The 56,991-nt window shown below is 66.9% G+C and carries 51 protein-coding genes and 1 riboswitch (1 of these 52 only partly in view); of the genes, 22 read left to right on the top strand and 29 right to left on the bottom strand.

Annotated features, from left to right (window positions below; all coding sequences use genetic code 11):
- On the bottom strand, positions 1–1,023 hold the start of the coding sequence (locus BLT40_RS07550) for a response regulator (protein WP_090352565.1). The gene continues 2,631 nt to the left of window position 1, outside the view; the window shows 1,023 of its 3,654 coding nt (coding positions 1–1,023); the start codon lies at positions 1,021–1,023; the stop codon falls past the left edge of the window.
- Between the two features lie 104 nt (positions 1,024–1,127).
- Entirely contained in the window at positions 1,128–2,036 is a 909-nt protein-coding gene (locus BLT40_RS07545; protein ID WP_090352564.1) for a CPBP family intramembrane glutamic endopeptidase, read from the bottom strand.
- 131 nt (positions 2,037–2,167) lie between these two features.
- On the opposite strand from BLT40_RS07545, the gene BLT40_RS07540 reads away from it, so the two are divergent.
- Positions 2,168–3,826, top strand: coding sequence for an FAD-dependent oxidoreductase (locus BLT40_RS07540; RefSeq protein WP_043695462.1), 1,659 nt, complete (start codon positions 2,168–2,170; stop codon positions 3,824–3,826).
- Positions 3,827–3,914: 88 nt separating this feature from the next.
- On the opposite strand, the gene BLT40_RS07535 is transcribed toward BLT40_RS07540, so the two are convergent.
- Positions 3,915–5,516, bottom strand: coding sequence for a peptide chain release factor 3 (locus tag BLT40_RS07535; protein WP_036110937.1), 1,602 nt, complete (start codon positions 5,514–5,516; stop codon positions 3,915–3,917).
- Positions 5,517–5,872: 356 nt separating this feature from the next.
- Positions 5,873–5,988, top strand: a riboswitch (SAM riboswitch).
- A gap of 92 nt (positions 5,989–6,080) precedes the next feature.
- Between BLT40_RS07535 and BLT40_RS07530 the strand changes: the two genes are divergently transcribed.
- From BLT40_RS07530 to BLT40_RS07520, 3 genes are read left to right on the top strand one after another with little or no spacing between them, the layout of a single operon-like run.
- Positions 6,081–7,121, top strand: a complete 1,041-nt coding sequence (locus tag BLT40_RS07530; RefSeq protein ID WP_079522878.1) for a homoserine O-succinyltransferase MetX — start codon at positions 6,081–6,083, stop codon at positions 7,119–7,121.
- A gap of 3 nt (positions 7,122–7,124) precedes the next feature.
- On the top strand, positions 7,125–8,324 hold the full coding sequence (gene metB, locus BLT40_RS07525; protein WP_036110939.1) for a cystathionine gamma-synthase: 1,200 nt from the start codon (positions 7,125–7,127) through the stop codon (positions 8,322–8,324).
- A complete protein-coding gene (locus BLT40_RS07520) occupies positions 8,321–9,388 on the top strand; it encodes a homoserine dehydrogenase family protein (RefSeq protein WP_079522879.1) in 1,068 nt (355 codons plus the stop codon). The genes metB and BLT40_RS07520 overlap by 4 nt, the downstream gene beginning before the upstream one ends.
- A 69-nt stretch (positions 9,389–9,457) precedes the next feature.
- Here the strand turns inward: BLT40_RS07520 and BLT40_RS07515 are convergent, their stop codons facing one another.
- Complete coding sequence (locus tag BLT40_RS07515; RefSeq protein WP_036110943.1) at positions 9,458–11,128, bottom strand: APC family permease; 1,671 nt, start codon at positions 11,126–11,128, stop codon at positions 9,458–9,460.
- A 160-nt stretch (positions 11,129–11,288) separates the two neighbouring features.
- Between BLT40_RS07515 and BLT40_RS07510 the strand changes: the two genes are divergently transcribed.
- Entirely contained in the window at positions 11,289–11,669 is a 381-nt protein-coding gene (locus tag BLT40_RS07510) for a hypothetical protein (RefSeq protein ID WP_036110945.1), read from the top strand.
- Between the two features lie 65 nt (positions 11,670–11,734).
- Here the strand turns inward: BLT40_RS07510 and BLT40_RS07505 are convergent, their stop codons facing one another.
- Positions 11,735–13,117, bottom strand: a complete 1,383-nt coding sequence (locus tag BLT40_RS07505; RefSeq protein WP_043695454.1) for an L-serine ammonia-lyase — start codon at positions 13,115–13,117, stop codon at positions 11,735–11,737.
- 73 nt (positions 13,118–13,190) lie between these two features.
- Between BLT40_RS07505 and BLT40_RS07500 the strand changes: the two genes are divergently transcribed.
- Positions 13,191–13,415 (top strand): glutaredoxin family protein, encoded by a 225-nt coding sequence (locus BLT40_RS07500; protein ID WP_036110948.1) that lies wholly within the window; start codon positions 13,191–13,193, stop codon positions 13,413–13,415.
- Positions 13,416–13,435: 20 nt separating this feature from the next.
- Here the strand turns inward: BLT40_RS07500 and BLT40_RS07495 are convergent, their stop codons facing one another.
- The 5 genes from BLT40_RS07495 to BLT40_RS07475 form a co-directional block, all read right to left on the bottom strand.
- A complete protein-coding gene (locus BLT40_RS07495) occupies positions 13,436–14,725 on the bottom strand; it encodes a GTP-binding protein (RefSeq protein ID WP_255364012.1) in 1,290 nt (429 codons plus the stop codon).
- 61 nt (positions 14,726–14,786) lie between these two features.
- Positions 14,787–15,338 carry a YceI family protein gene (locus BLT40_RS07490; protein ID WP_043698215.1) on the bottom strand — a complete coding sequence of 184 codons (552 nt, stop codon included), beginning with the start codon at positions 15,336–15,338 and terminating at the stop codon, positions 14,787–14,789.
- A 5-nt stretch (positions 15,339–15,343) separates the two neighbouring features.
- Entirely contained in the window at positions 15,344–15,928 is a 585-nt protein-coding gene (locus tag BLT40_RS07485; protein WP_079522881.1) for a cytochrome b, read from the bottom strand.
- Positions 15,912–16,538, bottom strand: a complete 627-nt coding sequence (locus tag BLT40_RS07480) for a YceI family protein (protein WP_090352563.1) — start codon at positions 16,536–16,538, stop codon at positions 15,912–15,914. Before BLT40_RS07480 ends, BLT40_RS07485 begins: the two co-directional genes overlap by 17 nt.
- A gap of 104 nt (positions 16,539–16,642) precedes the next feature.
- Positions 16,643–18,097: a GTPase gene (locus BLT40_RS07475; RefSeq protein ID WP_090353799.1), complete on the bottom strand. Its 1,455-nt coding sequence runs from the start codon at positions 18,095–18,097 to the stop codon at positions 16,643–16,645.
- 115 nt (positions 18,098–18,212) lie between these two features.
- Between BLT40_RS07475 and BLT40_RS07470 the strand changes: the two genes are divergently transcribed.
- On the top strand, positions 18,213–21,716 hold the full coding sequence (locus BLT40_RS07470) for a hybrid sensor histidine kinase/response regulator (RefSeq protein WP_176809126.1): 3,504 nt from the start codon (positions 18,213–18,215) through the stop codon (positions 21,714–21,716).
- An 11-nt stretch (positions 21,717–21,727) separates the two neighbouring features.
- Here the strand turns inward: BLT40_RS07470 and lptG are convergent, their stop codons facing one another.
- Together lptG and lptF are read right to left on the bottom strand one after the other, a co-directional pair.
- Positions 21,728–22,825, bottom strand: a complete 1,098-nt coding sequence (lptG, locus tag BLT40_RS07465; protein WP_036110964.1) for an LPS export ABC transporter permease LptG — start codon at positions 22,823–22,825, stop codon at positions 21,728–21,730.
- On the bottom strand, positions 22,825–23,928 hold the full coding sequence (lptF, locus tag BLT40_RS07460) for an LPS export ABC transporter permease LptF (RefSeq protein ID WP_036110966.1): 1,104 nt from the start codon (positions 23,926–23,928) through the stop codon (positions 22,825–22,827). The genes lptG and lptF overlap by 1 nt, the downstream gene beginning before the upstream one ends.
- Before the next feature lie 97 nt (positions 23,929–24,025).
- On the opposite strand from lptF, the gene BLT40_RS07455 reads away from it, so the two are divergent.
- Together BLT40_RS07455 and BLT40_RS07450 are read left to right on the top strand one after the other, a co-directional pair.
- Positions 24,026–25,519 carry a leucyl aminopeptidase gene (locus BLT40_RS07455; protein WP_079522884.1) on the top strand — a complete coding sequence of 498 codons (1,494 nt, stop codon included), beginning with the start codon at positions 24,026–24,028 and terminating at the stop codon, positions 25,517–25,519.
- Positions 25,520–25,529: 10 nt separating this feature from the next.
- Positions 25,530–25,952, top strand: coding sequence for a DNA polymerase III subunit chi (locus BLT40_RS07450; RefSeq protein WP_036110972.1), 423 nt, complete (start codon positions 25,530–25,532; stop codon positions 25,950–25,952).
- 171 nt (positions 25,953–26,123) lie between these two features.
- On the opposite strand, the gene BLT40_RS07445 is transcribed toward BLT40_RS07450, so the two are convergent.
- Positions 26,124–28,883, bottom strand: coding sequence for a valine--tRNA ligase (locus BLT40_RS07445; protein ID WP_090352561.1), 2,760 nt, complete (start codon positions 28,881–28,883; stop codon positions 26,124–26,126).
- 79 nt (positions 28,884–28,962) lie between these two features.
- Between BLT40_RS07445 and BLT40_RS07440 the strand changes: the two genes are divergently transcribed.
- The 3 genes from BLT40_RS07440 (at position 28,963) to tsaB (ending at position 33,605) form a co-directional block, all read left to right on the top strand.
- The gene (locus BLT40_RS07440; RefSeq protein ID WP_079522887.1) at positions 28,963–30,888 is read left to right on the top strand and encodes an ATP-dependent DNA helicase; all 1,926 of its coding nucleotides are present in this window, start codon (positions 28,963–28,965) and stop codon (positions 30,886–30,888) included.
- 693 nt (positions 30,889–31,581) lie between these two features.
- Positions 31,582–32,919: a cell envelope integrity protein CreD gene (gene creD, locus BLT40_RS07435; RefSeq protein WP_090352560.1), complete on the top strand. Its 1,338-nt coding sequence runs from the start codon at positions 31,582–31,584 to the stop codon at positions 32,917–32,919.
- A complete protein-coding gene (gene tsaB / locus BLT40_RS07430) occupies positions 32,916–33,605 on the top strand; it encodes a tRNA (adenosine(37)-N6)-threonylcarbamoyltransferase complex dimerization subunit type 1 TsaB (protein ID WP_036110982.1) in 690 nt (229 codons plus the stop codon). The genes creD and tsaB overlap by 4 nt, the downstream gene beginning before the upstream one ends.
- Positions 33,606–33,619: 14 nt before the next feature.
- Here the strand turns inward: tsaB and BLT40_RS07425 are convergent, their stop codons facing one another.
- Genes BLT40_RS07425 through BLT40_RS07400 form a run of 6 tightly spaced genes read right to left on the bottom strand, consistent with a single transcriptional unit; the run spans position 33,620 to position 38,547 of the window.
- A complete protein-coding gene (locus tag BLT40_RS07425) occupies positions 33,620–34,831 on the bottom strand; it encodes a DegT/DnrJ/EryC1/StrS family aminotransferase (RefSeq protein ID WP_090352559.1) in 1,212 nt (403 codons plus the stop codon).
- Positions 34,815–35,213, bottom strand: coding sequence for a DMT family transporter (locus BLT40_RS07420; RefSeq protein ID WP_036110988.1), 399 nt, complete (start codon positions 35,211–35,213; stop codon positions 34,815–34,817). Before BLT40_RS07420 ends, BLT40_RS07425 begins: the two co-directional genes overlap by 17 nt.
- Positions 35,210–35,569 carry an EamA family transporter gene (locus BLT40_RS07415; RefSeq protein WP_043695425.1) on the bottom strand — a complete coding sequence of 120 codons (360 nt, stop codon included), beginning with the start codon at positions 35,567–35,569 and terminating at the stop codon, positions 35,210–35,212. The genes BLT40_RS07420 and BLT40_RS07415 overlap by 4 nt, the downstream gene beginning before the upstream one ends.
- 3 nt (positions 35,570–35,572) lie before the next feature.
- Entirely contained in the window at positions 35,573–36,409 is an 837-nt protein-coding gene (locus BLT40_RS07410; protein ID WP_254857347.1) for an alpha/beta hydrolase, read from the bottom strand.
- 52 nt (positions 36,410–36,461) lie between these two features.
- A complete protein-coding gene (locus tag BLT40_RS07405) occupies positions 36,462–37,880 on the bottom strand; it encodes a sensor histidine kinase (RefSeq protein WP_090352558.1) in 1,419 nt (472 codons plus the stop codon).
- On the bottom strand, positions 37,873–38,547 hold the full coding sequence (locus tag BLT40_RS07400; RefSeq protein ID WP_036110998.1) for a response regulator: 675 nt from the start codon (positions 38,545–38,547) through the stop codon (positions 37,873–37,875). Before BLT40_RS07400 ends, BLT40_RS07405 begins: the two co-directional genes overlap by 8 nt.
- A 145-nt stretch (positions 38,548–38,692) precedes the next feature.
- Between BLT40_RS07400 and BLT40_RS07395 the strand changes: the two genes are divergently transcribed.
- Genes BLT40_RS07395 through BLT40_RS07375 form a run of 5 tightly spaced genes read left to right on the top strand, consistent with a single transcriptional unit; the run spans position 38,693 to position 43,203 of the window.
- Positions 38,693–39,316, top strand: coding sequence for a PepSY-associated TM helix domain-containing protein (locus BLT40_RS07395; RefSeq protein ID WP_343123895.1), 624 nt, complete (start codon positions 38,693–38,695; stop codon positions 39,314–39,316).
- 11 nt (positions 39,317–39,327) lie between these two features.
- A complete protein-coding gene (locus BLT40_RS07390) occupies positions 39,328–39,840 on the top strand; it encodes a DUF2271 domain-containing protein (RefSeq protein WP_043695422.1) in 513 nt (170 codons plus the stop codon).
- Positions 39,841–39,855: 15 nt separating this feature from the next.
- A complete protein-coding gene (locus tag BLT40_RS07385) occupies positions 39,856–40,671 on the top strand; it encodes a DUF4198 domain-containing protein (protein ID WP_079523057.1) in 816 nt (271 codons plus the stop codon).
- A gap of 59 nt (positions 40,672–40,730) precedes the next feature.
- Positions 40,731–41,735: an FAD:protein FMN transferase gene (locus tag BLT40_RS07380; RefSeq protein WP_255363975.1), complete on the top strand. Its 1,005-nt coding sequence runs from the start codon at positions 40,731–40,733 to the stop codon at positions 41,733–41,735.
- A 37-nt stretch (positions 41,736–41,772) separates the two neighbouring features.
- Positions 41,773–43,203: a sulfite reductase subunit alpha gene (locus tag BLT40_RS07375; RefSeq protein WP_090352556.1), complete on the top strand. Its 1,431-nt coding sequence runs from the start codon at positions 41,773–41,775 to the stop codon at positions 43,201–43,203.
- Between the two features lie 3 nt (positions 43,204–43,206).
- On the opposite strand, the gene BLT40_RS07370 is transcribed toward BLT40_RS07375, so the two are convergent.
- The 9 genes from BLT40_RS07370 to BLT40_RS07330 all read right to left on the bottom strand — a co-directional run bounded on the left by BLT40_RS07370 (position 43,207) and on the right by BLT40_RS07330 (position 52,328).
- Entirely contained in the window at positions 43,207–43,872 is a 666-nt protein-coding gene (locus BLT40_RS07370) for an HAD-IA family hydrolase (RefSeq protein ID WP_036111007.1), read from the bottom strand.
- 52 nt (positions 43,873–43,924) lie between these two features.
- Positions 43,925–45,700 carry a M56 family metallopeptidase gene (locus BLT40_RS07365; protein ID WP_090352554.1) on the bottom strand — a complete coding sequence of 592 codons (1,776 nt, stop codon included), beginning with the start codon at positions 45,698–45,700 and terminating at the stop codon, positions 43,925–43,927.
- A gap of 1 nt (position 45,701) precedes the next feature.
- Positions 45,702–46,088, bottom strand: a complete 387-nt coding sequence (locus BLT40_RS07360) for a BlaI/MecI/CopY family transcriptional regulator (RefSeq protein ID WP_036111013.1) — start codon at positions 46,086–46,088, stop codon at positions 45,702–45,704.
- A gap of 157 nt (positions 46,089–46,245) precedes the next feature.
- Positions 46,246–46,650, bottom strand: a complete 405-nt coding sequence (locus BLT40_RS07355; RefSeq protein ID WP_036111016.1) for an HU family DNA-binding protein — start codon at positions 46,648–46,650, stop codon at positions 46,246–46,248.
- A gap of 168 nt (positions 46,651–46,818) precedes the next feature.
- On the bottom strand, positions 46,819–49,026 hold the full coding sequence (locus BLT40_RS07350) for a xanthine dehydrogenase family protein molybdopterin-binding subunit (protein WP_218124559.1): 2,208 nt from the start codon (positions 49,024–49,026) through the stop codon (positions 46,819–46,821).
- Positions 49,027–49,034: 8 nt separating this feature from the next.
- Positions 49,035–50,027 carry an FAD binding domain-containing protein gene (locus BLT40_RS07345; protein WP_036111019.1) on the bottom strand — a complete coding sequence of 331 codons (993 nt, stop codon included), beginning with the start codon at positions 50,025–50,027 and terminating at the stop codon, positions 49,035–49,037.
- Complete coding sequence (locus BLT40_RS07340; RefSeq protein WP_090352553.1) at positions 50,024–50,635, bottom strand: 2Fe-2S iron-sulfur cluster-binding protein; 612 nt, start codon at positions 50,633–50,635, stop codon at positions 50,024–50,026. The genes BLT40_RS07345 and BLT40_RS07340 overlap by 4 nt, the downstream gene beginning before the upstream one ends.
- Before the next feature lie 134 nt (positions 50,636–50,769).
- Positions 50,770–51,354: a nucleotidyltransferase family protein gene (locus BLT40_RS07335; protein ID WP_090352552.1), complete on the bottom strand. Its 585-nt coding sequence runs from the start codon at positions 51,352–51,354 to the stop codon at positions 50,770–50,772.
- A complete protein-coding gene (locus tag BLT40_RS07330) occupies positions 51,351–52,328 on the bottom strand; it encodes an XdhC family protein (RefSeq protein ID WP_090353792.1) in 978 nt (325 codons plus the stop codon). The genes BLT40_RS07335 and BLT40_RS07330 overlap by 4 nt, the downstream gene beginning before the upstream one ends.
- An 86-nt stretch (positions 52,329–52,414) precedes the next feature.
- Here BLT40_RS07330 and moaA point away from each other — a divergent pair, with 86 nt between their 5' ends.
- Genes moaA through BLT40_RS07305 form a run of 5 tightly spaced genes read left to right on the top strand, consistent with a single transcriptional unit; the run spans position 52,415 to position 56,279 of the window.
- A complete protein-coding gene (moaA, locus tag BLT40_RS07325) occupies positions 52,415–53,389 on the top strand; it encodes a GTP 3',8-cyclase MoaA (RefSeq protein ID WP_090352551.1) in 975 nt (324 codons plus the stop codon).
- A gap of 24 nt (positions 53,390–53,413) precedes the next feature.
- Entirely contained in the window at positions 53,414–53,665 is a 252-nt protein-coding gene (locus BLT40_RS07320; RefSeq protein ID WP_036111031.1) for a MoaD/ThiS family protein, read from the top strand.
- A gap of 3 nt (positions 53,666–53,668) precedes the next feature.
- Entirely contained in the window at positions 53,669–54,154 is a 486-nt protein-coding gene (locus BLT40_RS07315) for a molybdenum cofactor biosynthesis protein MoaE (protein WP_090352550.1), read from the top strand.
- Positions 54,151–55,089, top strand: coding sequence for a bifunctional molybdenum cofactor biosynthesis protein MoaC/MoaB (gene moaCB / locus BLT40_RS07310; RefSeq protein ID WP_036111034.1), 939 nt, complete (start codon positions 54,151–54,153; stop codon positions 55,087–55,089). The genes BLT40_RS07315 and moaCB overlap by 4 nt, the downstream gene beginning before the upstream one ends.
- Entirely contained in the window at positions 55,089–56,279 is a 1,191-nt protein-coding gene (locus tag BLT40_RS07305) for a molybdopterin molybdotransferase MoeA (RefSeq protein WP_090352549.1), read from the top strand. The genes moaCB and BLT40_RS07305 overlap by 1 nt, the downstream gene beginning before the upstream one ends.
- A 41-nt stretch (positions 56,280–56,320) precedes the next feature.
- On the opposite strand, the gene BLT40_RS07300 is transcribed toward BLT40_RS07305, so the two are convergent.
- Positions 56,321–56,686 carry a hypothetical protein gene (locus BLT40_RS07300; RefSeq protein ID WP_036111039.1) on the bottom strand — a complete coding sequence of 122 codons (366 nt, stop codon included), beginning with the start codon at positions 56,684–56,686 and terminating at the stop codon, positions 56,321–56,323.
- Positions 56,687–56,991 lie beyond the last annotated feature (305 nt).

The raw sequence follows: 56,991 nt of genomic DNA, 5'->3' as shown, positions 1-56,991 counted from the left end.
GAAGCCGTAGCTGCCCAGCATCTCCAGCGTCGAGGTTTCTTCCCGCAATACGTAGAACACCCCGACGCCCGCCTTGAGGGTGGGAACCAACTCGGAGAGCAGCGTGTCGGCGAACTCGCGGTAGGTCGTCGCGCCCTGCAGGCGGTTCGATACCGCGGTGACGGTCGACTTCAGCCAGTTCTGCCCCGCCGTTTCGATCGCCATCTCCTTGAACACCTGGAGCGCACGGGCGATCTCGCCGATCTCGTCGCGGCGGCTCAGTTGGCGAACCTCGATGGTGTGGTCATGACCGGCCAGTCGCGTCATCAGCTCGGTCATCCGCACGATGGGCCGGGTGATCAGCTGGGAGGTCATGACGATCACGGCGATGCCGAACAGAAGGCACACCACCAGCGAGATGACATCGATGTACTGGGTTGCCGCGAGTACGTGGTCCAGGGCCCTGGTCCGCTCCTCCAGCAAAACCCGCTCGCTGGCCGACATCTCGTCGATCAGCTTGCGAATGTCGCTCATCAGCACCGTGCGATGGTCGAGGTAGTCGTGACGAACGCGGTCCCGGGCGAACGACGCCTCGGGGGTGGCCGCGTTGCCGATGGCGCGCATCGGCTCCAGTCCCCCTTTGGTGACCTCCGTCTTCCACCGGTCGAGCATTTCCTGGGCACGGTCCAGACGCGCCTGCTGCAGCGGGTTGTCGACCGTCAGCTGGCGGATCTGCGCGATGTCCTGGGTTATCTTGCGGTCGGCCCGGTCGAAGTCGGCCCACTCGGTTTCCGCCTGGTTGAGCAGGTAACCACGCGCCGCCACCTGGCGGGCCTGCGCGTCGTCGCTCGTATTGGCCAGGGTCAGCAGGACGACGTAGGTATGTGTCGACCACGCCCGCGTGTCGTTCTCCCGGTAAAGCGACACCAGGTTGGCGACACAGGCCGCCACGAAAAGGGCGAGAAGGGCGCCGATGGCGAAGACGATCTTGCGCTGAAGGGGCTGGTCGGCCAGCCAGTTGCGCTTCTTTTCGTGAGAGGACATGCGAAGACCGGTAGTGGGACAAGGGTGCCGCGTCTGGCCCGTTCAGGTACTACACCCAAACCGGGCCGGGCTTCCATGGCGTCATACTGATTATCGGCGATACGTCACACGACTGGAGCCTGCGGGACGCGACGCCACGGCGGTGGGACCAGTGTGCCGCGGCGGATCGCCACGGCGAGACATACGGCCGTCGCCATCGAGCAGATGCAAAGGGCCGCGACGGAGGCCTCGGCGCCGAACGCGCCGCCGGTGAGCCATTCGGGCCCCTGCATATGGGAGGCCAGCAGGCCGTGCTGTTCGAAGCCGGACACCGGAATGCCGTAGAACGGCCCCTGGGCCATGTTCCAGGCGGCGTGGACGCCCATGCAGAGCCAGAGGGAGCGGGTCACGTTGTAGAGCAGCCCGAACAGGAGCCCGGCTTCCAGCGCAATGGCGATGGCGCTCCAGGCGGTGGCGCCGGGGTTCCAGATGTGCACGCCGCCGAAGAAGGCCGCGGAGATGATCAGCGAAGCCCAGGTCCCCAGGCCTTCTTCGACGATGCGGAAAAGCACGCCGCGGCTGATGATTTCCTCTCCCACGCCGGCACCGACTCCCGTGACCAGGATGGGACCGAGCCAGGCCACGTCGTGGTTGACGCCGTCGACGACGAAGACGCCCAGGGCATAGAGGGCTCCCACGACCAGCGAAAACAACGCCGCGCCGCCGATCAGGCCGAGGGCCAGATGCGGTATTGCCTTGCGTGGCGCGAGCTCGTCGATCCGCCGTCGCTCGATCGTCCGCACCAGCAGCCAGTAGGCGATCACGATGGGCAGCAGCCGGAAGGCCTCGATCAGGGGTGTGACCTGATCGAATGGCAGGCTGCCCCGGGGCAGACCGATGCCGTTGTAGATGCGGCCGGCGATGAAGCCCAGTGCGCTGAGCGTCACCGCGAAAACGAGAATGCGACCGACCGGTGAGCGCAGGAGGCGCAACGGCAGCGAGGGGCGGTTGACGGCAGTGGGCGGCGCGGACATGAACAGTATCCTGATGGGCTTGCGGGCAGAGTCTACGCAGGCATGATGGTGCTCCGATACAAGATCGTCCCGTGCCACATCGGCTATCTTCCCACGAGGGCATACGGCCCCAACCCCCTGGAATCCGCTGCATGGCCATACCGTCAGAAAACGATCCGTCGAGCCCGATGAACCGTCGTGAGCAGACCTTCCCCCACCTTAGCGAAGAGATGGCGGCGCGGCTGGTCAGGTACGGAGTGGAAGAGACGGTCCCGGCCGGTACGCTGCTGTTCGAGCGTGGGCAGCGGCGCGTGGATTATTTCTTCGTGCTGGAGGGCAGTATCGAGGTCTACGACTTCCACGAGAACGGCGCGCCCAACATCTTCGTCGTCCACGGTCCGAACCAGTTCACCGGTGAGGTCGACCTCTTCAGCGAGCGCCAGGTGATGGTCAATGGCCGGACGGCCGTCGATACGCGTCTTGTCCGGCTCAATCCCCTGCAGTTCCGTAAGCTGGTGTCCGGTGAGCCGGATATCGGCGAAATCATCATGCGTGCCTTCATCCTGCGCCGCGTGGGTCTCATTCAGAGCGGGCAGGGCGGCGTGATCCTGGCAGGCTCCGCCCACGCGGCGGACACGGTGCGCCTGCGCAGCTTCCTGATTCGCAATGGCTACCCGTACCGCTTGCTGGACACGGATATCGACGAAGACGCGCGCCACCTGATCGACGGGTTCGGCCTCGATCCGGAGGAGTGTCCGGTCGTCATCCTGCCCGATCGAACGGTACTCAAGTGCCCGACGACTTCCCAGCTGGCCGACGAACTGGGCATCTCCATCCTGCTCGATACCGATCACGTGCACGACGTCGCGGTCATCGGCGCCGGGCCCGCGGGACTCGCCGCGGCCGTGTACGCCGCGTCGGAGGGACTGGACACGCTGGTGCTGGAATCGCTGGCGCCGGGTGGTCAGGCCGGCACCAGCTCGAAGATCGAAAACTACCTCGGCTTTCCCACCGGCATTTCGGGGCAGGCCCTGGCCGGCCGCGCCCAGGTACAGGCCATGAAGTTCGGTGCGCACATGGCCATCGCGCGTGAAGTGCAGGGCCTGGACTGCTCGGCGCACCCGTTCCGTCTCAAGCTCGACAACGGCACCGTCGTCACGGCGAAGTCCGTGGTCATCGCGACGGGTGCACGCTATCGCAAGCTCGATCACGTCGACTACGAGCGCTTCGAGGGCCAGGGCATTCACTACGCGGCGACGGCGATGGAAGCGACGCTGTGCGCCGGCGAGGAAGTGGTGATCGTCGGCGGCGGCAACAGCGCGGGTCAGGCGGCGGTTTTCCTCGCGCGCACCGTGGCGCACGTACATATCCTCGTGCGTGGCAGCGGACTCGCCGCGACCATGTCGGATTACCTGGTGCAGCGTATCGACCAGTCGCCGCGCATTACGCTGCATACGCACTGCAAGGTGGATCACCTCGATGGCGATGCCTATCTGCGTGAGGTGGGCTGGATCTGCAACGACGGCACACAGACGCGCAAGAAGATCGGTGCGCTCTTCGTGATGATCGGCGCGGAGCCGAATACAGCCTGGCTGGACGGCTGCCTGGATCTGGATCGAAAGGGTTTCGTGCTTACCGGCCGCGATGCCGATGGTTACGCGACGCCTTCGCCGTTCGCGACGACCCTGCGCGGCGTGTTCGCGGTGGGCGATGTGCGGTCGGGATCGATCAAGCGTGTGGCTTCCGGGGTGGGGGAGGGGTCGGTCGTGGTGCAGGCGATTCACCGGTATCTGCATCCGTCGCCGGTCTGAGGCTGGATGAAGGCACGCCTCCTTTTCGCGCCATAAAAAAAGTCCGGCCAGGCCGGACTTTTTTATTGAGCCTAAGCGTTATTGAGCCTCAGACGTCGACCGACGCCGCATGCTCGCGCGTCGCCGAGAACCGGACTCCCGGCCAGCGCTCCTGTGCCAGCTGCAGATTGACTCGCGTCGGGGCGAGGTAAACCAGCTCGCCCGCCGCATCGATTGCCAGGTTACCCGCGTTCTTCTCGCGGAATTCCTCGAGCTTCTTCGCGTCGTCGCAATGGATCCAGCGCGCCGTCGCCACGCCGACCTGCTCGAAACTCGAGTCGACGTTGTACTCGTCCTTCAGACGATAAGCGACCACATCGAACTGCAGCACGCCGACCGCGCCGAGAATCAGGTCGTTCGACATCAGCGGGCGGAAGAACTGCGTCGCGCCTTCTTCCGACAGCTGCGCGAGACCCTTCTGCAGCGCTTTCATCTTCATCGGGTCACGCAGACGCGCACGACGGAAGAGCTCCGGCGCGAAGTTCGGGATGCCGGTGAACGACAGTGGCTCCCCTTCGGTGAAGGTATCGCCGATGGTGATCGTGCCGTGGTTATGCAGGCCAATAACATCGCCCGGGTACGCCCGCTCCACGATTTCGCGATCGGACGCCATGAAGGTGAGCGCGTTGGCGATGCGCACTTCCTTGCCGGTACGCGTCTGCTGCATTTTCATGCCGGCGGTGTAGGTGCCCGAGCAGACACGCATGAAAGCGACTCGGTCACGATGCGCCGGGTCCATGTTCGCCTGGATCTTGAAAACGAAGCCGGTGAGCTTCTCTTCTTCCGGCTTGACTTCACGCGTCAGCGTCTCGCGGCTGCGCGGCGAGGGTGCGTGCTCGACGAAGAAGTCGAGCAGCAGTTGTACGCCGAAGTTGTTGACCGCCGAGCCGAAGAACACCGGTGTCTGTTTACCGGCGAGGTAGGCGTCGATGTCGAAGGGATTCGATGCGCCGAGAACCAGTTCGAGCTCTTCGCGCAGTTCGTCGAGCGCGGCCTGTCCGATCATCGTGGCGAGTGCGGGATCGTCCAGGCCCTTGAAGATCGTCGAGTCCTGGCGGGTGAAGTTCTTGCCCGGCTCGAACACGTGCACTTCGTCGAGCACCACGTGGTAAACGCCCTTCAGGCGGGAACCCATGCCGATCGGCCAGGTCACCGGCGCGCAGGCGATCCCGAGTACGGATTCGACTTCGTCGAGCAGTTCGATCGGCGAGCGGCCTTCACGGTCGAGCTTGTTGATGAACGTCATGATCGGCGTGTCGCGCAGGCGACAGACTTCCATGAGCTTGATCGTGCGCTCCTCGACGCCCTTGGCGCAGTCGATCACCATCAGCGCCGAGTCGACCGCCGTGAGCACGCGGTAGGTGTCCTCGGAGAAGTCCGCGTGGCCGGGGGTGTCCAGCAGGTTGACGATGGCGTCGTCGTAGGGGAACTGCATGACCGACGAGGTCACCGAAATGCCGCGCTCCTTTTCCAGCGCCATCCAGTCGGACGTCGCATGGCGGGCGGCCTTGCGGCTTTTCACCGAGCCGGCCATCTGGATCGCGCCGCCGAACAGCAGGATCTTCTCGGTCAGGGTCGTTTTGCCCGCGTCGGGGTGGCTGACGATGGCAAAACTGCGCCGCCGGCGGGTTTCGGTGAGGTGTGAGGACATGGGCAAGGTCGCTGTGAAGGCTAACCCCCTATTCTAGCAGGGGTTAGGAGGCTTGGCTGAGGCAGCCCGACGCCTCTCCCCACTGGTGACCCGGCCCGTCTGGGCGTCAGAGCGATGCCATCGGCCCGCGCCCGATGGGGTCCGGCCTTTCCGGAGACGTTCTCCCCACGTCCACGATCCCACAGCCTCTGACCCGTGCCGTCGCCATCCGCTATGCGCTTGCAGTCCGGAGCCCGCAGCCCGCCTGTGCCAACGGTTTCCCCGATGATTCGCACATCTCACACGTTCGGACATCTGGACATCTGGACGTCTAAACGGCTGTTGACACGTTTTGGATCGAGGCGTATCGTCGGTTTCACTCATCGAGACCGGCTGAGGGACAGGCCCTTTGAAGCCGGGGCAACCTGCGGATTTCCGCGACGGTGCCAACTCCTGCGGGTCGTGCTTCCGCACGTCAGCCGATAGATGGGATGTCCGTTGCGGGCACGCATTCGCGTAGCCGTGGCCGGCAATCCGCATACCGGTGTTCCCGCAGGGCTCGATCCCGAACGCAGGAATCTGGATATGTCAGCCGAGCCCTTCACCGTGATTTCCCTCCCCGAAACGGCCTGTGTTGCCGCGCCGCGTTGCGCCGCCGACCTCACCGAGCAGCGTGGCGTGCGCCGCGTCTCCTTCGTCCCGAAGTACGGCAGCGAAACGGTCAATGTGGACGTCCGTTACCTGTGGTGCGGCGCGCCTCATGCGCCGACGGTGATCGTGCAGGGCGGCATCTCGGCCGACCGGGACGTCTGTGCCGGACGCGACCGCGCCACTGGCTGGTGGCAGGAGCTGGTGGGGCAGGGCGCCGCGATCGACCTCGCCGAATGCCGCGTGCTGTCGATCGACTGGCTCGTCCCGGGCGACCTGGGCGACGACGTGGCCTCGGTCTCCAGCGAGGATCAGGCATCCGCGCTGGCCGCGCTGGTGGACGAACTGGGCATCGGTCGCGTTCAGGCCTTCGTGGGCTCCTCATACGGCGCGATGACCGGCCTGGCCTTCGCGGCCGCCCATCCGGACAAGCTGCGTTCGCTGGTACTGCTCGCCGGCGCGCACCGTCCGCACCCGCTGTCCACGGCGCAGCGCTCCGTGCAGCGCGGCATCGTCCGCCTCGGCATCGAGTCCGGACGGGTGGATGAAGCGCTCGCCCTGGCCCGTCAGCTGGCGATGACGACGTACCGCGGCAGCGAGGAATTCTCGCGCCGTTTCGCCGCCGGCCCCGAACTGCGCGACGGCCGCTTCCACTTCCCCGTGGAGGATTACCTGGAGCATGCCGGCCGTCGCTTCGTCGAACGTTTCGACCCGTCGCGTTTTCTCGCCCTTTCCGAGTCCATCGACCTGCATGACATCTCGCCGGAACGGGTTTCCGCACCGACGACGCTGGTCGGCTTCCCTTCCGATCGCCTCGTTCCGCTGTCGGACCTGTGCGAACTGCAGCGCCGTCTCGGCGGCACCGCCACCCTCGAAGTCGTGGACTCGCCGTACGGTCACGACGCCTTCCTCAAAGAAACCGTGCAGCTCGCTCCCGTGCTGCGTCACGCACTCAACGACTGTCGCGGAGACCGCTGAATCATGACCACCCACGAATCCCGTCTGTGTACCCGCGCCGTCCGCGCCGGCATCGAATCCGACACTCAGCACGGCGCCGTCGTGCCGCCGCTGCACCTGTCGACCAACTATGCGTTCGAGGGCTTCGGCCGCAAGCGCGCCTATGACTACTCACGCAGCGGCAATCCCACCCGCGACCTGCTCGGTGAAGCACTGACGGAGCTGGAAGAGGGGGCGGGCGCGGTCGTCACCGGCAGTGGGATGTCCGCCGTGGCGCTGGCGCTGGAACTCGTACCCTCCGGTGCTCTGGTGCTTGCCGCGCACGATTGCTACGGCGGCACCTGGCGCCTGCTCGATGCCTGGGCGAAGAAGGGGCGCTTCCGTGTGCGTTTCGTCGACTTCACCGATCCGACCGCGCTTGCGGATGGCCTCGCGGAGAAGCCGGCACTGGTCTGGGTGGAAACGCCGTCCAACCCTCTGCTGCGTATCACCGACGTGCGTCACGTCGCGCAGGCCGCGCATGCCGTCGGCGCACTCGTCGTCGTCGATAACACCTTCCTCTCGCCCGCCCTGCAGCAGCCGTTGACACTCGGCGCCGACATCGTCGTTCACTCGACCACCAAGTACATCAACGGACATAGCGACGTGGTCGGCGGTGCGGTGATCGCCGCGGACCAGGCGGTCGCCGAGCAGCTGAAGTGGTGGGGCAACTGCAACGGGCTCACGGGGTCGCCGTTCGACAGCTTCCTCACGCTGCGTGGTGTGCGGACGCTGGCCGTACGCCTTCGTGCCCACGAAGAAAATGCTCGCCGTATCGCCGACCGCCTCGACGCACACGACGCCGTGTCGCGTGTGTTCTATCCCGGTCTCGCGTCGCACCCCGGCCACGCGCTGGCGCAGCGCCAGCAGAAAGGTTTCGGCGCGATGCTCAGCTTCGAGATCGCCGGCGGTACCGACGCGATCGAAGCCTTCGTCGATGGCCTGCGCTATTTCTCGCTGGCGGAGTCGCTGGGTGGCGTCGAGAGCCTGGTCGCTCATCCCGCCTCCATGACGCACGCGTCGATGGCGCCGGAAGCGCGCAAGGTCGCCGGTATTTCCGACAGCCTGCTGCGTCTCTCGGTCGGCATCGAAGATGGTGACGACCTGCTGGCGGATCTCGAAGCCGCGCTGGCGCGCGCGGCGGCGGTGGCGTCGGTCACCTCGAAACGCAAGGTCGGCGCGTGAGCGCCGTGGTCGCCGCTCCCCTCGTGGACACGGCGCCGCGCACGGCGGTCGTCCTGCTCGGCACCGGCGTGGTGGGGCGTGCCTTGCTGACCCTGCTCGCGACACCGGCGGCGCGTTCCCTGCGCCTCGTTGGCGCCGCGAACTCGAAGCGTCAGCACACGCATGCTGACGGCCTGGTCCCTGCCGATGTCGCGGCGTTTCTCGCCAGGGGCAGGGATGGTCGCGAAAACGCGCCACTTCTGGCCGCGCTCGACGCCACGGGCGCCGAACGCAAGGTGGTCATCGACGCGACGGCGTGTTCGATCGAGGCCAGCCGCCACGCCGAGTGGCTGGCGGCGGGTTACCACGTCGTCACCGCCAACAAGGCGCTGGCCGGGGGCCATCTGTCCGGTTGGCGTGCGCTTCAGGGCGCAACCGCGAACGGCAGCGTTTATGGCGACGCCGCGACGGTGGGCGCCGGTCTTCCGGTGCTGTCCACGCTAAGGCGCCTGCGCAACTGCGGCGACAGCCTGCTGACACTGGAAGGCGTATTTTCCGGTTCGCTGTCCTGGCTGTTCAACCAGTACGACGGCAGCCGCCCTTTTTCGGCGTTGTTGTCGGACGCGCGGCGGCTGGGCTTTACCGAGCCCGACCCCCGCTCGGACCTTTCGGGCGAGGATGTCGCGCGCAAGCTGCTGATCATCGCGCGCAACGCGGGATTCGCATTGGGTACGGAAGAAGTGGAGGTTGAGAGCCTCGTGCCCGAGGCGCTTCGCGATCTCGATACCGCCACGTTCCTCGAACGGCTCGGCGAGCTCGATGAACCGCTGCGCATCCGGCACGAGCAGGCGAAAGCCAACGGCAAGGTGCTGCGCTACCTGGCACGCCTCAACCAGCGCGGCCGGGCTCGTGTAGGCCTCGTGGAAGTGGGCCCGGAGCATCCCGCGTCCCGCCTGTCCGGCACCGACAACCAGTTCGCGCTGACGACAACGCGCTATCACGCGACGCCTCTGGTGATCCAGGGTCCGGGCGCCGGCCCCGAAATCACGGCGCAGGCGCTGCTGGGCGATGTGCTGGCACTTTAATCCCGTCGGATCGTTTTTCTCCGCCCGGTAGTCGGGATCAAAAAAAACGCCCCGAGGGGCGTTTTTTCGTTACCGGCGACCGGTGACTGCTTCGGCCTCATCCGCGCTGGGCGGAAGGACGGGGCCGCCGCCGGAGTCCTCGTCATGGTGGAAGCGCGCGGCCTCGACCATCGGGGTGCGCCAGCCGGAGGCGACGCCCCAGAAGTAGAAGATCACACCGATGACGGCGACCACGGCCAGGTCGTAGCCGTAGGGGATGAAGTCGCGGCCGCCGAAGGTCTTGCTGCCCGCCCAGGACACCAGCGCCAGGACCGGCAGGTAGACGATGAGCCACCAGGCACCCCTGAGGTGGCGGCTGAAATCTTCCCAGCCCGATTTGGCGGTGTAGTAGAAGTAGATCGGCAGGGCCACGACCATCAGCAGGATGATCTCGCCGGTGAGCGGCCACTTGGCCCAGTACAGCAGCTCGGTCGCGAAGATGAAGGCCAGCGCGGCGAGGATGGGCAGGCCGGCGATGCGCAGCGGACGCTTCAGTTCCGGCGCGGTGCGGCGCAGGGTCATGACGCTGACCGGACCGGTGAGGTACGAAATGATCGTCGACACCGAGATCACCGCGGCCAGGGTGCCCCAGCCGCGGAAGAAGAACAGGAAGATGAAGCTCACGACGAGGTTGAGCCACATCGCCGGGCGCGGGATACCGAAGCGCGGGTTGATATGGCCGAAGATCTTCGGCAGCTGACCGTTGCGCTCCATCGCGTAGATCATGCGTGCGGTGGTGGCGGTGTACGTGGCGCCGGTGCCGCTGGGGCTGACGAACGCATCGGCGTACAGCAGGATCGCCATCCAGTTGATCATCAGCGCCGTGGCGAGCTGGGCGAACGGCGAAGCGTATTCCAGACCCGCCCAGCCCTTGCCGAGCTGATCGGGCGGTACCGCGCCGATGAAGGCGACCTGCAACAGCACGTAGACCACGGTGGCCAGGAGGATCGAGCCGATCACCGCGAACGGCACACTGCGGCCGGGATTGCGCGCTTCACCCGCCAGATTCACGGGGCTCTGGAAACCGTTGAAGCTGAAGACGATGCCGGAGATGGCCACGGCGGTCAGGATCGAGGAGATGTCGATCGCGTGAGTGCCGCCATGCGCGCCGATGTCGAAGTTGCCGGGGTTGTAGCTCGTGGCGATCAGCGCGATACCGGTCGCGGCCGGAACGACGAGCTTGAATACCGTGATCGCCGTGTTGCTCTTGGCGAACAGCTTCACGCTCCAGAAGTTGAGGAAGAAGTAGACCATCACCAGCACCGCGGCGATCGCCAGGCCAGGCGGTGTCAGCTCACCGTGACCGGCGGTGACCACGTACAGGCCCTTGGTCCACTGCGCCCATTCCCAGGGCCATGACGCCATGTACTGGACCGAGGCCTCGGCTTCGACCGGGATGACCGAGACGATGGCGATCCAGTTGGCCCAGCCGGCGATGAAGCCGACCAGCGAGCCGTGCGAGTAGTGGCCGTAGCGAACCATACCGCCGGATTCGGGGAACATCGCACCCAGTTCCGCGTAGGTCAGGGCGATGAAGAGAATGATGACGGCGCCGATGATCCAGGCGTAGACGGCGCCAGGGCCGGCGAGCTGGGCGGCGTGCCAGGCGCCGAAGAGCCAGCCCGAGCCGATGATCGAGCCCAGGCCGGTGAGCATCAGGGCGAAGGCGCCGACATCGCGGCGGATATGGTGATGTGACATACAGACTCCGGTCGGACGGGGCGGCGAGAATCCACCCCGGGGCGGCACAAGGGCCGGATAATGACAGCCCGGGCCGCAACTGTCAGCCATCGTTCCCCTACGTACACGGGGCGCCGCATCGATATACACTGGCCGACGCGGTAGGGCTAAAGGGGTTCGGATGCGTTCGAAGGTGGTCGCCAGCGGCATGTTGTTCTTTGCCTTGACGGTATGTGGCATTGCCGCAGCCGATGAGGCGTGGACCGACAAAGGCCGGCTGATCGATTCCGAGTCCTACGACCGCACCGCCAAGGGTTTTTACTTCACGCTGTACCCCGGTGAAGACCCGGTGGAGTCCGTGCGGCGCTGCGCCATGACCATGCGCGAACTGGGTCATCTGGCGTCGGTGTCGTGCTTTGCGTACACGAGCAAACAGCGCTTCGATACGCGCCGCGGAAAATTGAGAATTTGCTACACCGCCGTCGCCAACTGGTGGGGCGAGGACGAGCCGGTGAGAGTCGAAACGGTCGACCGGCTGCCGCGGGATTGTCCGGTTCGCTAGGGACTTTCCCGCTTCATCGCTTTGTTGGCTTTTCGCGCGCGGGGCGCGCTCCTACCTGGGCCGCGTCAGCATTCGATGACGTTGACGGCCAGACCGCCGCGCGATGTTTCCTTGTATTTGTCCTTCATGTCGCGCCCCGTGTCGCGCATGGTCGCGATGACCTTGTCCAGCGAAACGTGGTGCTTGCCGTCGCTCTTGAGCGCCATGCGGCTGGCGTTGATCGCCTTCACCGCACCCATGGCGTTGCGCTCGATGCAGGGAATCTGGACGAGGCCACCGATCGGGTCGCAGGTCAGGCCCAGGTTGTGCTCCATGCCGATCTCCGCGGCATTCTCGACCTGGGTCACGCTGCCGCCCAGCGCGGCCGTCAGACCGCCGGCCGCCATGGAACAGGCCACGCCCACTTCGCCCTGGCAGCCCACTTCGGCGCCGGAAATCGACGCGTTTTCCTTGTAGAGGATGCCGATGGCGCCCGCGGTGAGCAGGAACTGGATGACGCCGTCTTCGGATGCGTTGGGGCAGAAGTGGCGGTAGTAATGCAGCACCGCCGGGACGATGCCCGCGGCGCCATTCGTCGGTGCCGTCACCACGCTGCCGCCGGCCGCATTTTCTTCGTTCACCGCCAGTGCGTACAGGTTGACCCAGTCGAGGATGGTGAGCGGATCGCGCAGCGCGGCTTCCGGCTGCGCTCGGAGCTCGGCGGCCATGGCGGGGGCGCGGCGATTGACCTTCAGACCGCCCGGAAGCACGCCGGGCGAACGCAGGCCGCGGGAGACGCAGTCCTGCATGGCCTTCCAGATGGTCAGCAGGCCCGCGCGGGTCTCCGCCTCGGGACGCCAGATGCCCTCGTTGCGCATGACCAGCTGGGCGATCGTGAGGTTGTGTTCCTTGCACAGCGAGAGCAGCTGGTCGCCCGTGGAATAGGCGAACGGTTGCTCACTGGTGTCGGCGACGATGCGGTCTTCCGCGGCTTCGTCCGGATTGACCACGAAACCGCCACCGACCGAGTAGTAGTCGCGTGTGGCCAGTTCGTTGCCGTCCGCATCGTAGGCCGAGAAGCGCATGCCGTTGGTGTGGAACGGCAGTTTCTGCCGCTTGTTGAAGACCAGGTCGACCTTTTCGTCGAAGGGGATCTCGTGGCGGCCGAGGATCCGTATGCGCCGGGTTCCGCGGATGCGCTCGAGGGTCGCCGGGATGGTGTCCGGATCGACGCGATCGGGCCACTCGCCCTCGAAACCGAGCAAGACCGCCTTATCGGTGCCGTGACCGCGTCCGGTCATGGCCAGCGAGCCGAACAGCTCGCAACGCACGCGCGCTACGCGCTCCAGTACGCCCTTTTCCTCCAGCCAGTGTTCGGCGAAACGCGCACCGGCGCGCATGGGGCCCACCGTGTGCGAGGAGGACGGGCCGATGCCGATCTTGAAAAGGTCGAAAACGCTGACTGCCATGGCTGGGGAAGGTTGGCTATGGGGATAGCCGGTTATTCTACGCCGCGACGCCCCTGGCCCCATACACCCGCGCATGTCCGACTTCACCTTGTTCCAGCGAGATGACTGCCACCTCTGCGATCAGGCGCTGGAGGTGTTGGCGCAGGCGCGGTTGCCGGATTTTTCGTCGGTGTGGATCGATGAGGATGAGGCGCTGGAGAGCAGGTATGGGACGCGTGTGCCCGTATTGCGCCGGGGCGACGGGATGGAGCTGGACTGGCCGTTCGATGTGGCGCGAGTCAGGGCCTTCGCGGGTTGAATCGCCAGCGGGGCTGGCTCCTACCGGTGCAGGCGCCTGAGAATTTCCTCGCGCGCCTCACGCAGGATGGAATCGCGGTCGAGTCCGGCCACGATATCCGCGACGGCGCGCTTCGCCCCGTGCTCACCCCATGATTTCCCCGCGATGAGGTAATGCTCAGCCGCCCGGCCGATCAGCACCGTCGCGTACCAGCCGAGCGCGCCCTGCGCCGCGGCGGTGACCACGATGGACACGCCGCCGCTGAGGCCCTTGAGTGCCGAGGCGACCAGCTGCATGCCCCAGACGGCCCCCATGAGTGCGGCCAGCTGCACCGAAATGGTCGCGACGAGTTTTCCGGATTCGCTCCGGGTCAGCGGCAGGCCGTAGACCCGGCCGAGCTGCACGACCATGGCCGCGTCCAGGCCGCCCGCCAGCAGCAGGTCGGCCACCGGCACCGGATTCAGGGCCACGGCCACCGCCTTGGCGACGCAATACTGGCGGATGACCCCGGACGCGACGTCACGACGCGTCGCGGCGACGCGCTCGCTGATCTGGTCGGTGAGCCGCCCGGCGAACAGCCCGGCGTTGATCGCCGAGAGCGTCTTGCCTTCCCGTTCGGCGATGGCCAGCAAGCGTGATTTCAACGCCGTGACATCGGGCGGGCGCCGCTCGGACGACAGTCGCTCGTGGCCGCTGGCGTCGAGTTCCACGACCGACCGGGGGGACGGCTGGGCCGCCACGGCGATCACGTCCTCACGCCGGACCAGTGTGGCAGTGTGCTGGCGCAGTCTCTCCAGCAGGCCGTCGCGCTCGTCGTCGCTGTAGCGATCGACCTTGTTCAGTGCGACCAGCAGCGGACGACGGGTGGTCGCGAGCGTGCGCAAGGCATCCCGTTCGTCCCGGGTGAGGTCACCGTCGGCAACGAAGACGATGAGGTCGCTGACCTCGGCGACTTCAAAGGCGAGTTTCTCGCGCGCCTCGCCGCCCAGCTCGTTGATGCCGGGCGTGTCGATGAGAACGAGTCCCGCATTGGCGGCCTCGTCGAGGCGGGCCGCGTCGGCTTCCGTCGTCGTACCGTGCAGCACGCCGACGGTGAACGCCTCGCGGCCAAGCAATGCGTTGCCCAGCGCCGACTTTCCCGCGGACACGCGGCCGAACACGGCGACATGCAGTTCGTCGCGTTCCAGACGATCCAGCATGCTTTCGATGCGGCGGAAGTCCGCCGCCATCGCATCGCGCACGCTTGATGGAATCGACGGATCGTCGAGCAGTCCGCGCAGGCTCGCCGCGACGGCGCCGCCGCGCTCGTCCGTCGCCGCAGCGCGAGGCACGCCGCGCCGGAAACGGTCGGAGAGACCGCGCAGGCGATCGCGGAAGCTACCCACCGTCGCCTTACTTCGGCAACAGGTTGAGCGAACCGTTGACCAGTACCTCGTCGGCGATGGTCGAGGTGTCCTTGTAATCGCCGCTGCCCACGCCGAAGTCCAGGCGCTTCAGGGTACCGGTGACGGAAAGACGTGCGCCGCCGGCGTTGGGCGAGAACACGACCTTCAGTGCGACCGGCTTCGTCACGCCGTGCAGCGTCAGGTTGCCGTTGGCGATGACGTTGCCCTTGGCGTCCTTGCTGAAGCCTGTCGTGACGTAGTGCGCCGTGGCGAACTTCTTGACGTCCAGGAAATCGGACCCCGGCAGCGCGTTGTCGCGGTCGCTGTCGCCTGTCTTCGCCGTGGCGGTATCGACGGTCACGTCGAATTTCGACGCGGCGAGATTCGCGGCGTCGTAGCTGATCGCCGCATCGAACTTGCCGAACGTGCCGTCGAACTGCTGGCCCTGGAACTTGCCGCTGAAACCGAGCGTGCTGCCGGGGCCGACCTTGTAATCCGCGGCGGACGCGGCGAACGGCAGGGCCAGCGCGACGGTGAGGGCGGACAGGCGGCGGATCATCGGGTTCATGGCGTATCTCCGGGAGGGGTAGAGGTGTTCCGCTTTGCACGGCCGAACGGCAGCATGCGGCGGAGTGTGTCGTCGCGGTCGATGAGGTGGTGCTTGAGCGCTCCGCCGACATGGGCGACGAGCACGGCCAGCAGGAACCAGAACAACCAGACGTGGACGGTGCCGAGCGTGTCGGACAGTCCGGGATTCTTTTCCACCAGCGCCGGCAGGTTGAACTGCTTGAAGTACTGCAACGGAAAACCGTGCGCCGAATTGAACGCCCAGCCCGACAGCGGGATGGCGACGATGAGCAGGTAGAGCAAGCCATGTACCGCATGCGCGGCGATCTTCTGCCAGTGCGGTGCCGGCTCATCGGGTGGGCGACGGTCCACCGCGCGCCACATCAGGCGGAGCAGGAACAACGCCAGCACGGTGAGTCCGATCGACTTGTGCAGGGCGAACATGTTGATCTTCTGCATCGACGGCTTCAGGCCGTCCATCCAGAGGGCGAACGCGCCGTTGCCGAGGATCAGCAGCGCCATGACCCAGTGAAAGGTCTTGGCGACGGTGCTCCAACGGGAGGTGTCACTGCGCAGGGGCATCGGGGGTTTCCTTGTCGGAGCGGGTCTGGGCGTCGCCGCCACGGATGGCTTCGATCTCGAGCCATACACTGACGTCGTTGCCGATGGAATTCTTGTTCGAAGTCATTCCGTACGCCGCGCGATCGAGCGTCACGGTGGACGAGAAGCCGGCCACGGTATGCAAGCCGTAAATGGTCTTGCCGATACGGTTCACCCGGAACGGAAGGTCGAGGGGCAGCGTCTTGCCACGCAGGGTGAGCTTGCCGTGGACGGTGCCTTCGTCGTCGGATTTCTTTTCGACCGAGTCACTGACGTAATGCGCGGTTTTCGCGCGGTCGCTGTCGAGCAGTGACGCACCACGTACCGCTTTGTTCCACTCGGCGTCGCCCATGTCGACGGAGGCGAGATCGATGGTCGCGTCGACCGAGGACTTCGACCAGTCGTCCGGATCGAAGCGCACGGTGCCCTCGGTGACTTTCAGTCGGCCAAAGGATCGCGAGAAGCCGTTGTGCTCGACGTTGAACACGACCTGGCTGTGCACCGGATCGATCCGGTAAGCCGTGGTTGCGCCATGCGCATACAGGGGCGCGATCGCGAAGAGGACAGCTGGCAGGAAGCGGGCGTTTCGCATGAGGGGAGCCGGTTCCGGACGAGGGCCGCGCCGCGGCCGATACGAGGCAGTGTGGCCGAGCGGGCGTCGCTTGTCAGCCCGCCCTTCGCGAACGCATCGTTCACTTAACGATCCCGCAAGGCGTCGCCGGTGAGTTCGGCCAGCCGGCGGAGCCGCGAGCCGCTGGCGTCGCCGAGCAACTCACGCATGCGCTCGCCCGCATCGGCCTGGTCGAGGGTATGGCGTTCGGCAAGCGTGGCGGCCAGCGCACGGCCGAGGCTGTCGAAGATCAGGGCATAGGCGAAGGCGTGCAGCACGCCACCACCCAGCGTTCCCAGCCCCGGAAACGCCTTGAGCGCGTTTCCGGCCACCGCAAGCACGATCGATGTGCCGGTTCGCAAGGTCATGCGGGCCTGTCGCAGGAGATTGTCGACGTCGACGTCGGTGACGTTGACGCCGTACAGGTCCGCCAGGGCCCGCACGAGGCTTGCGGCCAGGGCGCCCTGAATCACGAGGTCGGTGCCGGGTGCGACGGCGGCCATCGCGCCCACGATGGCGCGTCGCGCGTAGCGCGCGACGATACGATCGGCTTCCGCGGCTCGGTGGGCTTTTTCGTACTCACCGGTACGTTCGTGGACACTTGCGAGCACCGCGTTTTCGCGAAGCGCCTCGAGGCCCTGCGCACCCGGCGCGACAAGCCGCGCAATGGCGTCCACGAGGGCATCGACGTCAGGCTTGCGTCGGCGTGTGACGTCCTCGGTCGTGCCATCGGCGAGACGGCGGGTGAAGCGCTCCTCGCCTCCCGCACTGATCGCGACGACGGCGTCGGGAATTCCGGTCGTCTGGCTGCGCACCTGCCGCACGATGCGCTCACGGTCTTCCGGCGACCACTGGTCCGCCTTGTTGATCGCAAGCACCAGCGGCTTGCCGAAGTCGCCCAGCCAGCGCAGTTCGTCGCCCTGCGTGCGCGTGAGGTCGCCGGCGCAGACGTACACGACGGCGTGCGCACGCAACGCCTCGTCGCGTGCCATGCGTTCGCGTGCGTCGCCGTCCGCTTCGGCCGAACCGGGGACGTCCGCGAGCGTCCATTCCCCACCGCGAGGCATGGCCCCCTCGAAGTGCGTCACCTCACGTGTCGTGCCGCCGCGCACGTCGCTGTCCGGGCGCGCGTCCGGTATCAGCGCGGCGATGAGCGACGACTTGCCCGTGGATATCTCGCCGAAGACCGCGACGTAGAGTTTCTCGCTGGCGCGACGCCGGTCGAGTTCGCCGAGTTCGCTGCGAATTTCCTCAACCTCGGAGCCGGATTCACGAAGCGTCTGCAGGCGCGCTTCCAGCGATGCACGGTCCGGTGCGACCACCGGTCCACGAGGTCTGCGGGGACGCAGCCACCAGAAGCCGACCGCGATGCCGCCGCCCGCGAGGATCGCGATGGCGATGCCCAGCAGCCAACGCATGCCCTCCGGCAAACCCATGAAACGCTGGGCCAGCGCCAGTCCGCGGTCGATCGCCGCCAGCAGCAACCAGGCGAGGGCGGCGAAGCCGATGGCGGCGATGAGGAGGCGCAGGCGGCGTGACATGCGGCCATTCTACGGGCAAGCGCAGCGGTTCATGCCTACAGTCCGTCGGGACGTCAAGTCGTGCGGAGAGCTTCAGCCGCATGCCATGATCGGGTTCGAACCAGGAACCCGGCGTATGCACCACACGCTCTTCGCGAGATGGATTCTCGTGGCCACGATCCTCATGGGCGTGGCCATTCCCACATCGGCAGCCCTCACGACGGCGCCGATCCCCACCCCCCAGTTCCGCAGTTACGGCTTGCACGAGGGCTTGCCCAGCAGCAAGGTGCAGGCCGTGGTGCAGGATGCGCGCGGATTCATCTGGGTGGCCACCGCCGCCGGGTTGTCGCGGTTCGACGGCGTGGAATTCACCGTCCCGCGCATCGGGCCTCGCCGGGAACACGCGATGCCGACGGGCGGCTTGTCGGTGCTCTTCGTCGACCGTGACGACAGGATCTGGATGGGCGGAGCCGAGACGGGTCTGGGCCGCTACGATCCCGACACCGGCGTCTTCGTGCAGTGGCGCGACGGGTTGACCAGCGACGACGTCCGCGCCATCGCGCAGACGCCCGATGGCGCTATCTGGGTCGGTTCGGCGAAAGGTCTCGATCGCATGCGCGCCGACGGAAGCGCCCCGGAGCGGGTGGGCGACCTCCGGCGCGGCGCGGTCAACGCATTGCATGTCGCCGACGACGGGCGCCTGTGGATTGGCGCAGATACCGGCCTGTTCGTGGCGGACAGCGACGGCAGGGTGTCGCCACGCGCGTTCACGGACGGCAGCCCGGTGCGCGTGCAGGGTATCGGGGGCGGCCCGGCGGAACTGCGGATCGCCACCGATCGCGGCCTGTTTCGTCTGACCGCCGACGCGCGTCCCGTGCGCGAACGCCGTGTCGCCGCAGGCAGGGTGTTCGGCACCCTGGCCGACAGTCACGGCATTCTCTGGATCGCGTCGGCGCAGGGTCTCTCGATGCTCGACCGTTTCGACCGGATGCATGACGTGGCTGGTTCCTGGACCGCCGCAGGCGGTCTCCCTGGCCGTACCGTGCGCGGCATGCTGGAGGATCGGGAGCACGGCCTCTGGTTCGCGCTGAGCGATGGCGGACTGGCGTATCTGGGTCCTTCGTGGGACGACTTCACCCGTTTTTCCCATGTCGCCACCGACCCGCACACCTTCCCCGGCCGCACGGTGACCGCGGTCGCGGCGCGCGAAGGGGGAGGCCTGTGGGTGGGCGGCTTGCGTGGGTGGATCCGTGGGTTCGATCCGGCGACCGGGCACACTTCGCCCGGCTTTGAACTCGGTGCGCCGCGCATCCAGTCGCTGCTCGCGCTGCCGGGGCAGCGGCTGCTGATCGGTACCGTGGACGGTCTCACCGTCGGCCGCGGACGAACCGCCCAGCCCGTTCTGCGCAGCACGATCGACCGCCCGGTCACGACCATGGCTTCCGGGCCGGGCGGTGACGTCTTCGTCGCCGCACTGGATGCCGGCCTGTTCCGGGTCGATGCCGACCTCGGCCATGCAGCGCGCGTTCGCTTCGCCGAGACGCCGAGGGGCTGGGCCGATACGCGCCAGATCGAAATGGTCGACGGCGATCTCTGGCAGGCGAGCCTGGCCGGCCTGGCCAGGCAGGACCGCGCGACGGGAGAGATGCGTTTCATCGAAGGCGTCGCGCGCGGGAGGATCAACGCGTTCGAACCGGACGGCGACGGCTTCTGGGTGGTCCGGCCCGACGCGCTCGAGCGGTTCCACTGGCAGGGCGCGAGCGCCGTACGCGACAGACACATCGGTGGCGCCGAAGGCTTCCCCTCCACCGAGATCCTCAACCTGCGTCGTGACCGTGGCGGACGGCTCTGGTTGTACGGTCAGACAGGCGTGTGGCGTTTCGACCCCGAGCATGGCCGCTTCCGCTCGTTCGGCATGGCCGACGGCCTTGCCAGCGGGGAGTTCACTCACGCCACCACGGTGCTGCTCGACGACGGCAGCATGTATGGCGGGACGCTCGCCGGCCTCGTCGGGTTTCGTCCCGACGCGCAGCGCGATCACGTCCGCCGCCCGACCATCACCGTGCTGGGCGCGACGGTGTCGCGTCATGGTCGACGTGAAGTCCTGCCCATCGAAAACGGCACGCTGAACCTGGCGTGGGACGATCGCGAGCCGCGTCTCTCCGCGCGCGTCCTCTCGTTCGTCCACCCGGATCGCAACCACGTCAGGTTCGAGGTTCGCCGCGACGATGACGCCTCGCCCGTTCGGGTGGCCAGCGACGGGGAGCGCGTTTTCGAGGGCTTGCCGGCAGGCAGGTATGCCATGTCGATCACGGGCGCCGGCCGTGACGAACTCAGCCCGGCGCTCCCCGCCGCCTTTGTCGTGGTGATGGAAGCGCCGCCATGGCAGCGCTGGTGGGCTTGGGTCGGATACGCGCTGCTCGCGACGGCCGCGGTCGTCGCGGTGCTGCGCGGGACCCGGAGGCGTGTGCGTCAGGCGATGCGCATGCGGCTTGCCGAACATCAGCGACGCATGGCCGAGGAGGCGAGCGCGGCGAAGACGGAATTCATGGCGACCCTGGGTCATGAAATACGCACTCCCATGACCGGCGTGCTCGGCATGGCCGAGCTGCTGGCGCGTACGCCGCTCGATGACGCGCAGCGCGGCTATGTCGATGCGGTGCGGCGCTCGGGCGACACGTTGTTGCGTCTGGTCAACGATGCGCTCGACATCGCCCGCATCGAATCGCGGCGACTGGTGCTCGAGTCGGACTGCGTGTCCATGCGATCGGTCGCGGACGAGGTGGTGGCCCTCGCCGCGACGAGAGCGCGTGAGAAAGGACTCGCACTGACCGTCAGTGTGGACGCCGCCGTGCCCGCGACGCTGCGCGGCGACGCGGTCCGCCTGCGTCAGGTACTGCAGAATCTGGTGAACAACGCGGTGAAGTTCACGGAGGCGGGCGGGGTATCCGTCGCGCTGTCCGCATGCGCCGGCTCGCTCATCATGACGGTGTCCGACACCGGGCCGGGCATGTCGGCTGAACTTCGCGCCCGGCTCTATTCCCGGTTCGAGCAGGGTGCCTCCCCGCGGCGCGCGGAAGGATCGGGACTCGGCCTCGCCATCTGCCAGGAGCTGGTCGCGCTGATGGATGGATCGATCAAGGTGGCGAGCGAACCGGGCTGCGGCACCCGTTTCACGGTGAGCCTGCCGATGCAGCCGTGCGCCTGTGCGGGTCACACCTGCATGCCCGCGCCTTCGTCGGTTGGCACGCCGGGCGGATGGCGCGTGCTGCTCGTCGAGGACGACCCCGTGGTTTCGGAAGTGATCGCGAACCTGCTCCGGGCGCGCGGCCATGTGGTCGCCGCGGTGAGCGATGGCCTCGCCGCGATGAGCGAATTGTCGGCCGGCCGCTACGACGTCCTTCTGCTCGATCTCGACCTCCCGCTGGTCGATGGCTTTCAGATCGCCCGGATGGTCCGCCGCATCGAGGCGATGGCGAGCCTGCCGATCGTCGCCGTGACGGCACGTTCGGCGGGGGACGAGGTCAGCGCGATACGCGAGGCGGGCATGGATGCGCTGCTACGCAAACCCATGAGTGGCGATGAGATGGACGTTGTGCTCGAGCGCGTGTGCAGGACGCCGCTCGCCGCGGCGTCCTGAGGCATCGTGCGCTAGCCGAATCGTCTGAAATAGGCGAGGGCGCCTGCGACCAGCAGCGTCGTCGGTAACAGGTTGGCCAGCAGTGGCGGCATGCCGTAGACGGTGCCGAAGTTGACCATCGCACCCTGCAGGAAGTACCAGCCGATCGCGAGGATGATGCCGATGAAGAGGCGCTTGCCGAGGCCACCGGAACGCAGCGAGCCGAAGGCGAACGGCATGGCGCACAACACCAGCACCAGCGTGTTGAGGGCGAACAGCGCGCGACCCCAGAACGCGACGGCGTACACGCCCGAGTTCTGGCCGTTGTTGTCGAGGTAGCGGATGTTGCGCCGCAGATCGGCCATGGACAGGTACTCGGGGTGGATCACCGACTGCTCCAGCACATGCGGATTCAGGCGCGAGGCCCAGGTCTGCGTGTCCTGGTTGGTCGAGTGCGTACCCTGGTCGTCGAGCGTCGTCGTGCGGACCTTGCTCATGATCCACTTGTTGCCGTCATGCGTGGCGCTGTCGCCATGCGAGAAGACCGACAGCTGCCCGTCCGGCGTGAAGCTGTAGACGCGCACGTCGACGAGTTTCACGGTGGTGCGGTCACCGTCCTGCACGGCGATAGCCGACTTGGCGTTGATGATCCTGCCGCCGTCGCGCGCCCACAGGCCGCTGCTGGTCGAGCCGAGATTGCTCGAGCGCATGCGTACCTGGATGGCCTGCGCATGCTGGTCGCCGTAGGGGGCGGCGGTTTCGCCCATCACCACGACGGCGAGAGTCAGCACGGCGATGACGCCCGCCGCCGATCCCGCGATACGCAGCTTGGACATGCCGGCCGCGCGGAGGGCGGTCAGCTCGCCGGTGGCGGCCAGTCCGCCCAGGCCGAGCAGGCCGCCGATCAGTGCGGCGTTGCTGAACATCTGATACAGCCGGCGCGGCAGCGTCAGCATGATGTAGGCGATGGCGTCGTACAGCGAGAAGCCGTTCTTGCCGATGTTGCCCAGCTGGCGCACGAACTGCAGCAGCGAATCGAAACCCGCCAGTACCAGCCAGACCAGCAGCAGCGTGCCGAGCACGCTCATGGCGATCAGGCGGTCGGCGCGCTTGACGGTGAGGGTGGCCATTACGCGGCTCCCTTAACGCGACGCGGCGTGTTCTGCTTCCAGAAGTACCAGGCGGCCACACCGAATACGACCACGTGCAGGATCCACACGGGCACGGAAGTGTGCAGGTGGCCCTTGATGATCTGGGCGCGGGCGATCAGCTGCCAGATGACGTAAAGGAAGTAGGTGAGCACGGCGATCAGCAGGCGGCCGTAGCGGGCGTCGCGCGGGGCCTGCTTCGACATCGGCAGCACCATCATCATCAGGACGAGGGTGCTGACCGGCGCGGCGAAGCGGGAGACGATCTCGCCGAGGGCGTCCGGCGTGCCGGCCTTGATCAGCTGCGACATGGTGGATTCGTGAGCGGGATCGGTGTCCTCGTCGTCGTCGACGATGGACGACAGCGAGGCGTCGTTACGCTCGTATTTCATGCGGCGCCAGTTGTCGGCCGCCAGCGGCACCTCGAACTGCCAGCCGTCGTACAGGGCGAGGAAACGGTTCTGGCCGTCGCTCTCCTGGTACATGCGGCCGCTCTTGGCGCTGACCACACGGACCTGCGGGTTGCCGTCGCTGTCGGTGCGGTCGGTGGCCAGGAAGGTCTTGCCCAGTACCGTGCCGTCACGGCTCAGGGTGTCGACGAAGATGATGCCGCCCTTGCCGGGCAGTTCGGTGAAGCGGCCGGCGTCGAGGCCGGCGGCGATCACGGACTTGTTCGCCGCCGCGATGACCTGGTCGGCGGTGCGTGCCGACAGCGGCCCCAGCCAGAGCGAGACCAGGCCGACCACGATGGTGGCGACGACCGCCAGCAGGGTGACCGGGCGCAGCATGCCGCGCGGACCCATGCCGGACGAGGCCAGGACGTGCATCTCGCTCTCGCGGTACATGCGCCCCAGGGCTATCAGGGTGCCCAGGAAGGCGGACATCGGCAGCAGCGTGGAGAGCAGGTCCACCATCTGCAGGCCGAGCACCTCGAACATGACGGAGGGCTGGATGCTGCCGTTGGCGACCTTCTGCAGGACGTTGGCAAAGGCGCCGCCGGAGAAGATGACGAGCAGGACCACGGCCGTCGCAATGACACCGTAGGCAAGTTCGCGCAGGAAATAGCGGTCGAGGATGCTGAGCATTTGGTAGAATTGGCGGTTCGTGCCGCGTCAGTCCTGGCCGGCAAACCACAAGTCTAGCCTGTCCGGGCCCCGGCGGGCTTTTGCAGGACCATCAGATATGTCAGTTCAGTTCAGCCTCGGTTCCAGCGCTCCCGAATCGACCGCCACCCCGGTCGCGGTCGTCGGTGTCTACGAGAACGGTGTCCTGACCAGCGCCGCGGCGCGGATCGACACCGCCGGTCAGGGCGCCATCAAACGCCTGGTCGAGGCTGGCGACATCACCGGCAAGGTCGGCAACCTCGTCACGCTGCTGCACCCGGCCGGTGTCGCCGCCGCCCGCGTGCTGGTGGTGGGCCTGGGCGCCCAGAAGACGTTCGACGCCGCCCGCTACCAGCGCGTCACCCTGGAAGCCGCCCGCGCCGTCGGTCGCCTGCCGGTCACCGAGGCCACCAGCTGGCTGCCCGAAATCGACGTGCCGGGTCGCGACGCCGCCTGGCGCGTCCGTGTCGCCGCCCTGGCCACCGACCATGCCGCCTACCGCTATACCGCCACCGTCAAGCCGCGCGACAAGGCGCTGCCGGAGCTCGGCACGGTGAACCTGGTCGGTCCGGCCGATGGCGAGAACGGCCTGGCCGAAGCCCGCGCGATCGCCGAAGGCGTTCGCTACGCCAAGGAGCTGGCCAACCTGCCGCCCAACATCTGCAACCCGGTCTACATCGCGGATCAGGCCAGGGCGTTCGCCGAGGCTCATGAAGGCGTCACCTTCGAGGCCCTCGACCGGGCCGATATGGAACGCGAAGGCTTCGGCTCGCTGCTGGCCGTTGCCCGCGGCTCGGCCAATCAGCCGCGCCTGATCATCCTGCAGTGGAACGGCGGCAAGGACGGCGACAAGCCGTACGCCTTCGTCGGCAAGGGCATCACCTTCGACACCGGTGGCATCAGCCTCAAGCCGGGTCCGGGCATGGAAGAAATGAAGTTCGACATGGGCGGCGCCGCCGGCGTGCTCGGCGCCTTCGTCGCCGCCGTGAAGCTCAAGCTCGCGGTCAACCTCGTCTGCGTCGTCCCGGCCGTCGAAAACATGCCGGACGGTGACAGCTATCGCCCGGGCGACGTGCTGACCAGCCTCGCCGGCATCACCATCGAAGTGCTCAACACGGATGCCGAGGGTCGCCTGATCCTCTGCGACGCGCTGACCTACACCGGCAAGCGCTTCGACCCGCACACCATGATCGATGCCGCCACCCTCACCGGCGCCTGCGTCGTCGCGCTGGGCAAGCACGCCAGCGGTCTGATGACCAAGGACGAGTCGCTCTCGGCCGAGCTGCTCGCCGCGGGTGAGTCCACCCTCGACCGCGCCTGGCGCCTGCCGCTCTGGGACGATTACCAGAGCCAGCTCGAGTCGGGCTTCGCCGACGTGGCGAACATCGGCGGCAAGTACGCCGGCGCGATCACGGCGGGCTGCTTCCTGGCGCGCTTCACCGAAGGCCGTCGCTGGGCGCACCTCGACATCGCCGGCACCGCGTGGGACGAAGGCCGCAAGGGCATGGCCACCGGCCGTCCCGTGCCGCTGCTGACCCAGTGGCTGCTCGACCGCGTCGCGTCGGCCGGCTGATCCCGCCACGATGCCGCGCGCCGACTTCTACCTGATCGACAAGCCGCGCTTCCGCGAGGATCCCCTGCTGCTGGTCTGCGAACTCGCCAAGCGCGCGTTCGGCGCCCAGCAGCCGACCCTGATCCTCACGCGGGACTTCGAACAGGCTGAGGCGATCGACGAATACCTCTGGGCTTTCGACGAGGATGCCTTCATCCCCCATCAGCTCGCGGGGGATGACGACGACGCCAACACGGCGGTGCTGATTGTGCCGCCGGGCGTCGAGGCCGCGGACCGGCCGATGGTGATCAACCTGCGCGATGTCTGCGCCCCGGGGCACTTCGACCGCGTGCTGGAAGTCGTGGCGGCGGATCCCGCCGAGCGCGAGGGGTCGCGGGCACGGTGGTCGGAATACAAGAAAGCCGGGTTTGAAGTGAACAAACACGACATGTAAAAAAACAAACCCGCCGGATGGCGGGTTTTTTTTTCGGTGACGTCTCATGTAGGAGCGCGCCCTGCGCGCGAAAAGCCTACAAGGCGGTAATGGGGTGCCCCCTCATCGGGGTACCGCTTCATCGCTTCGTTGGCTTTTCGCGCGCAGGGCGCGCTCCTACCCAGCTGGGCGCTACGCGCCCAGCTTCTTCGCCTGCTCGCGCATCGCATCCGCCTGGCGCGTCCAGTCAGCAATGCGCTGGCGCTCCTGCTCGACCACTTCAGCCGGTGCGTTGGCGACGAAGTTGGCGTTGCTCAGCTTGCCTTCGCATTTGCGCACTTCACCCTGGATGCGGGCGATTTCCTTCGCGAGGCGTGCCTTCTCGGCGCCGACGTCGATCAGCCCCTCCAGCGGAATCAACGCACGCATGCCACCGATCACGGCGGCAGCGGCGGCAGGCTCTTCGCCTTCGACCCACACCGGCGTTTCGACGCGACCGAGGAACGCGATCTGCGCGGCGAACTTGGCCGCACGTGCACGATCGGCCGCGTCGCCGTCGGCGAACAGCAGCGGAATGACTTTGCCCGGCGCGATGTTCATCTCGGCGCGGATACGACGCACGCCGGTCAGCACGTCCTTGACCCATTCGATCTCGGCGGTCGCGGCGTCGTCGCCTTCGACGTCCGCGGCTTCCGGGTAGGGGCGCAGCATGATCGTTTCGCCGTCGATGCCAAGCAGCGGGCGCACGTTCTGCCAGATCTCTTCGGTGACGAAGGGAATCAGCGGATGCAGCGCACGCAGCAGCGTCTCCAGAACGTGCACCAGGGTGTAGCGGGTGGATGCGATGGCGGCTTCGTCGTTGCCGTTCAATGCGGGCTTGGACAACTCGAGGAACCAGTCGCAGAACTCGTTCCAGGTGAACTCGTACAGCGCCTGCGAAGCGAGGTCGAAGCGATAGGCCGCGAGCTGTTCCTTGACCGTGCCCAGCGTGTCGCGCAGGCGGGTGAGGATCCAGCGTTCGGCTTCGGTCGTGGGCTTGACCGGTGCGATGCGCGCTTCTTCGCCGAGGTTCATCAGCACGAAGCGCGACGCGTTCCAGAGCTTGTTGACGAAGGCCTTGTAGCCGCCGGCACGCTCCAGGTCGAACTTGATGTCGCGACCGTGCGTCGCCAGCGAGGCGAAGGTGAAGCGCAGCGCATCCGCACCGAACGCGGGAATGCCGTCGCCGAATTCCTTGCGCGTCGACTTCTCGATCTTCTCCGCCATCTTCGGCTGCATCAGGCCGCGCGTGCGCTTGGCCAGCAGGTCGTCGAGGCTGATGCCGTCGATGATGTCGAGCGGATCGAGTACGTTGCCCTTGGACTTGGACATCTTCTGGCCGTCCTTGTCGCGGATCAGGCCCGTGACGTAGACGTCCTTGAACGGGACTTCGCCCGTGAAGTGGTCGGTCAGCATGATCATGCGGGCAACCCAGAAGAAGATGATGTCGAAGCCGGTGACCAGCACGCTCGACGGCAGGTAACGGTCGAAACCGAGTTCGGCCTGGCGCTCCGGGTTCGGCCAGCCCAACGTGGAGTGGCTCCAGAGGCCGGACGAGAACCAGGTTTCCAGCACGTCGTCGTCGCGGCGCAGTGCACCCTCGTAGCCCTGCGAAACCGCCTTGGCGGAGGCTTCAGCCTCGTCGCGCGCGACGATCACGCTGCCGTTGTCGGTGTACCAGGCCGGGATGCGATGGCCCCAGGTCAGCTGGCGGCTGATGCACCAGTCCTGGATGTTGCCAAGCCAGTGGCGGTACGTGCTGATCCAGTTCTCGGGCACGAACTTCACGTGTCCGTGCTCGACCAGTTCGAGGCCGCGCGCCGCCAGCGTGTCCATCTTCACGAACCACTGCCACGTGAGATACGGCTCGATGACCTGGCCGCTGCGATCGCCGCGCGGCACCTGCAGCTTGTGCTTCTTCGTCTCGACCAGCAGCTCGGCCGCTTCGAGATCGGCGAGCACCGCCTTGCGCGCGACATAGCGGTCCAGTCCGCGATACTTCTCCGGCGCGGCGTCGTTGATCTTCGCCTCGTCGGTGAGGATGTTGATCATCGGCAGGTTGTGGCGCAGCCCGATGGCATAGTCGTTGAAGTCGTGCGCCGGGGTGATCTTCACGCAACCTGTGCCGAAGTCCTTCTCGACGTAGTCGTCGGCGATGATCGGAATCTGCCGGTCGGACAGCGGCAGGCTGAGCATCTTGCCGATGAGATGCGCGTAGCGCTCGTCTTCCGGATGCACGGCCACGGCCACGTCGCCCAGCATCGTCTCCGGACGTGTGGTGGCGACGATCAGTTCACCCGAGTCGTCGGCCAGCGGGTAGCGGATCGACCACATCGAACCGTCTTCTTCCTCGCTGACCACTTCGAGGTCGGAAATCGCGGTCTTCAGCACCGGATCCCAGTTGACCAGCTTCTGCCCACGGTAGATCAGACCTTCTTCCGACAGGCGGACGAAGGTCTCGATCACGGCCTCGGACATGCCCTCGTCCATGGTGAAACGCTCGCGCGACCAGTCGCCCGAGACGCCCAGTCGGCGCATCTGACGGCCGATGATGTCGCCCGATTCCGCCTTCCACTCCCAGATGCGGGCGATGAACGACTCGCGGTCGAAATCCGCGCGCTGCTTGCCTTCGGCATTGAGCTGGCGGGTGACCACCATCTCGGTGGCGATGCCCGCATGGTCGGTACCCAGCTGCCACAGCGTGTCGAAGCCACGCATGCGGTGGTAGCGCACCAGCGTGTCCATGATGGTGTGCTGGAAGGCATGGCCCATGTGCAGGGTGCCCGTGACGTTGGGCGGCGGCAGCATGATCGTGTACGGCGTGCCCTTGCCCGACGGCTTGAAATAGCCGTTGGCCTCCCACTGGGCGTACCACTTCGACTCGATCTGGCTGGGCTCGAAACTCTTGTCCATGCGTGGGCTCTCGGATCGCGCCGTGAAGGGGCGCTCTTTGGAAGACGAAAAGACGGCCATTGTAGGCGATACTTGCCGGATGACTGAACCTGAAGTGGCCGCGATCCTCGGCGCCGAAGGGCCTTTCGCCCGTGAAGTACCGGGATTCGCCCCGCGCGAGGCCCAGCAGCGCATGGCGGAGGCCGTGGCCGAAGCCATCGCCGAGCGCGACATCCTGATCGCCGAGGCCGGCACCGGCACCGGCAAAACGTTCGCCTACCTCGTTCCCGCCTTGATGTCGGGGCGCAAGGTGATCGTTTCCACCGGCACCAAGGCGCTGCAGGACCAGCTGTTCTTCCGTGACCTGCCGCGCGTGCACGCTGTGCTGGGCAGCCGGGCCAGAACCAGCCTGCTGAAAGGCCGGGCCAACTATCTGTGCCTGTACCGGCTGGACCAGTCCGTCCGCGAGGGCAACCCGGACCGGCAGCTGGCCTCCCAGCTCTCGGCGATCCGTGCCTGGTCGGCCCGCACCCGCCGTGGCGATCGTATGGAGATGGTCGATATCCCGGAAGATTCGCCGGTCTGGCCGCGGGTCACCTCCACGCCGGAAAACTGCCTTGGCGCGGAGTGTGCGTTCTTCGATGACTGCCATGTGGTGAAAGCCCGCCGCGATGCGATGGAAGCCGACATCGTGGTGGTCAACCATCACCTGCTCATGGCCGATCTGGCGCTGAAGCAGGAAGGCTTCGGTGAAATCCTGCCCGGTGCCGACGCCTTCATTCTCGACGAGGCGCACCAAATCCCCGAATTGGCCGGCCAGTTCTTCTCGCAAAGCGTCAGCGCACGGCAGATGACCGACCTGGCCCACGACGCGCTGGCCGAAGCGCAGGGGGTCACCGGCGCGACCAGTCAGCTGCTGGAACCGGTCGAAGTGGTGCAGGACCTGGTCAGGAGGCTGCGCCTTGCCATGGACTCGCTGCCGCCGAAGGGGCCTTTCGGCGCCCTGGATCGCGACAGCACCGTCCACGATCTACTGACCGAATTGCGCGATGTCATGGCCGCGCTTTCCGATCTGCTCGGTTCGCTGGGGGAGCGCTCGCGCGGCCTGGCCAATGCCTTCGAACGCGCGCAGATGCTCAGCCTGCGGCTCGACCGCATCGCGGAGGAACACTCGGCCAGCGACGTGCGCTGGTACGAAACCTTCCCGCGCGGCTTCGCGTTGCACGCGACGCCGCTGGACCTCGCTTCGCCGCTGCGCGCCATGCGCATGGCGACGGATGCCGCGTGGATCCACACCTCGGCGACGCTGTCGATCGCGGGCGACTTCGGTCATTTCGCCCGCCAGCTGGGTATCGAGGATCCGCAGACGCTGCACGTCGAGAGTCCCTTCGATTACAAGCGCCAGGCGCTGGCCTATCTGCCGAAGGATCTGCCGGATCCCTCCGCGCGCGACTTCACCGACAAGGTGATCGCGGCGATCCGTCCCGTGCTGGACGCGTCGGACGGCCGCGCGTTCCTGTTGTTCACCTCGCACCGCGCCCTGCGGCGCGCCGCCGAGTTGCTGGAAGGGCGCGTGCCCTGGCCGCTGTTCGTGCAGGGCAGCGCGCCGCGCCATCGCCTGCTGGAAGAATTCCGCGCCAGCGGTCGTGGCGTACTGCTCGGCGCGGCAAGCTTCTGGGAAGGCGTGGACGTGGCCGGCGAAGCATTGAGCGTCGTGGTCATCGACAAGCTGCCGTTCGCGATGCCGGACGATCCCGTCCTGCAGGCTCGACTCGAGGCGCTCGAGGAAGCGGGCATCAATCCGTTCATGGGCTGGCAGGTGCCGACGGCGGTGATCGCGCTGAAGCAGGGCGCGGGGCGGTTGATCCGCGACGTGAACGATCGTGGCGTCCTGGTGCTTTGCGATCCGCGCCTCAGCACGAAGGGCTACGGCCGACTTTTCCTCGCCAGCTTGCCGCCGATGCCGCGTACGCGTGAGCTGTCGGATGTGACGGCATTTTTCGCTCAGGGCGAATTGGCCGGTTGAGCCTGGCCGGGCTCGGCTTGCGCCATCGCGTTTGGCTTTGTCGCGGCGTGTTGTGTCGCGTTGGAGAGTCGGCGGGGGTGACCCTCGCGGCCACGCCTGCGGCGACCCCTCAAGGAAAGGCGGCTACCGCCGCCGTATACCAATGGCCTTCGGCCGGGTCGGGCTTCGCCTGGGGGTTTTCGAGTCGGCTGTCCCTGCCTCCCCGAAAACGGCCGGTCATCCATGACCGGCCCCCTGCGGGCCTCTTCCAGTCGAAGCCCTCGCCTGCGGCTACCGGCCGCGAGGGTCACCCCCGCCGTCTCTTTGGTGTACCGAGGTGGGTTGGTGGTCGAGCGGTGTGTGGCTTCTTCGCTTCGTTGGCTTTTCGCGCGCAGGGCGCGCTCCTACAGGCCGCCATGTATGCCCCCATTGCGGTCGCCGTGCGGTAGGAGCGAACCCTGTTCGCGAACCCTCAGCCCCACTAGGGCGAACGAGGCCATCCGAAACAGGCAGGCGAGCGGTCCCAGCCAACGACGCGACACCACACGCCGCGGCAAAACAAAGGCGATGGCGCAAGCCGAGCCCGCAACGACCAGCCTCAACACCCCGCGCAGCATTTCGCCAGAACTCGCCCCGTCGAAGCCACACGCCAGACGGTGGGTCACCCCACGCGGAGCCCACCATCGCCCTCACTATCGACGAGGGAGACCCCCGATGTTCCGCTGGACGCAGACGATTACCGCCAAGGTGCTTGGCATCGGGCTACTGGCCCTGCTCATGTTGATCCCACTGACCCAGGCCGACGGCCTCGTTCGCGAGCGGCAGTCGATGCGCGACACCGCGTCGGCACGCGTCGCCGATGGATGGGGCGGTGAGCAGACTATCGGCGGCCTCGTGCTCGCCGTCCCCACGCGCAGCGAAACCCACGATGCGGACGGCAAGCTGGTCGCCAGCCATGACGGCACCGAAATCGTACTGGCGGACGATCAGAGCACCGTCGCCGACCTCAGCGTCGAAAAGCGCCGGTTCGGCATGTACGAAGTACCTGTGTACACCGGCGACGTCACGTTGCGCGGTCGTATCCTGCCCGAAGACATCCGTCGTTTCGCCGCGGACAGCGGTTCGACCTGGTTTCCCGGCAAAGCGGAGCTGCGTCTGCTGATCGCCGATACGCGCGGCCTGCAGCACATTACCTCGGTCACCGTCGACGGCAAGCCCGTGCGCCTGGCGTCGTCGACGGCACGCATGGGGCCATATACGGTGTTGTCCACACCCGTCGCCGTCGACCCGGCCCGCGACACGCCGCTGGACTATGTGATGACCCTGCGCATTGCGGGCACCGAATCGTTTTCCGCGTTGCCGCTGGCCCGCAACAACAGCGTGCGGGTCCGTTCGCCGTGGCCCGATCCGAGCTTTACCGGCGCCCTGCTACCGGGAACGCGCAGCGTCACCGCCAATGGCTTCGACGCGTCGTGGCAGGTGCTGGATCTCAATCGCGCCTACGGGCAGCACTGGAGTGCCGACGACAAGGATGTCGCGGGGCGGCTCGAGTCGTCGGCGTTCGGCGTGAAGCTTTACCAGCCTGGCGGGGTATACCAGCAGAACGACCGTGCCGGTAAATACGGTCTGCTGTTCATCGCGCTGACCTTCGTCGCCTTCTTCCTGTTCGAAGTACTCAAGGGCCTGCGCCTGCATCCCGTGCAGTACCTGCTGGTGGGCGCCGCCATGACGAGCTTTTACGTCCTGCTGCTGGCTCTTTCCGAGCAGATCGGCTTCGGGCCGGCCTACGCGGTGGCGGCGGGCGCGGTGGTGTCGATCGTGGGCGGTTACGCCGTGGCGGCGCTGCGCGCCCGACGGGCCGGGTTCACCCTCGGCGGCGTCCTCGCGCTGGTTTACGCCATACTGTACGGCCTGATCGGCGCCGAGCAGTACGCGCTGCTGATCGGCGCGGTCGTGCTCGTGGCGGTGGTCGGGCTGCTGATGTACCTGACCCGCCGGATCGACTGGTACGCCCAGGGAACACCGTTCAACTCCACGCCGGATACGCCATGAACTTCCTCGCCATCGAAACCTCCACGGAAGCCTGCTCGGTCGCCCTCGTCCACGGCGACGAGGTGATCGAGCGCAGCGAGATCGCGCCGCGCAGGCACGCGGAACTCGTTCTGCCGATGGCCGACGAGCTGCTCGCCGAAGCGGGCCTGAAGCGCGAGGCGCTCGATGGCATCGCCGTCGGCCGTGGCCCCGGTGCGTTCACCGGGGTGCGCCTGGGCGTATCGCTGGCACAGGGCATGGCGATGGCGCTGGATGTTCCGGTCGTCACCGTGTCGTCGTTGCAGGCGCTCGCACTGGAAGCGCCGGAAGACGATGCGGCCATTCTGTCTGTCATCGACGCGCGCATGGGCGAAATTTATGTCGCGGCGTGGCGTCGCGAGAACGATGGCAGCGTGAGCCTGATGGATCGTGAGCGTGTGGACACGGCGGCCGCGCTGGTGTTGCCTGACGCATCCGCATGGCACGTCGTCGGTACGGGCTGGGCGACATACGAAGCCGTGCTGCGCGAGCGGATCAAGGCACCGATCCGCTCGGCGGACGGTGCGTTGTTCCCGCAGGCGCGGCATGTTGCGGAAGTCGCGGCGCGCATGTTCCGTGACGGTCAGGCCGTCGCGCCGGAGCTGGCCCTGCCGGTCTATCTGCGGGACAAGGTGGCGCTGACCCTGGTGGAGCAGGGGCGGGCCTGAGGCTCGCCGGATCGTCAGCGCGAAACGATCACCGCCTCGATCACCGCACACACGTGCTCGAAGCACGCGTCGTCCAGCCACAGACTGTTGGTGATCGTCAGCGTGCGCGCGGCGAAATCGCGGGCGTTCGGTACATCGTCGCCGCCCGGCATGGCCTCGAGGTATTCGTAGTCGGGCAGGGCGTGGACGAACATGCGCGCCACGCCATGCCGTGATGACCACAGGCGTTTCAGCACCGCGTCGCGCATGGCTTCGTCGGGCAAACGAAGCATCAGATAGGGCCACGTTCCGCCCTCGTCGGTGAAGACGTGGACGCCGGGAATCGATGCCAGCGCGGGCACACGTGCGGCGGCCTGCGCGCGCGTGGCCTCGATAAACCCGGACAAACGTCCGAACGCGCGCGCGCCCACCGCGCGCCTCCATCGCCCCACGCGGTGCAACGGAAAGTCAGCGCTGAAATCCTCGCCCGCCGCACCGATCAGGTCGCCGCGCCGCAGCGCGCGCCGCAACGAATTGCCGTAGGCGAAGCCAAGTCCCGACGGTCGGTACAACGCAGCGTAGCCCGCGAGTTCGAGCGAGCGACGGATTTCCCACCCCGGATGCCAGCGCACCACGCGGTGCGAGGCGCGGCGAAAGCGCTCGCGCCAGACGTCGTCCTGGGCCACCAGCAGACCGCCCTCGAAGATCGACAGGCCCTTGCCTGCCGCGAGACTGTAGAAACCGATGTCGCCAAGGGTTCCTGCAAAGCGACCGTCGATGCGCGCACCGAGTGCCTGCGCCGCGTCTTCGATGGTCAGCGCGCCAGCGGAGTGCGCGATGGCATTCGCGCTGGCGACATCGGCGGTTCGTCCGCCCAGATGAGTCGGTACGACCGCCAGTGTCTGCGGACCGCAGGCGTCTTCGAGTCGTTGCGGATCCATGTCGAAGCTGCCAGGCAGCAGATCCACCAGTCGCGGCAGGAGTCCGGCGCGGCGGATGGCCAGCGGCACCAGCGGGCAGGTAAAAGCGGGGATGGCGACTTCGCGCCGCGAGCGGGCGTATTCGGAAAGCGCCGTCAGTGCGACGGTCAGCGCGGCGGTGCCGGAACACTCCAGCTGCGTTTCTTCCACACCGAGCCACGACGCGGTGAGCGCGGTGAGCGGCGCGCGGACATCGCCACCCAGGTCGGCGATGCCCAGCGGCAGGCCGGCCGTGGGCGGCGATTCGGGCTCAGGCCGGAACCACATCGCTCACCGTCTCATCGCCGCGTTCGGCGAAGGCGAGGCAGACGATGCCGGCGACGATCGCGGCGGCACCGAGGATCTGGGTGAGCGTCACCGGCTCGGCGAAGACCCACCAGGAGAGGAGCATCACGCTCACCACTTCGAGATGGGAGGCGGCGAAGGCGGGACCGATGGGTGCGTGCTTGAGCAGGCTCATCCAGGTGAGGAAGGCGCCGATGTAACCGACGATGGCGCCGTAGATCCATGGATGCGAAAACACGCGCGCCAGCCACGCCGTGCTCATTTCCACCGGCAGCGCATGCGTGCCGGCGATCTTGAAACAGACGAGGTTGAGCGTGTCGAACGCGAGCAGCAGACCGAAGCCGATGAGGTAGAAACGCTTCACGAGCCGGCTCCCACGATGGCGACGCCCGCGGCGACGAGCAGGATGCCGGTGACGCGCAGCGGGCTGAGGCGTTCCCTGAACAGGAAACGCCCGGCGATCATGATCGCCACGATATTGATCGAGCCGAGCAGCACGCCTTCGGACAGCGGCACCAGCGACAGGAAGGCGATCCAGACCAGAAACTCGGCGACATAACAGCCGATGCCGGTCCAGATCCAGGGCCGCGCCAGCATGTACTTCCAGCGGGCGAGACCATCGCCTGCACGCTCGTCGCCGGCGGCGGCTTTGAACGCAAGCTGGCCGCCCGTGTCGAGCACGACATTGGCGATCCACAGCGCGAGCACCAGCCCGTGCATCGATCAGGCCGCCATGCGTGTGGGGCGCGCGTCGCGGGCGATGCGGCCGAAGAAGTCGGCCGTCCGCTCGATCAGCATGCGGCGTTCGCGGTCGATCGTGATCATGTGGTAGCTGTCGCCCAGCAGCAGCATTTCGATCGGGCCGCGTACGCGGCGCGCGACCATGTCCGCATTGGCGACGCTGGCCACATCGTCGTCGGTGGCGTGCGCGACGAAGCATGGCGCGACGACATCGGGCAGGCGACGGCGCACGTCGCGCGCCAGCTTCACCATTTCGGCCAGCGCGTGCCACGGGTTGCCAGGCAGGCCGGCAGCGGCGCTGTCCCCGGAGAACATCGCCTGGCTGATCTGCGCGCGGAGCCGCTCGTCGCGGATGCCGAAAGGCGGCTGCTCGATGAAGCTGCGATGACGGCCGATGCCGAGACGCTTGAACAGCGGCAGCAGGAACGACAGCTTGCCGGTCCAGCCGATGGACCAGCCGTCATAACGGAAGGTGGCACCGAACACGCCGACGCCGTCGACCCAGCCGGGCTGCACGGCCGCCAGACGCAGCGCGAGTACGGCACCCATGGACAGCCCGGCGACGAACAGGCGGTCGACCCGGCCGCGAAGCTCCTCGGCGGCGGCTTCGACGCTGGCGTACCAGTCCTCCCACGAGGTGGCGACCAGGTCTTCTTCCGTGCCGCAGTGACCGGCGAGGCGAACACCGACGACCGTGAAGCCGGCGCGGTTGAGTCCCTTGCCGACCATGCGCATCTCGGCCGGCGTACCGGTGAGGCCGTGGATCAGCAGGACGCCGTCGCGACCGCCTTCGAACTGGAATTCCGTCGGGTGGCTCACGCCGGACCTCACTGACTGGTTTCTGATGGAGGCATGGTGCCGCCGCGTGGTTTCAGCCGGCTTTCTGGTCTGGCTGAAGGGGGAAACGCAGCTCCACACGAAGGCCGCCGGCCGTCGCATGCAGGAAGATGACCCGTGCCGCATGCCGTTCGGCGATGCTTTCGACGATGGCCAGGCCGAGACCGGTGCCGTCCTCGTCCACCCCGGGCACGCGAAAGAACCGCTCGCCCAGCTGGGTGAGGAAGACGTCCTCCACGCCGGGACCATCGTCCTCCACGGCCAGTACGGCATCGCCGCCATCGCAGGCGACCGAGACGGTGACGCTGTGACCGCGCCCGGCGTAGTGGAAAGCGTTGTCGATCAGGTTGTCGATGACCTCCTGGACCTGCAGCGCGTCGCCTCGCACGAGGCAGGGCGTCTCCAGTCCTTCGTAGCCCAGATCCATGCCCAGTGCCAGAGCCTGGTGTACGCGCATGGCGACCGCCTCGGGCACGACGGTCGACAGATCGATCACCGCCATCCCGTCGTGATCCGGAAGATCGGGCGACTGCGTACGGGTCAGCGCCAGCAGCTGCGCCGAGGTGCGGGCGGCGCGCGCGGCGAGGCGGTGCACGTGGCGCAGGGCTTCCTCGCGCTGGGTGGGGTCGACGATGCCCTCGTAGCGCTCGACGTGGAGCTGGATGCCAGCCAGTGGCGTCCGCAACTGGTGCGCGGCATCCGCGATGAAGCGCTCCTGCAGACCCAGCATGTTGCGCATGCGTGCGAAGAGGTCGTCGATGGTGCGGGTCAGCGGCAGGATCTCCACCGGCACGTCTTCCTCGCCGATGGGTCCCAGATCGTGGCCGCGGCGACTCAGTCTCGCCGTCAGCGGCTCGAGCACGCCCAGACCGTGGCTCACGCCGAACCAGACCAGCGACAGCACGGCGACGATCAGCAGCGCTTCGATCGGCAGGGTGAGCAGCAGGATCTCGCGGGCCCGGGCATGCCGGTCGCGCAGGTTCTCGGCCACCGTGATGGTCAGCACGTCGCCGTCTTCGTGGTGATTGGGCACGCGCATGATCGCGCCGCGCAGCGGGCGATGGCCCAGCGAGGTGTCGTAAAGCAAGGGTGGCGAGTCCGTAGCGACGGGCTCGCCTGGCCCGGCGAGCTCGGCGTTGCCGATCATGCGCCCGTGCCGGTCGCTGACCACCGTGTAGTAATTGCGACCGTCAGGGTCGTATTCGAGCAGGAAGCGGGCCTGTGCCGTGAGTTCGCCGCGCAGTGCATCGTTGCCGATCATCTCAGACAGCGTCAGCGCCGAGTCGGAGAGATCGGAATCGTGTACGCGGTTGGAATAGGCCAACGCGGCGAAGTAGACGACCACGGCGTCCAGCAGCAGCACGCCGAGCACCGGGACGAGCAGGAAGGTCAGCAGGCGCCGACGCAGGCTCGGTCGGGCGGAGCGCTGCGCCGCGTGGCGCCGTTCAGGCATCCGCGGCTTCTTCGAGCAGGTAGCCCAGTCCGCGGATGGTGCGGACGTTGGTGCCCGAACCCTGCAACTTGCGGCGCAGGCGGTGCAAGGCGATGTCCAGGCCGTTGTCGGTCAGGTCCTCGTCCCAGTTGCACAGGGCTTCCACCAGCTGCGCGCGGCTGGTCACCTTGTCCGCACGTGAGGCGAGGGCTTCGATCAGGCCGAACTCGCGCGCCGTGAGGTCAAGCGGCGTGTCGTCGATCCAGGCGCGATGGCCGGGGATGTCCAGACGCAGACGACCGATGCGGAATTCCGGCGCACCCTGACTGGTCCGGCGACGGAGCAGGGCGCGGACGCGGGCGTCGAACTCGGCCAGTGCGAACGGTTTCACGAGGTAATCGTCGGCGCCCAGGTCGAGCACGCGCACGCGCTCTTTCAGGCCCTCGCGTGCGGTCACCACGAGCACGGGAAGACTGGCGCCACGCTTGCGGGCACGCGCCAGCACGTCACTGCCGTCGAGCAGCGGCAGGCCGAGGTCGAGTACCAGCAGGTCATAGTCGTGGTCGCGCAACGCGTGGTCGGCGCTGGCACCGTCGGTTACGTGGTCTACAGCGTGGCCACCCTGTTCGAGGGAGGCACGCACGGCCGCGGCGATGGCGGCGTCGTCTTCGGCTAGGAGGATGCGCATGGTGGACAAGGATACGCTCCGGAGTGGTTCGGGCGCATGTTGTCGCGGCAGGCTTTCGGATCGCTTTCCTGGCTCAATTGCGAACGATTCGCATTGTGGTTTACCATCCCGGGCTGCTATCGGCGTTTCAGGGGCGATCCACCACATGCGCGATACCGTCGACCGGCAAAGCCGCGCGTTCTGGCTCAAGCACCTGCATCGCTGGCACTGGATCAGCTCCGCGATCTCGCTGGTCGTGCTCCTGCTCTTTTCGGTCACCGGGATCACGCTCAACCATGCCGGCGCGATCGAAGCATCGCCCCGGGTGGTGCGACACACGGCGACCTTGCCGCCCGGACTGATGGCGAAACTGGTCGACCCCGGTCGCAGGTCGGCACCGGTGGCGCCCGCGGTGGCCGCCTTTGTCGAATCGAAGACGGGCGTGCGCATCGACGGTCGCGACGGCGACTGGAGCGAGGACGAAGTCGAGGTCGCGCTGCCGCGTCCCGGTGGCGACGGCTGGGTGAGCATCGACCGGGAGACCGGCGAGGTGCAGTCCGAAACCACCGATCGCGGCTGGCTGGCGTATGCCAACGACCTGCACAAGGGCCGCAACACCGGGCCGGTCTGGAGCTGGCTCATCGATATTTTCGCGCTGGCCTGTGTCGTCTTCGCGCTGACCGGCCTGCTCCTGCTCAAGTTGCATGCGGGTCAGCGCCGCATGACCTGGCCGATGGTCGCCCTTGGCTTCGTCCTTCCCGTGGTCATCGCTCTCCTTTTCATTCACTGACGGAATTTCGTATGCGTCGCTTATTGCCGTTCGCCTTCTGCCTCACCGTCGCCGCGCCGGCCTTCGCCGCCGACATGAACCTGACGGTGGAGATCCCTGAGCTCAAGGTCGCCGAATACCACCGGCCTTATGTCGCCGTGTGGATCGAGCGCGAGGACCACACGGTCGCCGCCAATCTCGCCGTCTGGTACGACGTCAGGAAGAAGGACGGCGAAGGCACCAAGTGGCTGAAGGACATGCGCCAGTGGTGGCGCCGTACCGGCCGCGATCAGACCATGCCGATCGACGGCGTATCCGGTGCGACGCGCCCGGCGGGCCAGCACCAGCTGCGCTTCACCGACGGCAAGCCGCCGCTGGGCACGCTCGCCCCGGGACACTACGAAATCGTCGTGGAAGCCGCGCGCGAAGTCGGCGGTCACGAAACCCAGCGCATCGCATTCGACTGGCCCGCGAAGGCCAGCACGCATCTGTCCGCGAAGGGCAGCGCCGAACTCGGTCAGATCAACCTCGACCTCAACCCGTAACGGAGTTACCCGATGATGAAGCACGCATTCGTTCGCGCCGCGCTCGGTGCCGCCCTGGCTCTCGCTCTTCCGATGGCCGCCCAGGCGCACAAGATGTGGATGGTGCCGTCCGCCACGGTGGTTTCCGGTGACGACGCCTGGGTCACCGTCGATGCCGCCGTCTCCAACGACTTGTACTACCCCGATCATTTCCCGGCACAGCTCGACCAGCTGGTCATTACCGCACCGGATGGCAGCACCGTGCAGGCGGAGAACGAAAACAAGGGCAAGTACCGCAGCACGTTCGATCTGGCCGTGCCGCAGAAGGGCACGTATCGCATCGCGCTGGTCAACCAGGGTGTGTTCGCGACGTACGAACTGGACGGCCAGAAAAAGCGCTGGCGTGGCAACGCCGCTGACCTCAAGGCGGGCCTGCCCGCGAACGCGAAGAACGTCGAAGTCAACGAAATGGCCTCGCGTGTCGAGACCTTCGTGACCCAGGGTTCGCCGAGCACGGGCGCGCTGAAGCCGACGGGCAAGGGCATGGAACTGGTCCCGGTGACCGCGCCCAACGATCTCGTGTCCGGTGAAAAAGCGACCTTCCAGTTGCTGGTGGACGGTAAGCCGGCCGCGGATGTAAAGGTCGTCGCCATCGACGGTGCGACGCGCTATCGCAATGCGCAGGATGAGATGGATACGACGACGGACAAGGACGGGAAGTTCTCGTTTACCTGGCCCGCCGCCGGGATGTACTGGGTGAATGCTTCGGCCGAGGACAAGAAGACCTCGACGAAGGAAGCGAAACAGCGTCGCCTGGGCTATACGGCGACTCTCGAGGTGTTGCCGCAGTGATCCGGGCGGTCGCCCGCAGGGCGGGTGCCCGACGGGCGTTTGTCGTCCCGGCCGTTTTAGTGCTGCTGGCGCTGATGGTCTCGCCCGGGGCGGGCGCGAAGGATGTGCGCCGCTTCGAAGGCGACACGATGGGGACGACCTGGTCGGTGAATGCCGTGTTGCCCGATGGCGCGGACGATCGCGCCATCGAGGCGGGCATCCAGGCCGAGGTGGATCGCGTCGTCGCGCAGATGAGTACGTACGAGCACGACTCCGACCTCAGCCGGTTCAACCGCGCACCGGCGGGCACGTGGCAGACGTTGCCGCCGGAGTTCTACGGCGTGCTGCGCTACGCGCTCGGACTGGCGAAGGATTCCGGTGGCGCGTACGACCCGACGGTGGGCCCGCTGGTGAACCTGTGGGGATTCGGCCCGGACAAACGCCCCCGCGAGGCGCCGACCGCCGCGGAGATCGCGGCAGCGCGGGCGCGCGTCGGATGGGACCGCATCCGTCTCGATGATGCGGGCCATCGCGCGTGGCAGCCGGGTGGCGTCTACGTGGATCTGTCGTCGGTGGCCAAGGGCTTCGGCGTCGATCAGGTGGCGCTTTTTCTCGATGCATCCGGAGTCGCGGCCTATCTGGTCGAGGTCGGCGGGGAGTTGCGCGCGCACGGCCGCAAACCCGACGGTACGCCCTGGCACGTCGGCATTGAGCGTCCGGGCGCGGCTTCCGGCGCGCTCGATTCGCCGGACGAGGTCGAGCGGATCGTTTCGCTGACCGATCGTGCGATCGCCACCTCGGGCGATTACCGCCATTACTTCGAAACGGGCGGCAAGTTCTACTCGCACCACATCGATCCGCGCACGGGCTTTCCCGTGGCGCATCGTATCGCCTCGGTCAGCATCATCGCGGACGACTGCATGCATGCTGATTCGCTGGGCACCACGATGACCGTGCTGGGGCCGCACGAAGGCATGGCGTACGCCAGGCGCCACGACATCGCCGTGCTCTTCATCCTCTACGGCGAGGATGGAAAATTCATCGAGCGGATGTCGCCGGGTTTTTCGAAGGCGCTGCATCCGTGACGAAGCGGGACCGATTCTTGCGGAGTGCCGCGTGAGGATGCCGGTCGGACAGATCGCGATCGGTATCGCGCTGGCCGCCGTGGCCACGTGGTTCGCGACCCTGCACGATTTCACCGGCACGCAGGCGTCGGACTGGCCGCGCACGGGGCTCGCTTCCGCGATCGTCGTCGGGTGGGCGGCCCTCACCGTGGCGCTGAACCGGCGACGAGCTCCCGTCGCTGTCGACACCGGTTCGGACACCATCCACGTCGTGTACGCCACGCAGACCGGCTATGCGGCCGAGCTCGCGAACCTCACGGCGGCCACCTTGCGTCACGGCGGCGATGCCGTGGCCTTGCAGTCGATCGACACACTGACCCCGGCGACGTTGCTGGGGGCGAAACGCATGCTTTTCATCGCCAGCACGACGGGCGAGGGCGACGCGCCCGATCCCGCCACGGGTTTCCGCCGGGACGTCATGGCCGGTGCGCTGGCTCTGCAAGGCCTGTCGTATGGCTTGCTGGCCCTGGGCGACCACGATTACGAGGACTTCTGCGCCTTCGGGCACGACCTTGATCGCTGGTTGCGCGGCAGTGGCGCCGTACCGGCTTTCGATCTTGTCGAAGTGGATAACGGCGATCCGGGCGCGCTGCGTCACTGGCAACACCACGTCGCCGGGTGGGCCGGTTCACCCGAGGCGCCCGACTGGGTGCGTCCGGCTTATCAGTCGTGGCGGCTGGTCGAACGCCGGTTGCTCAATCCCGGCAGTGCCGGCGGCCCATGCTTCCATATCGCCCTGGCACCGGTGGACGCGGCGCATCTGCGTTGGGATGCGGGCGACGTGGTCGAAATCGGACCGCGTCGTGGGCGCGATGATGAACAGGTACATCCTCACCGCGAGTATTCCATCGCCTCGCTGCCCTCCGATAAAACGCTGCATCTGGTGGTCCGTCAGCAGCGGGATGCGACGGGGTCGCTGGGACTCGGCTCCGGCTGGCTGACCGCACTTGCCGATATCGGTGACGCGGTCGATCTGCGCGTTCGCCGTAACGAAGGCTTCCATGCGCCGGGCGACGACCGTCCGATGCTGCTGATTGGCAACGGCACCGGGATCGCGGGTTTGCGGGCCTTGCTGAAAGAACGTGTGGCACGCGGACACGTGCGCAACTGGCTGATCTTCGGAGAGCGGCACGCCGGCGTCGATCGCCTCCATGTGGATGAGCTGGAGCGATGGCGAGAGGACGGCCGGGTGGAACGGCTGGACCTGGTCTGGTCGCGCGAGACGCAGGGCCCGCGTTACGTACAGGACCGTCTGCGTGCCGCGGCCGATGACGTGCGCAGCTACGTCGACGACGGCGCCGCGATCTATGTCTGCGGCAGTCTCGCGGGGATGGCTCCCGGTGTGGATGCGGCCTTGCGGGGCATCCTCGGCGAGCGGGCCGTCGACGACATGCTCGCCGACGGCCGATATCGCCGCGATGTCTACTGACGCTCAGACCACGCGCAGCGTCACGACGCCTTCTTTGTAGCTTTCAAAACGCAGCGCGGTCAGGTCGGCGATCCACTCGACGTCTTCCGCGATTTCTTCCGGATGATCGCCTGCGATAGCGATCACGCGCGAGCCCGCCGCCCGTCCCGCATCGATGCCCGCTTTCGCGTCTTCGAAGACCAGGCAGTCCTCAGGCGCCGCACCCATGCGTTTTGCGCCGAGCAGGTAGCCCTCGGGATGCGGCTTGCCGTCGGTGACGATTTCACCGGTGACCATGAGCGGCGGCGGCACGATCCCGGCCGCGGCCAGACGCCCGGTGGCCAGGGTGGTGTCGGCCGAGGTCACGATGGTCCACGTTTCCTGAGGCAGCGCGGCGAGCAGTTCGAGCGCGCCCGGAATCGGCACGATCCCTTCGACGTCGTTCACTTCCTCGTTGTACAGGCGCTCGTACGCGGCATTCACGTCCACACCCGGCGGGGCGAAACGGCGCACCGAATCCAGCATGCGCACGCCGTGCAGACGGGGGAGGACGTAATGCCAGTCCAGACCGTTCTCGTCACACCAGCGTTTCCAGATCTTCTCGACGAGGACGCGTGAGTCGATCAGCGTGCCGTCCATGTCGAAGAGCAACGCGCGGGTCTGGATGACCGTGTCCGATTCAAGTCGCATGATGCCTCCGGTAGGGGAAATTCCTTCACCATACCGGAGGTGTGCGGATACGTCAGCGTGCGGCCTGGGCGGCGTGGTTGCGGATCGCATCGGCCAGGATGGTGCTCACTTCCTCGGAGGCCTTGCGCGATGCGTCGGCCTGCCTGCGGCCCCATTCGGCCATCGTCTTGCCTTGCAGCGCGCGCTGCTGCCCTATCTGCGCCATCTGCCGGGCGATGGCGGCCTGCTCGCGGCCGATGGCGTCGTTACCGGCCACATAGGCGGCTTCATCGCGCGGACCGGTCGACGTCATCTGTTTCGAGATCAGCTCACTCTGTTTCGCGCTCAGCTTCGCCATCTGCTCGCTGAGCACTTCCTGCTTCCGGTCCAGTCCAGCCTGCTGGTCCGCCATGATCGCGGCCATGTCGGCGGGCTTTGACGGCGCCGCGTAGGCCTGTTGAATGCGTTTCACGTACGCGGGGTCGCGGATCACCCAGGCCTGCCTGCCTTGACGGAACCATACAAAGTCCTTGCCGACATCCCGGTAAGCGGCCTCCGCGCGCTGGAAATCGCTGCTGCTGCCACTGGCGACGTGAATGTCGTTGGAGAAGTAGAAGAAGCCGTTGGTGGGCTCACCATGAACGTCTTCCGACCATACCGCCGGCACCGGCGGGGCTGGCGGTACCGGCGGTACCGAGGCCTGAACGGGCGCGACAGGTGCCACGGGCGGGACAGGTGCCACGGGCGCGACCAGCGACGTGGCGGACATCGGTGCGGGCGCAGCCGCTGGCGCGGGTGTGGCGGCGGGTGCCGGCGCCGGTGGCGTGGGCGGTGGCGGCATGTAGAAGCGCGACACCGTCGTCTTGCTCTGGTCCGCCGCCACCACGCGCCACGGGAACACACCCACGGCGGCGATCGCGGCGACGAGGCACCAGGTCAGCACACGGGGATGACTATCGTTGGCCTGAGCGAGCATGAGCAGTCTCCTCTTCAGCGAATGAAAGGTGGGCGAGGCACCGGGCAGCGCGTGATGCGGAGGCGGAGTCACGCCGAGCCGCAGCAGCAGGCGGCCGTACGTTTTCGTGATCGTGCCGCCCCGCGATACGACCAGCGCGTCGCACGCGGCTTCACGGCAAAGGGCGTACTCGCGTACGGCGAAGTGAACCACGGGGTGGAAGAAGAACAGGGCGCGGGCGATCGCGGGGATCCAGCCGAGCATCAGATCGCCACGGCGCACGTGCGCGAGTTCGTGCATCAGCGCGAGATCGAGATCTTCGTCGCTGAGGCGTACCTCGAGCGGCAGGAGGATGGTCGGGTGCCACAGGCCGACGACCTGAGGCGAATCCACTTCGGGCGATACCGCGAGTCGGGGTGACCGGTGAAGGCCCGTCTCGCGGGCGCGACGGGCGCAAAGCGTTTCGATGCGGACGTCGTCGTGAGGCATCGCGCGATGCACCACCCCCGCCAGCCTGCGCCAGCGCAGGCTGGCGACAGCGGCTTGAACCGCGACGGCTAGCAGCCAGATGAACAGCAACGTGGCCGTCCACGAGACGGTGCCATCGCCGGCGGGCATCGTATCCATGGCGCCGGGCAGGGTGAGCGGCGCGATGGTCGTCACGGGCTCGACGGGGGCGATCGTCGCCGCGGGCAACAGCGGGAGGCCGAGCAGCGTCGGCGACACGATGCCTGCGATCAGCTGGGCGCCGAGCAACCACCACAAGGTCGCCTTCGCCGAGGCCGACATCGTGGGAACGAGGCGGCACACGGCGTACACCACGCCGGCCAGCAGCACGGCCTGCACCGAGGCATGGACGAGGCGCGAGAGCAGCGTATCGAAGAGAGCCTCCATGTCAGCGCCCCTTGCGTCGCGACTGCAGGGTATCGACGAGCGCTTCGAGTTCCGCCAGTTCGCTGTCGCTGACCTGGCCGCGTTCGGACATCCAGGCGACGAAGGGCGACACCGAACCCTGCAGCGTCTTCTCGACGAAGCGGGCCACGGCGCCGGTCATCACTTCTCCGCTGCCGTTGGTCACGCTGTAACGGTACATGCCGTCGACGTGCCGGCGCGTGAGATACCCCTTCGCACGCAGGCGTTCCATCATCGTCAGCACCGTGGAGCGAGCCAGGCCACGGCTCTCCCCGAAGGCGGCACACACCTCCGCGACCGACGATTTCGGTGTTTCCTCGATGTGCTGGAGAAGGGCGAGTTCCTGATCGCCCACGGTCTTGTTGCGCATGCCACCGCTCCTGACTACAGATGTAATCAGCCTGCGCCTGACGACACGTGTAGTCAAGCATGACCTTCGGCACGGACCCATGAAAAAAGCCTCCGCCGTTAGGGCGGAGGCTTTCGGGTACCTCGTCGGTCGCGAAGGCGAAGGCCTCCGCGAGAGATCAGGCGGCCGCGTCCTTGAGCTTCTTGAGCGGACGGACCTTGACCTTGACCGAGGCGGGCTTGGCGGCGAACCAGCGCTCTTCACCCGTGAACGGGTCCTTACCCTTGCGCTTCGGCTTGGCCGCAACGGCGACGGAGGTGATCTTCAGCAGGCCGGGCAGCGTGAACGTGCCAGCGCCCTTCTTGTGAACCGACGCGTTGATCGCGCCTTCGAGCGAGGCCAGAACAGCCTTGACGCTCTTGCTGTCGACGCCGCTCTGCTCGACGATGTGCGAGACGAGCGTGGACTTCGAAAGCGGATCCTTGATCGGCTTGAGAGCAGCCGGGGCCTTAGCAGCCTTCACGGCGGCCTTGGCGGGAGCCTTGGCAGCCTTCTTCGCCGCCGTTTTTTTGGTCGTGGCCATGGTTATCCTTGTCACTTGAATCGAATGAGGCGGCCTTTCCGGCCGGTGCCCAGCGGGCGACTCACTCTAGCGTTGCTTTCGTCCGCTGAAAATAGGGTCCGCGAAGTTTTTTTGCATTTCGAGCCCTTTTTTTCAGGTTCCGTGTGACGCAGTGCGGAAAATCCCCCGTCAGGAGGATGTCTCCGCCATGCCTGCTAGAACCTTGTCCAGCGTCAGCGGATAGTCGCGGATGCGCACGCCGCACGCGTTGTACACCGCATTGGCGATGCAAGCGCCCGCTCCCGAGATACCGACCTCGCCGAGTCCCTTGATCTTCAGGGGATTGGCCTTGTCATCCAGTTCAGGCAGGAAGATCGCCTCCATCGGGCCGATGTCCGCGTTGACCGGCACGTGGTATTCCGCGAGATCGTGATTGACGAAAGCGCCGTGACGCGGATCGAGCACGATCTCCTCGGACAGTGCGGAGCCGACGCCGAAGATCATGCCCCCCAATGCCTGCGACCGCGCGGTTTTCGCATTGAGTATGCGGCCGGCGGCAAACACGCCGAGCATGCGGCGCAGACGGATCTCGCCCGTATCCATGTCGACGCCCACTTCGGCGAAGAAGGCGCCGTATGAGTTCTGGTTGTACTTATTGTTGTTACTGCCGGGCTCGATGCCGCCATCGGCGGACAGGCCGTCGACGCCCGCAATGGCCGAATAGCTCACGCGCTTGTCGCCATGGGAGACGTGTCCGTCTTCGAAGCGTGCATGCGTGGGATCGATGCCTGCCGACTGGCAAAGCCGGGTGCGGAGCTGCATGCACGCGTCATACAGACCTGACCCGGCGCTGGCGGCGCCGAATGAACCGCCTGACCCGGGCGTCTCGGGAAAATCCGAGTCGCCGAGCAAAATGGTGACGCGCTCCATCGGCAAGCCGAGCAGGTCCGCGGCGATCTGCGTGAATACCGTATATGAGCCCGTGCCGATATCCGTCATGGCCATCCGGGCGGTGAGCTGACCGGTGCCATCCAGATGGACGTGCGCTTTCGACGCCTGAAGCATGTTTCCGCGTACGGCGGACGACATGCCCATGCCGATCAGCCAGCGTCCGTCACGGACCTGCCCGGGTTTGGCGATGCGTTTATCCCAGCCGAAACGACGCGCGCCTTCGCGCATGCATTCGACGACCTGGCGAGACGAAAACGGCACGCCGAGTTCGGGATCCACGGCGGGCTCATTGCGAACGCGCAGTTCGATCGGGTCGATGTCCAGCGCGACAGCCAGCTCATCCATGGCGCCTTCGAGCGCGAGGAGGCCGACCGCCTCGCCCGGCGCGCGCATCGAAATGGCGGGCGGCAGGTCCAGATCGATCTGGCGGTGCGTATTCCGCCGGTGCTCGCCCGCATAGCGGGAACGCGTGCCGAGCACCGTCGGTTCGAATTCATCGTTGCCGGGCTCGTTACCCGACCATGCTTCATGCGCCTCGGCAAGAATATGGCCCTGCGCATCCGTGCCCAGGCGAACGCGCTGCACGGTGTTGGTACGGTGCCCTACGACGTGAAATAGCTGCTGGCGGGTGAGGGCAAGCTTGACCTTGCGGCCCGTGGCCCTGGCGGCCAGCGCGGCCAGCACGGCGTCGGGCTGTACATCGAGCTTGCTACCGAAGCCGCCACCGATATAAGCGGAGAGAAGCCTGACCTTTTCGGGCTCGATACCAAGCGTGGCCGCGAGCGCCTTGCGCCCTGGCGTAGGCATCTGGTTCGACGTCTGGACAACCAGCCGGTCGCCGTCCCAGCTGGCGATCGTGGCGTGCGGCTCCATCGCGGCATGGAACTGGAACGGCGTGGTGTACGTCACGTCCAGCTGGTGAGGCGACTTTGCGTAGGCGGCATCGAAGTCGCCCTTGCTGGTATCGGCTTTCGCGAAGGACAGATCCTCCGGCTTGCGCGCACCGTCGATACCGGCCACGAGATCGAAGCGTCCAGGCTTCCCGTCGTATTCCGGCCGGATCAGTCCGGCGGCATGGCGCGCCTGTTCATAAGACTTTGCAACGACCAGCGCGACGGGTTGGCCGTAGTGCCTGATCTCATCGCCGACGAGCTGAGGAATGGCCTCGTCCGACGACGTGTCCTGCGGCGGTACGTTCTTCGCGGTGATCACGTGGATGACGCCCGGCGCACGCTCGACCGCCGACGTATCCATCCGGATAACGCGTCCGAGCGCGATCGTCGCGAGCACGGGGAACGCGTACGCCACATCGCCGACGCCACCGTGTTCCGCGGCGTAGGCAGCCTTGCCCTGGACCTTCAGCGGACCATCCACGCGGTCGACCGGCTTGCCGGTGAAGCCGCCCGGGTTATCGTCCAGCGGCGTGTGCCCCACCACCGTGTCCATGCGAATCGTCATGCGTCGGTCCTCCCGCTGGCTTCGACCAGCACCGCACCCAGGGTGCGGCGGGCAAGCACTGGTTTGAAATCGTTGTGCCCCTGACCACGCGCATCGGCCAGCGCGTTCTCCGCGAGGGTGCGCAGCGACACTTCGTCGCTGCCGACACCCGCGGCGGCGCGCTCGAGCTCATCGTCGCGCCATGGCATGGGGCCGACGCCGCCAAAGGCGATGCGAGCGTCGGCAATCCGGCCATCCTCGAAATTCACGATGGCCGCTACCGAGATCAGTGCGAACGCGTACGACGCGCGATCGCGCACCTTGCGATACACCTGCCGTCCCGGCGGCGGAGGGGGCAGGGTGACGTGCGTGATCAGCTCACCGTCCGCCAGCACGTTTTCCACCTGAGGCGTGTCGCCGGGCAGGCGATAGAACTCGCCGATCGGAATTTCACGCACATTGCCATCGGCGGCTACCGTGTGAATCACGGCGTCCAGCACGCGCATCGCCACCGCCATATCGGACGGATGGGTCGCGATGCATGAGTCACTCGCGCCGACGATGGCGTGGATGCGGTTGTACCCGCCGATAGCTGCGCAGCCGCTGCCGGGATGGCGCTTGTTGCACGGCATGGCGGTGTCATAGAAGTAGTAGCAGCGGGTACGTTGCAGCAGATTGCCGCCCGTCGTGGCCTTGTTGCGCAGCTGCCCCGACGCACCGGCGAGCAAGGCACGCGACAGGACGGGATAGCGTTCGCGCACGCGGGGATCGGCGGCCAGGTCGCTGTTGCGCACCAGCGTGCCGATGCGCAGGCCGCCGTCCGCGGTTTCTTCGATAGCGTCGAGACCGAGACGGTTGATGTCGATCAGATGCTCGGGCGTCTCCACTTCCAGCTTCATCAGATCGAGCAGGTTTGTGCCGCCGGCGATGAAGCGCGTGCGGCGATGGGCCGCCGCGGACGAGGCGGCATCGGTCGGCGTGGTCGCGCGTGCGTAGGTGAACTGTTTCATGCGTCGGTCTCCGCGGCGTCGGCAATTGCGGCGACGATGTTGGGATACGCACTGCAGCGACAGAGGTTGCCGCTCATGCGTTCACGAATCTCTTCGTCGGTCAGAGTAGGCGAGCCGGCGACGTCCGTGGTGACCACGCTGGGCCATCCGGCGCGCACTTCCTCGAGCATGCCGGTGGCGGAGCAGAGCTGTCCCGGCGTGCAATAGCCGCACTGGAACCCATCGTGCCGGACGAAGGCAGCCTGCAGCGGACTAAGCACATCGCCCGTGGCCAGGCCTTCGACGGTGGTGATCGAGTCGCCGTCGTGCATCACCGCCAGGGTCAGGCAGGCATTGATCCGACGGCCTTCGACCAGCACCGTGCATGCGCCGCACTGGCCGTGATCGCAGCCCTTCTTCGAGCCGGTGAGTCCGAGATGTTCGCGCAGCGCATCGAGGAGGGTCACCCTGGGGTCGAGGTCGAGCACGTGAGTCGTGCCATTGATCCGCAGGTGGGCCTGGACCGTGTCGATACCGTCGACGCGTTCGGAAGTGTGGTTCATGACGCCGCTGGCTTCTGCGCCGTGGCGCGCCGCGTCGATGGACGAGGTGTTGGTCTTCGGCTGCATGCCGCTGTCTCCGTGGGTGGGCGACGAATATGCGTCGCTGCCTGGGTGAAGCCACGGTTTTATCGCTCGTGCCGTGAACGGCGCGCGGCGGAACGCGCCGTTGGGGTTCCCATGCTCTTTACATGTCGACGCGGTCAGTCGCGATCGAGAAGCCCGGTAGCGATGGCGCGTGCGACATCGTCTTCGGTATCCACGTCGACAGCGAGTGCGTCGGCGCGGATCGCGAGCGGCGCCTCATCCGACCAAAGGGCGCGAAAACCGGTGTCGCCGCGGAGGTGCGTGGCGCGCGCCAGCGTGGCCGCACGCAGCACGGCGGGTACGCCCAGGGTCTCGCCGTACGCGGTCACCGTATCGCGCGCGCCGTCGTGTGCGGCGAGCAGCCTGACGAGATGTGCTTCGTCGAGCGCCAGCTGATCCACGACCACGACGAGCACCGGGTCGTGGCGTCCGGCGAGCGCGTCGGCCGCTAGTCGGAGTGACGATGCCATGCCCGTGGCCCAGTCCGGATTGAATACGGCCATGGCGCCGTTCAGCTGGCCGCACAGGCGTTCGGCATAAGCGCCGAGCACGGCAATCGTCTTGCCCGGGCCGGTGGCCTCGACCAGACGCGATACGCGGGCGATGAGGCTTTCGCCGTCGAGGGTCAGAAGCTGTTTCGGTCGCCCCAGCCGCTGGCTGCCGCCCGCTGCCAGGATGACGGCATCGTGGCCGCCGATCACGATGCCCGCGCGCGATCGCGCTGGCAGACCTGAGCGAGGATGGACAGGGCGATGCCGTGCGGGGTTTGTGCGCCGATGGGCAGGCCTGCGGGAAGATGCAGCCGGGTCAGATCGTCGTCGTCCACACCGTCGTTCTTTAGTCGCTCGACGCGAGTGCCGATCTTGTTGCGGCTGCCAAGGATACCGACGGCGAACGCCGGGGAGCGCAGCGCATGCCTGGCGACCGCGTGGTCGATCTCGGCGTCGTGGCTGAGCGAGTACACGGCGGTGCGTTCGTCGAGGACGAGTTCGCCCAGCGACGCCGCCAGGCTGCGCGAGTCGTAGCCGGTCAACGCGATGCCGGGCGGCGGTTCGGCCGGCCCATGCGGCCGCAACAGGACGACTTCCACGCCCATTGTCGGCGCGAGCTGGGCAACGGCGAGCGTCACCGGGTCGCCGCCGACGGCGACGAGGCGCAGGGGCGGCATATGGACGCAGGCGTAATGACGATCGTCGGGCGCAATGTGGCCTTCCACGATTTTCCACGCGCCGCTGTCGCGGTCCGTCATCACCGTCACGGTACGCCGCTCGCGGCGGGCCACGCCCAGCGTGTTGGCGTAAGCCGACGGTTCGCGCAGCTCCCTGACGAAGATGCCGATGCGCCCGCCGCAGGTGAGCTGGATATCCAGGACCGGACTGCCGACACCGTAATCCAGCAGGCGCGGGCGCCCCTCGGCCAATACCATCGCGGCCTCGCTGGCGACGGCGGCCTCGACGCATCCACCGGAGACATAGCCCGCGACGCGTCCGTCCGCAGCGATCAGCATTTCGCTATATAGCGGCCGCGGGGATGGGCCGTCGGTGGAGACCAGCGTCGCGAGGGCGACCCGGCCGGCATGGGCGAAGTCGCGCAGCGAAGGCAGCAGGTCGGCGATCAGGGCGTAGTCGGGCCAGGCTGGCCAGACCGGCGCGGCGGATGGGTTCAAGGCGTTCATCGCGGAAGTCTGGCACGATTGCGTGTGAAGGGCCCGGCGCGGCCGCATACGTCCCGCTTACGCCCATTGTGCTTTCCTGAGCCGATATGTCCCCACTCATCGATCGTCACGGCCGTACCAAACGCAAGCTGCGGATCTCGCTGACCGACCGCTGCAATTTCCGCTGCACTTACTGTATGCCCGAGCACCCCGACTGGTTGCCCCGAAGCAGCCTGCTCGACCGGGGCGAGGTGGTGCGCCTTGCGGGATTGTTCGTCGACAGCGGCATCGATCAGATCCGTCTGACCGGCGGTGAACCGCTGTTGCGCCGCGACCTGCTCGAGTGTGTCCGGGAGATCGGCGCCCTGCGCGAACGCGGCCTGCGCCGCCTGTCGATGACCACGAACGCCTCGCGCATCGCACCGAAGGCGCGTGAACTCGTGGCCGCCGGCATCGACGATTTCAACGTGAGCCTGGATGCAATCGACCCGGACACGTTCCGTCGGCTTACCCTGCGAGAGATCGCACCGGTGCTGGACGGTATCGACGCACTGACCGACGCCGGCGCCAACATAAAGCTCAACGCGGTCGTCATCCGCGGAGACAACGAAAAGGACATCGTGCCGCTGCTGGAGTGGGCGATGGCTCGCGGCATTCCCTTGCGGTACATCGAATACATGCCGCTGGATGCCCCGGGACACTGGAAACGCGATGCCGTGGTGTCCGAGGCGGACATGCTGGCCGCGATCGGCGTCAGCCATCGCGTCGAGCACCAGCCCCGGAGCAGCGATCCGGCGACACCGTACCTCGTCGACGGGCATTACCCGTTAGGCATCATCTCCACCGTTTCCAACCCCTTCTGCTCCACCTGCGATCGCCTGCGCCTCACGGCGACGGGCGAGTTGTTCACCTGCCTGTTCTCGCCACTCGGTACACCGCTGGGTGCGCGCATGCGCGAAGGCGTCTCTGACGAAGTTCTGGGTGAGCAGGTGCGCCGCGCCGTCTGGCTCAAGGATGCGGGCTACGCCGCACGGCCGGGGCCCGTGGACCGGCCGGTGACCATGCATGCGATGGGTGGGTAGGTAAGTCATTCTTCCGGATCTGTCATGAAACAAGTCGTTTTCGAACTCTTCGCCAACCTCGAGCGTCTGGCCGGCCAGCATGAGTGCGTCATCGAGGTCACCGACGATGTCGGCACGGTGGGCGACGCGGTGGCGCGCCTGGCATCGGCGCGTCCCGAGCTTGCGGGACCGCTGGATCGCTGCGCCTGCGTGTCGGGCGACACCATCGTCCGCCGTGCGGACGCCTTGCCGGCCGACGGCCGGATCGCCCTGTTGCCGCCGGTCGCGGGAGGCTGAGTCATGAACCGTGACGTTCTCTCGCATCTTCCCGTGGCGGTCGAACCCTTGCTCGAACTCGAGGCGCACCCCGAATGCGGTGGCCTCGCGCTGTTCGTCGGGACGGTCCGCGATCACCACGAAGGCCGTTCCGTCAGGCACCTGGCGTATACAGCGCACGAGCCGCTCGCCGCGAAGATCATCCGTGAGGTGGAGCAGGCGACCCGCGAGCGCTACGGCGTGCCGTATGTGCGTATCGTCCACCGGCTCGGCGATCTGTCGATAGGCGATATCGCCATCGTCTGTGTCGTGCGGGCCCCTCATCGCGCCGAAGCCTTCGACGCGTGCCGCTATGCGGTCGATGCGGTAAAGCATGGCGCGCCCATCTGGAAAGAAGAGTTCTACACGGACGGAAGCAGTGCCTTCGTGGAAGGTTGTTGCATCCGCGACGACCTCGACGAAGAGACGCCCCGTTCGCATCACCACCATTCGCATACGAGCCACGGATGAAAGACGTCAGCCAGAAACCCGACTCCCTGCGTATCGCGCGCGCCACCGCCACGCTTCACGCGCCGGCGGCATGTATCGACCTGTTGCGCACGGGCGAAACCGAGAAAGGCGACCCGCTGAAAACCGCGCGGGTCGCCGGCATCCTCGCCGCGAAGCGCACGGATGAACTGATTCCGCTGTGCCACCCGCTGCCGATCCATCGCGCGGACGTGCACTACGAACTGTCGGACACCAGTGTCCGCATCGTGGCCGAGGTGCAGACCATCGGCCCGACCGGTGTCGAGATGGAAGCGCTGACCGCGGCCAGCCTGGCCGCCCTGACCATCTACGACATGCTCAAGCCTTATGCGGAGCCCGAAGAGCTGCACATCGAGGATTGCCGGCTCGAGCGCAAGGTCGGCGGCAAGTCACATTACCGCCGCGCGCTGCTGACGTCCCGGAGCGCCGCCGTTGTCGTGCTTTCCGACACGGTGGCCAGCGGCGCGAAGGCGGACACGGCTGGCGCCTACGTGCGCGACGCCCTGATCCGCGCGAACTTCGATCCGGTGGAATACGCGGTCATCGCCGACGACGCGGCCGTGCTGGGCGATCTGCTGCGTTCGCTGGTCGCCGCCGGCACGGCGCTGGTGGTCACCGTCGGTGGCACCGGCCTGAGTCCGCGCGATATCACGGTGGACACCGTCAAGCCGATGCTCGATATCGAGATCCCCGGCATCATGGAAACGGCGCGAGCCTTCGGCCAGCAACGCATGCCGTTCGCCATGCTGTCGCGCGGCGTCGCGGGTTACGTCGGTGAATCGCTGGTGCTGACCTTCCCGGGCAGCCGGGGGGGTGCCAGCGAGTCCCTGGCGGCGACCTTGCCCGGCATCGTGCATCTCCTCGAAACCGGCCGTACCGGCGGAAAGCACGCGGGCGGTTACGGGGAGCCGCACTGATGGCTCTCCTGCCTCTTGGGGAAACCTTCGGGCACTACCGTCGGCACGTGGAGCGACTGCCGACGCATCATGTCGCACTCGAACTCGCGCTGGGCGCGGTGCTTGCGGAGTCCGCCATCGCGCGCATCGCCCTGCCTCGCTTCACGCAGAGTGCGGTGGACGGCTACGCGTTGCGCACCGTCGACGGGCAGGCTGAGCGTTCACTGGTCGGCACGTCGGCCGCGGGCGATCCCGCCGATGTCGTCGTCGGGTCGGGTCAGGCCGTCCGCATCCTTACCGGAGGCGTGCTCCCGCAAGGCGCCGACGCCGTGGCGCGGCAGGAGATCGTCCAGCGTACCGGCTCCGGCATCGCACTCACGGAGGCGGTGCGCGTGGGTGAGGCCATTCGCCACGAGGGTGAGGAACTCGCGGCGGGTGCGACCATCGCCGAGGCGGGGCAGCGTGTCACCGCCGGCCTCATCGCGGCGCTGGCCATGGCCGGCGTGGAGACGGTGGAGGTCTATCGTCGCCCACGCGTCGCCGTCCTGGTGACGGGCGATGAAGTGGTGCGCGCCGGCGAGCCGCTCGGCCCTGGCCTGGTGTATGACGCGAACGGTCCGTTGCTTCGTGCGTGGTTCGTCGAGCACGGGTACGGTGAGCCGGTGGTCGCTTACGTGCGCGACGACGAGGCGGCGCTGGAAGAAGCCATGAGTGCCGCGCTGGACAGCGCCGATCTCGTGGTGACCAGCGGTGGTGTCTCCGTCGGCGACCGCGACTTCGTACCAGCGGTGGCCGACCGTCTGGGGGTGCGCAAGGTGTTCTGGAAGGTCGCGCAGAAGCCCGGCAAGCCGCTCTGGTTCGGCACGCGTGAGGGAAGAGCGCTGCTGGGTATGCCGGGCAACCCGGCGGCCGTGCTGGTGTGCCTGTCGGTGCATGCACGCGCCGTGCTGGCGCAGCTCGAGGGCGAGGCCGTCGATCAGCCGGCGTGGCGGCAGGGTCGGCTCGGGGCGCCTGTCGAGGCCGATGGAGAGCGCGATCGCCTCGTCCGGATGCGTCTGGACATGAGAGACGGCGTGGCGTCGCTCGACGTCTTGCCGCGACAGGAGTCGCACATGCTCAGCAATCTGGCGTCCGCGCACGCGCTGGTGTGGTTACCGTCACGCTCGGAGGCGTTCGTCGCGGGCGAGCGCGTGGCGTGGATCCCGTTGTGACCTGATGCGACAAGGGCCCGGTATGACCGGGCCCTTCGTTCTTACCAGGCCTTCACGTCCGACACGACGACCGTGTAGTCGGTCATGTCCGGCGAGTAGCGGAAGAGGCGGCCGAGGTCGAAATCGACGCTCTTGCCCGGCTCGATATTGGACGTGCCTGCCGGCCAGCCCTGCTTGCTGGCGACGACCTTGCCCGAGGCATCCTTCGCGTCGATGCGGATCTGCGCGGCGGCGGCTTCGGCGCACTTGTTGACCAGGTTGCCCTTCATGCTGAAGCGCGGCTGGCCCGAACCCTGCTGGAGCTTGACGCCGAAACCTTCGACGGCGAAGTCCTTGGCGGCACAGGCGGCGTGGGCGGACAACGGGGCTGCGACGAACAGCGCGACGGCGATGGCGATCTTCTTCATGGGTGACATTACCTGTCGATAGGGGAAAGGCTGCGCCGCTCGTGAGAGAGGGCGTTAGCTGACGTATCGGCAGGTCGCATGGGGACTTTAGGCGAAATATGACAGGGGTTTTTTTGGCTCGGCTTGCGCCATCGCGTTTGGCTTTGTCGCGGTGTGTCGTGTCGTGTTGGAGAGACGGCGGGGGTGACCCTCGCGGCCACGCCTTCGGCGACCCCTCAGGGAAGGGCCGCTACCGCGGCCGTATTTCAATGGCCTTCGGCCGGGTCGGGCTTCGCCTGGGGGTTTTCGAGTCGGCTGTCCCTGCC

The organism is Dyella sp. 333MFSha, assembly GCF_900102405.1.
GTDB classification, from domain to species: domain Bacteria; phylum Pseudomonadota; class Gammaproteobacteria; order Xanthomonadales; family Rhodanobacteraceae; genus Luteibacter; species Luteibacter mycovicinus.
This window is presented reverse-complemented; position numbering and strand designations above follow the sequence as displayed.

Coding starts and splice junctions, on each gene's coding strand:
- BLT40_RS07370 (WP_036111007.1), bottom strand. CDS start 43,872: ATGCGACTTGAATCGGACACGGTCATCCAGACCCGCGCGTTGCTCTTC.
- BLT40_RS07450 (WP_036110972.1), top strand. CDS start 25,530: ATGCCGCGCGCCGACTTCTACCTGATCGACAAGCCGCGCTTCCGCGAG.
- BLT40_RS07345 (WP_036111019.1), bottom strand. CDS start 50,027: ATGAAACAGTTCACCTACGCACGCGCGACCACGCCGACCGATGCCGCC.
- BLT40_RS07480 (WP_090352563.1), bottom strand. CDS start 16,538: ATGCGAAACGCCCGCTTCCTGCCAGCTGTCCTCTTCGCGATCGCGCCC.
- BLT40_RS07340 (WP_090352553.1), bottom strand. CDS start 50,635: ATGCAGCCGAAGACCAACACCTCGTCCATCGACGCGGCGCGCCACGGC.
- moaCB (WP_036111034.1), top strand. CDS start 54,151: ATGAAAGACGTCAGCCAGAAACCCGACTCCCTGCGTATCGCGCGCGCC.
- BLT40_RS07390 (WP_043695422.1), top strand. CDS start 39,328: ATGCGTCGCTTATTGCCGTTCGCCTTCTGCCTCACCGTCGCCGCGCCG.
- BLT40_RS07385 (WP_079523057.1), top strand. CDS start 39,856: ATGAAGCACGCATTCGTTCGCGCCGCGCTCGGTGCCGCCCTGGCTCTC.
- BLT40_RS07355 (WP_036111016.1), bottom strand. CDS start 46,650: ATGGCCACGACCAAAAAAACGGCGGCGAAGAAGGCTGCCAAGGCTCCC.
- BLT40_RS07400 (WP_036110998.1), bottom strand. CDS start 38,547: ATGCGCATCCTCCTAGCCGAAGACGACGCCGCCATCGCCGCGGCCGTG.
- BLT40_RS07300 (WP_036111039.1), bottom strand. CDS start 56,686: ATGAAGAAGATCGCCATCGCCGTCGCGCTGTTCGTCGCAGCCCCGTTG.
- lptF (WP_036110966.1), bottom strand. CDS start 23,928: ATGCTCAGCATCCTCGACCGCTATTTCCTGCGCGAACTTGCCTACGGT.
- BLT40_RS07470 (WP_176809126.1), top strand. CDS start 18,213: ATGCACCACACGCTCTTCGCGAGATGGATTCTCGTGGCCACGATCCTC.
- BLT40_RS07475 (WP_090353799.1), bottom strand. CDS start 18,097: ATGTCACGCCGCCTGCGCCTCCTCATCGCCGCCATCGGCTTCGCCGCC.
- metB (WP_036110939.1), top strand. CDS start 7,125: ATGACCACCCACGAATCCCGTCTGTGTACCCGCGCCGTCCGCGCCGGC.
- BLT40_RS07305 (WP_090352549.1), top strand. CDS start 55,089: ATGGCTCTCCTGCCTCTTGGGGAAACCTTCGGGCACTACCGTCGGCAC.
- BLT40_RS07365 (WP_090352554.1), bottom strand. CDS start 45,700: ATGGAGGCTCTCTTCGATACGCTGCTCTCGCGCCTCGTCCATGCCTCG.
- BLT40_RS07405 (WP_090352558.1), bottom strand. CDS start 37,880: ATGCCTGAACGGCGCCACGCGGCGCAGCGCTCCGCCCGACCGAGCCTG.
- BLT40_RS07350 (WP_218124559.1), bottom strand. CDS start 49,026: ATGGACACGGTGGTGGGGCACACGCCGCTGGACGATAACCCGGGCGGC.
- BLT40_RS07395 (WP_343123895.1), top strand. CDS start 38,693: ATGCGCGATACCGTCGACCGGCAAAGCCGCGCGTTCTGGCTCAAGCAC.
- BLT40_RS07455 (WP_079522884.1), top strand. CDS start 24,026: ATGTCAGTTCAGTTCAGCCTCGGTTCCAGCGCTCCCGAATCGACCGCC.
- BLT40_RS07425 (WP_090352559.1), bottom strand. CDS start 34,831: ATGTGGTTCCGGCCTGAGCCCGAATCGCCGCCCACGGCCGGCCTGCCG.
- BLT40_RS07330 (WP_090353792.1), bottom strand. CDS start 52,328: ATGAACGCCTTGAACCCATCCGCCGCGCCGGTCTGGCCAGCCTGGCCC.
- BLT40_RS07415 (WP_043695425.1), bottom strand. CDS start 35,569: ATGCACGGGCTGGTGCTCGCGCTGTGGATCGCCAATGTCGTGCTCGAC.
- creD (WP_090352560.1), top strand. CDS start 31,582: ATGTTCCGCTGGACGCAGACGATTACCGCCAAGGTGCTTGGCATCGGG.
- BLT40_RS07375 (WP_090352556.1), top strand. CDS start 41,773: ATGCCGGTCGGACAGATCGCGATCGGTATCGCGCTGGCCGCCGTGGCC.
- BLT40_RS07545 (WP_090352564.1), bottom strand. CDS start 2,036: ATGTCCGCGCCGCCCACTGCCGTCAACCGCCCCTCGCTGCCGTTGCGC.
- BLT40_RS07500 (WP_036110948.1), top strand. CDS start 13,191: ATGTCCGACTTCACCTTGTTCCAGCGAGATGACTGCCACCTCTGCGAT.
- BLT40_RS07315 (WP_090352550.1), top strand. CDS start 53,669: ATGAACCGTGACGTTCTCTCGCATCTTCCCGTGGCGGTCGAACCCTTG.
- BLT40_RS07515 (WP_036110943.1), bottom strand. CDS start 11,128: ATGTCACATCACCATATCCGCCGCGATGTCGGCGCCTTCGCCCTGATG.
- BLT40_RS07510 (WP_036110945.1), top strand. CDS start 11,289: ATGCGTTCGAAGGTGGTCGCCAGCGGCATGTTGTTCTTTGCCTTGACG.
- BLT40_RS07445 (WP_090352561.1), bottom strand. CDS start 28,883: ATGGACAAGAGTTTCGAGCCCAGCCAGATCGAGTCGAAGTGGTACGCC.
- BLT40_RS07320 (WP_036111031.1), top strand. CDS start 53,414: ATGAAACAAGTCGTTTTCGAACTCTTCGCCAACCTCGAGCGTCTGGCC.
- BLT40_RS07490 (WP_043698215.1), bottom strand. CDS start 15,338: ATGATCCGCCGCCTGTCCGCCCTCACCGTCGCGCTGGCCCTGCCGTTC.
- tsaB (WP_036110982.1), top strand. CDS start 32,916: ATGAACTTCCTCGCCATCGAAACCTCCACGGAAGCCTGCTCGGTCGCC.
- BLT40_RS07530 (WP_079522878.1), top strand. CDS start 6,081: ATGTCAGCCGAGCCCTTCACCGTGATTTCCCTCCCCGAAACGGCCTGT.
- BLT40_RS07360 (WP_036111013.1), bottom strand. CDS start 46,088: ATGCGCAACAAGACCGTGGGCGATCAGGAACTCGCCCTTCTCCAGCAC.
- BLT40_RS07440 (WP_079522887.1), top strand. CDS start 28,963: ATGACTGAACCTGAAGTGGCCGCGATCCTCGGCGCCGAAGGGCCTTTC.
- BLT40_RS07505 (WP_043695454.1), bottom strand. CDS start 13,117: ATGGCAGTCAGCGTTTTCGACCTTTTCAAGATCGGCATCGGCCCGTCC.
- lptG (WP_036110964.1), bottom strand. CDS start 22,825: ATGGCCACCCTCACCGTCAAGCGCGCCGACCGCCTGATCGCCATGAGC.
- BLT40_RS07540 (WP_043695462.1), top strand. CDS start 2,168: ATGGCCATACCGTCAGAAAACGATCCGTCGAGCCCGATGAACCGTCGT.
- moaA (WP_090352551.1), top strand. CDS start 52,415: ATGTCCCCACTCATCGATCGTCACGGCCGTACCAAACGCAAGCTGCGG.
- BLT40_RS07485 (WP_079522881.1), bottom strand. CDS start 15,928: ATGCCCCTGCGCAGTGACACCTCCCGTTGGAGCACCGTCGCCAAGACC.
- BLT40_RS07535 (WP_036110937.1), bottom strand. CDS start 5,516: ATGTCCTCACACCTCACCGAAACCCGCCGGCGGCGCAGTTTTGCCATC.